The sequence below is a fragment of the Pseudomonas sp. HMSC076A11 genome (genome assembly GCF_001810205.1).
GTDB classification, from domain to species: Bacteria; Pseudomonadota; Gammaproteobacteria; order Pseudomonadales; family Pseudomonadaceae; genus Pseudomonas; species Pseudomonas aeruginosa.
Map to the genome: position 1 here is coordinate 364,851 of NZ_KV800314.1, position 52,011 is coordinate 416,861.

63 protein-coding genes, 1 tRNA gene and 1 pseudogene (1 of these 65 cut by a window edge) are annotated in these 52,011 nt (G+C 65.7%); 28 read left to right on the top strand and 37 right to left on the bottom strand.

Annotated features, from left to right (window positions below; all coding sequences use genetic code 11):
- The 12 genes from HMPREF2716_RS20105 to HMPREF2716_RS20160 form a co-directional block, all read right to left on the bottom strand.
- On the bottom strand, positions 1-187 hold a 187-nt coding region (locus HMPREF2716_RS20105), incomplete at its 3' end, for a RebB family R body protein (RefSeq protein WP_045108267.1).
- A 150-nt stretch (positions 188-337) separates the two neighbouring features.
- Positions 338-883 (bottom strand): hypothetical protein, encoded by a 546-nt coding sequence (locus tag HMPREF2716_RS20110; protein ID WP_003090901.1) that lies wholly within the window; start codon positions 881-883, stop codon positions 338-340.
- Positions 884-936: 53 nt separating this feature from the next.
- Positions 937-1,164, bottom strand: a complete 228-nt coding sequence (locus HMPREF2716_RS20115; RefSeq protein ID WP_023517760.1) for a hypothetical protein — start codon at positions 1,162-1,164, stop codon at positions 937-939.
- 23 nt (positions 1,165-1,187) lie between these two features.
- The gene (locus HMPREF2716_RS20120; protein WP_003116569.1) at positions 1,188-1,382 is read right to left on the bottom strand and encodes a hypothetical protein; all 195 of its coding nucleotides are present in this window, start codon (positions 1,380-1,382) and stop codon (positions 1,188-1,190) included.
- Between the two features lie 10 nt (positions 1,383-1,392).
- A complete protein-coding gene (locus HMPREF2716_RS20125) occupies positions 1,393-3,534 on the bottom strand; it encodes a hypothetical protein (RefSeq protein ID WP_023517759.1) in 2,142 nt (713 codons plus the stop codon).
- Between the two features lie 50 nt (positions 3,535-3,584).
- On the bottom strand, positions 3,585-4,217 hold the full coding sequence (locus tag HMPREF2716_RS20130; RefSeq protein WP_003108962.1) for a hypothetical protein: 633 nt from the start codon (positions 4,215-4,217) through the stop codon (positions 3,585-3,587).
- Between the two features lie 30 nt (positions 4,218-4,247).
- The gene (locus HMPREF2716_RS20135; RefSeq protein WP_003090893.1) at positions 4,248-4,490 is read right to left on the bottom strand and encodes a RebB family R body protein; all 243 of its coding nucleotides are present in this window, start codon (positions 4,488-4,490) and stop codon (positions 4,248-4,250) included.
- Between the two features lie 69 nt (positions 4,491-4,559).
- Complete coding sequence (locus HMPREF2716_RS20140) at positions 4,560-5,153, bottom strand: RNA polymerase sigma factor (protein WP_003090892.1); 594 nt, start codon at positions 5,151-5,153, stop codon at positions 4,560-4,562.
- A gap of 65 nt (positions 5,154-5,218) precedes the next feature.
- Positions 5,219-5,944, bottom strand: coding sequence for a Crp/Fnr family transcriptional regulator (locus HMPREF2716_RS20145; RefSeq protein WP_003108957.1), 726 nt, complete (start codon positions 5,942-5,944; stop codon positions 5,219-5,221).
- Between the two features lie 264 nt (positions 5,945-6,208).
- Complete coding sequence (locus HMPREF2716_RS20150) at positions 6,209-6,619, bottom strand: PA2817 family protein (RefSeq protein ID WP_023517758.1); 411 nt, start codon at positions 6,617-6,619, stop codon at positions 6,209-6,211.
- A gap of 58 nt (positions 6,620-6,677) precedes the next feature.
- Entirely contained in the window at positions 6,678-7,058 is a 381-nt protein-coding gene (locus tag HMPREF2716_RS20155; protein WP_003119883.1) for a PA2816 family glutamine-rich protein, read from the bottom strand.
- Positions 7,059-7,186: 128 nt separating this feature from the next.
- Positions 7,187-9,634, bottom strand: a complete 2,448-nt coding sequence (locus HMPREF2716_RS20160; protein ID WP_003108955.1) for an acyl-CoA dehydrogenase — start codon at positions 9,632-9,634, stop codon at positions 7,187-7,189.
- A gap of 152 nt (positions 9,635-9,786) precedes the next feature.
- Here HMPREF2716_RS20160 and HMPREF2716_RS20165 point away from each other — a divergent pair, with 152 nt between their 5' ends.
- The 4 genes from HMPREF2716_RS20165 (at position 9,787) to HMPREF2716_RS20180 (ending at position 12,977) form a co-directional block, all read left to right on the top strand.
- Positions 9,787-10,458 carry a transglutaminase-like domain-containing protein gene (locus HMPREF2716_RS20165; protein WP_003098789.1) on the top strand — a complete coding sequence of 224 codons (672 nt, stop codon included), beginning with the start codon at positions 9,787-9,789 and terminating at the stop codon, positions 10,456-10,458.
- Positions 10,459-10,572: 114 nt separating this feature from the next.
- Positions 10,573-11,193 carry a glutathione S-transferase family protein gene (locus tag HMPREF2716_RS20170; protein WP_003162387.1) on the top strand — a complete coding sequence of 207 codons (621 nt, stop codon included), beginning with the start codon at positions 10,573-10,575 and terminating at the stop codon, positions 11,191-11,193.
- Between the two features lie 75 nt (positions 11,194-11,268).
- Positions 11,269-12,201 (top strand): ABC transporter ATP-binding protein, encoded by a 933-nt coding sequence (locus tag HMPREF2716_RS20175; protein WP_003090885.1) that lies wholly within the window; start codon positions 11,269-11,271, stop codon positions 12,199-12,201.
- Positions 12,198-12,977 carry an ABC transporter permease gene (locus HMPREF2716_RS20180; protein ID WP_003122535.1) on the top strand — a complete coding sequence of 260 codons (780 nt, stop codon included), beginning with the start codon at positions 12,198-12,200 and terminating at the stop codon, positions 12,975-12,977. Before HMPREF2716_RS20175 ends, HMPREF2716_RS20180 begins: the two co-directional genes overlap by 4 nt.
- A 50-nt stretch (positions 12,978-13,027) precedes the next feature.
- Here HMPREF2716_RS20180 and HMPREF2716_RS20185 read toward each other — a convergent pair whose 3' ends face one another.
- Together HMPREF2716_RS20185 and HMPREF2716_RS20190 are read right to left on the bottom strand one after the other, a co-directional pair.
- Positions 13,028-14,359: a sensor histidine kinase gene (locus tag HMPREF2716_RS20185; protein WP_070621993.1), complete on the bottom strand. Its 1,332-nt coding sequence runs from the start codon at positions 14,357-14,359 to the stop codon at positions 13,028-13,030.
- On the bottom strand, positions 14,356-15,036 hold the full coding sequence (locus HMPREF2716_RS20190; RefSeq protein ID WP_003098784.1) for a heavy metal response regulator transcription factor: 681 nt from the start codon (positions 15,034-15,036) through the stop codon (positions 14,356-14,358). Before HMPREF2716_RS20190 ends, HMPREF2716_RS20185 begins: the two co-directional genes overlap by 4 nt.
- A gap of 125 nt (positions 15,037-15,161) precedes the next feature.
- On the opposite strand from HMPREF2716_RS20190, the gene ptrA reads away from it, so the two are divergent.
- The 3 genes and pseudogenes from ptrA to queF all read left to right on the top strand — a co-directional run bounded on the left by ptrA (position 15,162) and on the right by queF (position 17,081).
- Entirely contained in the window at positions 15,162-15,353 is a 192-nt protein-coding gene (gene ptrA, locus HMPREF2716_RS20195) for a T3SS anti-activator PtrA (protein ID WP_003090881.1), read from the top strand.
- Between the two features lie 171 nt (positions 15,354-15,524).
- A pseudogene (locus tag HMPREF2716_RS20200) lies at positions 15,525-16,133 on the top strand (plastocyanin/azurin family copper-binding protein).
- 117 nt (positions 16,134-16,250) lie between these two features.
- The gene (gene queF, locus HMPREF2716_RS20205) at positions 16,251-17,081 is read left to right on the top strand and encodes an NADPH-dependent 7-cyano-7-deazaguanine reductase QueF (protein ID WP_003098780.1); all 831 of its coding nucleotides are present in this window, start codon (positions 16,251-16,253) and stop codon (positions 17,079-17,081) included.
- A gap of 66 nt (positions 17,082-17,147) precedes the next feature.
- On the opposite strand, the gene HMPREF2716_RS20210 is transcribed toward queF, so the two are convergent.
- The 3 genes from HMPREF2716_RS20210 to HMPREF2716_RS20220 form a co-directional block, all read right to left on the bottom strand.
- On the bottom strand, positions 17,148-17,411 hold the full coding sequence (locus tag HMPREF2716_RS20210; protein WP_003090878.1) for a DUF4404 family protein: 264 nt from the start codon (positions 17,409-17,411) through the stop codon (positions 17,148-17,150).
- A gap of 73 nt (positions 17,412-17,484) precedes the next feature.
- Positions 17,485-18,066, bottom strand: coding sequence for a phosphonate degradation HD-domain oxygenase (locus tag HMPREF2716_RS20215; protein WP_003090877.1), 582 nt, complete (start codon positions 18,064-18,066; stop codon positions 17,485-17,487).
- A complete protein-coding gene (locus tag HMPREF2716_RS20220) occupies positions 18,063-18,806 on the bottom strand; it encodes an HAD superfamily inactivated hydrolase PcrP (RefSeq protein WP_003162384.1) in 744 nt (247 codons plus the stop codon). The genes HMPREF2716_RS20215 and HMPREF2716_RS20220 overlap by 4 nt, the downstream gene beginning before the upstream one ends.
- Positions 18,807-18,939: 133 nt before the next feature.
- On the opposite strand from HMPREF2716_RS20220, the gene HMPREF2716_RS20225 reads away from it, so the two are divergent.
- Complete coding sequence (locus HMPREF2716_RS20225) at positions 18,940-19,659, top strand: UTRA domain-containing protein (protein ID WP_003104061.1); 720 nt, start codon at positions 18,940-18,942, stop codon at positions 19,657-19,659.
- A 1-nt stretch (position 19,660) separates the two neighbouring features.
- Here the strand turns inward: HMPREF2716_RS20225 and HMPREF2716_RS20230 are convergent, their stop codons facing one another.
- A complete protein-coding gene (locus HMPREF2716_RS20230) occupies positions 19,661-20,065 on the bottom strand; it encodes an acyl-CoA thioesterase (protein ID WP_003104059.1) in 405 nt (134 codons plus the stop codon).
- A 102-nt stretch (positions 20,066-20,167) separates the two neighbouring features.
- Between HMPREF2716_RS20230 and HMPREF2716_RS20235 the strand changes: the two genes are divergently transcribed.
- A complete protein-coding gene (locus HMPREF2716_RS20235) occupies positions 20,168-20,872 on the top strand; it encodes an MlaA family lipoprotein (RefSeq protein ID WP_003114777.1) in 705 nt (234 codons plus the stop codon).
- A gap of 57 nt (positions 20,873-20,929) precedes the next feature.
- Here HMPREF2716_RS20235 and pilZ read toward each other — a convergent pair whose 3' ends face one another.
- The gene (gene pilZ / locus HMPREF2716_RS20240) at positions 20,930-21,229 is read right to left on the bottom strand and encodes a cyclic di-GMP-binding protein PilZ (protein ID WP_003104055.1); all 300 of its coding nucleotides are present in this window, start codon (positions 21,227-21,229) and stop codon (positions 20,930-20,932) included.
- 246 nt (positions 21,230-21,475) lie between these two features.
- On the opposite strand from pilZ, the gene rssB reads away from it, so the two are divergent.
- Both rssB and rssC read left to right on the top strand, forming a co-directional pair.
- Positions 21,476-22,660, top strand: a complete 1,185-nt coding sequence (rssB, locus tag HMPREF2716_RS20245; RefSeq protein WP_003119890.1) for a two-component system response regulator RssB — start codon at positions 21,476-21,478, stop codon at positions 22,658-22,660.
- Positions 22,657-23,139, top strand: coding sequence for an anti-sigma factor antagonist RssC (gene rssC / locus HMPREF2716_RS20250; RefSeq protein WP_003104052.1), 483 nt, complete (start codon positions 22,657-22,659; stop codon positions 23,137-23,139). Before rssB ends, rssC begins: the two co-directional genes overlap by 4 nt.
- An 87-nt stretch (positions 23,140-23,226) precedes the next feature.
- Here rssC and tal read toward each other — a convergent pair whose 3' ends face one another.
- The 4 genes from tal to HMPREF2716_RS20270 all read right to left on the bottom strand — a co-directional run bounded on the left by tal (position 23,227) and on the right by HMPREF2716_RS20270 (position 27,656).
- Positions 23,227-24,150, bottom strand: coding sequence for a transaldolase (gene tal / locus HMPREF2716_RS20255; protein ID WP_003090868.1), 924 nt, complete (start codon positions 24,148-24,150; stop codon positions 23,227-23,229).
- Between the two features lie 79 nt (positions 24,151-24,229).
- A complete protein-coding gene (gene dusA, locus HMPREF2716_RS20260; RefSeq protein ID WP_003104050.1) occupies positions 24,230-25,228 on the bottom strand; it encodes a tRNA dihydrouridine(20/20a) synthase DusA in 999 nt (332 codons plus the stop codon).
- A gap of 592 nt (positions 25,229-25,820) precedes the next feature.
- Positions 25,821-26,414, bottom strand: a complete 594-nt coding sequence (locus tag HMPREF2716_RS20265; RefSeq protein ID WP_003104048.1) for a cysteine hydrolase family protein — start codon at positions 26,412-26,414, stop codon at positions 25,821-25,823.
- Between the two features lie 27 nt (positions 26,415-26,441).
- The gene (locus tag HMPREF2716_RS20270) at positions 26,442-27,656 is read right to left on the bottom strand and encodes an MFS transporter (protein ID WP_070621994.1); all 1,215 of its coding nucleotides are present in this window, start codon (positions 27,654-27,656) and stop codon (positions 26,442-26,444) included.
- A gap of 104 nt (positions 27,657-27,760) precedes the next feature.
- On the opposite strand from HMPREF2716_RS20270, the gene HMPREF2716_RS20275 reads away from it, so the two are divergent.
- The 4 genes from HMPREF2716_RS20275 to HMPREF2716_RS20290 all read left to right on the top strand — a co-directional run bounded on the left by HMPREF2716_RS20275 (position 27,761) and on the right by HMPREF2716_RS20290 (position 30,779).
- Positions 27,761-28,417, top strand: a complete 657-nt coding sequence (locus HMPREF2716_RS20275; RefSeq protein WP_003116580.1) for a GntR family transcriptional regulator — start codon at positions 27,761-27,763, stop codon at positions 28,415-28,417.
- 266 nt (positions 28,418-28,683) lie between these two features.
- Positions 28,684-29,718, top strand: a complete 1,035-nt coding sequence (locus HMPREF2716_RS20280) for a hypothetical protein (RefSeq protein WP_003090863.1) — start codon at positions 28,684-28,686, stop codon at positions 29,716-29,718.
- Positions 29,719-29,798: 80 nt separating this feature from the next.
- Positions 29,799-30,395 (top strand): hypothetical protein, encoded by a 597-nt coding sequence (locus HMPREF2716_RS20285; protein ID WP_003104044.1) that lies wholly within the window; start codon positions 29,799-29,801, stop codon positions 30,393-30,395.
- A gap of 93 nt (positions 30,396-30,488) precedes the next feature.
- Positions 30,489-30,779: a hypothetical protein gene (locus HMPREF2716_RS20290; protein WP_003104043.1), complete on the top strand. Its 291-nt coding sequence runs from the start codon at positions 30,489-30,491 to the stop codon at positions 30,777-30,779.
- 88 nt (positions 30,780-30,867) lie between these two features.
- On the opposite strand, the gene HMPREF2716_RS20295 is transcribed toward HMPREF2716_RS20290, so the two are convergent.
- Both HMPREF2716_RS20295 and HMPREF2716_RS20300 read right to left on the bottom strand, forming a co-directional pair.
- Positions 30,868-31,353, bottom strand: a complete 486-nt coding sequence (locus HMPREF2716_RS20295; protein ID WP_016852707.1) for a hypothetical protein — start codon at positions 31,351-31,353, stop codon at positions 30,868-30,870.
- A gap of 434 nt (positions 31,354-31,787) precedes the next feature.
- Positions 31,788-32,867 carry a hypothetical protein gene (locus tag HMPREF2716_RS20300; protein WP_070621995.1) on the bottom strand — a complete coding sequence of 360 codons (1,080 nt, stop codon included), beginning with the start codon at positions 32,865-32,867 and terminating at the stop codon, positions 31,788-31,790.
- Positions 32,868-33,110: 243 nt separating this feature from the next.
- On the opposite strand from HMPREF2716_RS20300, the gene mcpN reads away from it, so the two are divergent.
- On the top strand, positions 33,111-34,706 hold the full coding sequence (mcpN, locus tag HMPREF2716_RS20305) for a nitrate chemoreceptor McpN (protein ID WP_003114783.1): 1,596 nt from the start codon (positions 33,111-33,113) through the stop codon (positions 34,704-34,706).
- 21 nt (positions 34,707-34,727) lie between these two features.
- Here mcpN and HMPREF2716_RS20310 read toward each other — a convergent pair whose 3' ends face one another.
- From HMPREF2716_RS20310 to bamI, 6 genes are all read right to left on the bottom strand, one after another.
- On the bottom strand, positions 34,728-35,966 hold the full coding sequence (locus HMPREF2716_RS20310; protein ID WP_003114784.1) for a M20/M25/M40 family metallo-hydrolase: 1,239 nt from the start codon (positions 35,964-35,966) through the stop codon (positions 34,728-34,730).
- A gap of 66 nt (positions 35,967-36,032) precedes the next feature.
- Entirely contained in the window at positions 36,033-36,500 is a 468-nt protein-coding gene (locus tag HMPREF2716_RS20315; protein WP_003104034.1) for a GAF domain-containing protein, read from the bottom strand.
- 114 nt (positions 36,501-36,614) lie between these two features.
- Positions 36,615-36,833, bottom strand: a complete 219-nt coding sequence (locus HMPREF2716_RS20320; RefSeq protein ID WP_003108924.1) for a helix-turn-helix domain-containing protein — start codon at positions 36,831-36,833, stop codon at positions 36,615-36,617.
- A gap of 8 nt (positions 36,834-36,841) precedes the next feature.
- Complete coding sequence (locus HMPREF2716_RS20325; RefSeq protein ID WP_003090849.1) at positions 36,842-37,399, bottom strand: DUF2975 domain-containing protein; 558 nt, start codon at positions 37,397-37,399, stop codon at positions 36,842-36,844.
- Between the two features lie 171 nt (positions 37,400-37,570).
- Positions 37,571-39,370, bottom strand: coding sequence for a metalloendopeptidase Mep72 (mep72, locus tag HMPREF2716_RS20330; protein WP_003114786.1), 1,800 nt, complete (start codon positions 39,368-39,370; stop codon positions 37,571-37,573).
- A gap of 77 nt (positions 39,371-39,447) precedes the next feature.
- Positions 39,448-40,107, bottom strand: a complete 660-nt coding sequence (gene bamI, locus HMPREF2716_RS20335) for a biofilm-associated metzincin protease inhibitor BamI (RefSeq protein WP_025271157.1) — start codon at positions 40,105-40,107, stop codon at positions 39,448-39,450.
- A gap of 154 nt (positions 40,108-40,261) precedes the next feature.
- Between bamI and HMPREF2716_RS30065 the strand changes: the two genes are divergently transcribed.
- Positions 40,262-40,870, top strand: coding sequence for a flavodoxin family protein (locus tag HMPREF2716_RS30065; protein WP_003107215.1), 609 nt, complete (start codon positions 40,262-40,264; stop codon positions 40,868-40,870).
- 53 nt (positions 40,871-40,923) lie between these two features.
- Here the strand turns inward: HMPREF2716_RS30065 and HMPREF2716_RS20345 are convergent, their stop codons facing one another.
- On the bottom strand, positions 40,924-41,268 hold the full coding sequence (locus HMPREF2716_RS20345; RefSeq protein ID WP_003115217.1) for a helix-turn-helix domain-containing protein: 345 nt from the start codon (positions 41,266-41,268) through the stop codon (positions 40,924-40,926).
- A gap of 407 nt (positions 41,269-41,675) precedes the next feature.
- Here HMPREF2716_RS20345 and HMPREF2716_RS20350 point away from each other — a divergent pair, with 407 nt between their 5' ends.
- From HMPREF2716_RS20350 to HMPREF2716_RS20360, 3 genes are all read left to right on the top strand, one after another.
- Positions 41,676-42,074, top strand: coding sequence for a PA2779 family protein (locus tag HMPREF2716_RS20350; protein ID WP_003090843.1), 399 nt, complete (start codon positions 41,676-41,678; stop codon positions 42,072-42,074).
- Positions 42,075-42,106: 32 nt separating this feature from the next.
- On the top strand, positions 42,107-43,036 hold the full coding sequence (locus HMPREF2716_RS20355) for a PA2778 family cysteine peptidase (protein WP_073650805.1): 930 nt from the start codon (positions 42,107-42,109) through the stop codon (positions 43,034-43,036).
- A gap of 81 nt (positions 43,037-43,117) precedes the next feature.
- A complete protein-coding gene (locus HMPREF2716_RS20360; RefSeq protein WP_070621997.1) occupies positions 43,118-44,074 on the top strand; it encodes a formate/nitrite transporter family protein in 957 nt (318 codons plus the stop codon).
- Positions 44,075-44,124: 50 nt separating this feature from the next.
- On the opposite strand, the gene HMPREF2716_RS20365 is transcribed toward HMPREF2716_RS20360, so the two are convergent.
- On the bottom strand, positions 44,125-45,408 hold the full coding sequence (locus HMPREF2716_RS20365; protein ID WP_017149134.1) for an NAD(P)/FAD-dependent oxidoreductase: 1,284 nt from the start codon (positions 45,406-45,408) through the stop codon (positions 44,125-44,127).
- 183 nt (positions 45,409-45,591) lie between these two features.
- Here HMPREF2716_RS20365 and HMPREF2716_RS20370 point away from each other — a divergent pair.
- The 4 genes from HMPREF2716_RS20370 to HMPREF2716_RS20385 all read left to right on the top strand — a co-directional run bounded on the left by HMPREF2716_RS20370 (position 45,592) and on the right by HMPREF2716_RS20385 (position 47,609).
- Positions 45,592-45,668 (top strand) — tRNA-Val (locus tag HMPREF2716_RS20370).
- A gap of 191 nt (positions 45,669-45,859) precedes the next feature.
- The gene (tsi4, locus tag HMPREF2716_RS20375) at positions 45,860-46,297 is read left to right on the top strand and encodes a type VI secretion system immunity protein Tsi4 (RefSeq protein ID WP_003099162.1); all 438 of its coding nucleotides are present in this window, start codon (positions 45,860-45,862) and stop codon (positions 46,295-46,297) included.
- A 4-nt stretch (positions 46,298-46,301) separates the two neighbouring features.
- The gene (tse4, locus tag HMPREF2716_RS20380; RefSeq protein WP_003099160.1) at positions 46,302-46,889 is read left to right on the top strand and encodes a type IV secretion system toxin Tse4; all 588 of its coding nucleotides are present in this window, start codon (positions 46,302-46,304) and stop codon (positions 46,887-46,889) included.
- A 198-nt stretch (positions 46,890-47,087) separates the two neighbouring features.
- On the top strand, positions 47,088-47,609 hold the full coding sequence (locus HMPREF2716_RS20385; protein ID WP_003122551.1) for a hypothetical protein: 522 nt from the start codon (positions 47,088-47,090) through the stop codon (positions 47,607-47,609).
- Between the two features lie 92 nt (positions 47,610-47,701).
- On the opposite strand, the gene HMPREF2716_RS20390 is transcribed toward HMPREF2716_RS20385, so the two are convergent.
- Positions 47,702-47,872 carry a hypothetical protein gene (locus HMPREF2716_RS20390; protein ID WP_003099153.1) on the bottom strand — a complete coding sequence of 57 codons (171 nt, stop codon included), beginning with the start codon at positions 47,870-47,872 and terminating at the stop codon, positions 47,702-47,704.
- Between the two features lie 263 nt (positions 47,873-48,135).
- On the opposite strand from HMPREF2716_RS20390, the gene HMPREF2716_RS29695 reads away from it, so the two are divergent.
- On the top strand, positions 48,136-48,357 hold the full coding sequence (locus tag HMPREF2716_RS29695; RefSeq protein ID WP_003114427.1) for a hypothetical protein: 222 nt from the start codon (positions 48,136-48,138) through the stop codon (positions 48,355-48,357).
- A 6-nt stretch (positions 48,358-48,363) separates the two neighbouring features.
- On the opposite strand, the gene HMPREF2716_RS20405 is transcribed toward HMPREF2716_RS29695, so the two are convergent.
- Positions 48,364-49,389 (bottom strand): diguanylate cyclase, encoded by a 1,026-nt coding sequence (locus HMPREF2716_RS20405; RefSeq protein WP_003114426.1) that lies wholly within the window; start codon positions 49,387-49,389, stop codon positions 48,364-48,366.
- Between the two features lie 331 nt (positions 49,390-49,720).
- Here HMPREF2716_RS20405 and HMPREF2716_RS20410 point away from each other — a divergent pair, with 331 nt between their 5' ends.
- The 3 genes from HMPREF2716_RS20410 to HMPREF2716_RS20420 all read left to right on the top strand — a co-directional run bounded on the left by HMPREF2716_RS20410 (position 49,721) and on the right by HMPREF2716_RS20420 (position 51,258).
- On the top strand, positions 49,721-49,960 hold the full coding sequence (locus HMPREF2716_RS20410) for a hypothetical protein (protein WP_003114425.1): 240 nt from the start codon (positions 49,721-49,723) through the stop codon (positions 49,958-49,960).
- Between the two features lie 86 nt (positions 49,961-50,046).
- Positions 50,047-50,826: a PhzF family phenazine biosynthesis protein gene (locus HMPREF2716_RS20415; protein ID WP_003114424.1), complete on the top strand. Its 780-nt coding sequence runs from the start codon at positions 50,047-50,049 to the stop codon at positions 50,824-50,826.
- A gap of 21 nt (positions 50,827-50,847) precedes the next feature.
- The gene (locus tag HMPREF2716_RS20420; protein WP_003099138.1) at positions 50,848-51,258 is read left to right on the top strand and encodes a nucleotide triphosphate diphosphatase NUDT15; all 411 of its coding nucleotides are present in this window, start codon (positions 50,848-50,850) and stop codon (positions 51,256-51,258) included.
- 150 nt (positions 51,259-51,408) lie between these two features.
- Here HMPREF2716_RS20420 and HMPREF2716_RS20425 read toward each other — a convergent pair whose 3' ends face one another.
- Together HMPREF2716_RS20425 and HMPREF2716_RS20430 are read right to left on the bottom strand one after the other, a co-directional pair.
- Positions 51,409-51,891 (bottom strand): DUF6632 domain-containing protein, encoded by a 483-nt coding sequence (locus HMPREF2716_RS20425; protein WP_014602755.1) that lies wholly within the window; start codon positions 51,889-51,891, stop codon positions 51,409-51,411.
- Between the two features lie 5 nt (positions 51,892-51,896).
- Positions 51,897-52,011 carry the 3' end of an enoyl-CoA hydratase/isomerase family protein gene (locus HMPREF2716_RS20430; protein WP_043493313.1) on the bottom strand. The gene runs 854 nt beyond the window's last position, so 115 of the gene's 969 nt are visible here — the last part of the coding sequence; the start codon falls outside the window, past its right edge; it ends in the stop codon at positions 51,897-51,899.

The following is a 52,011-nucleotide window of genomic DNA, read 5'->3' on the forward strand; positions in this document are numbered from 1 at the left end:
CGGCCAGGGCCAGGGCGTTCTGCTGTTGCTGGGCGCTCACCGCGTTCTCGAAGAGAATCCCGGTGGAGTGGGCCATGGTCTGGTAGATGGTGCCCAGCGCCATGGCTGGCGCCTCACCGACGACCTTGACGTTGGACTGGGTGACGGCATCGGTGATCTGGTCGTTGACTGCGGTCGGAAAACTCATAATGTGACTCCCTGTGAGTGAACGGCACGGCTCATGTCGTGCTGTCTTGATGAACGCTCCAGCCAGGGAGTTGTGAATCCGTCGGCGCCAGGCCTGGCGGGCGGCGAAAATGCAAGCGCCCCGCGAGGCGGGGCGCTTGTCGGTGCGGTCTCATGCGGCGGGCGGGTCGGGCTTGTCCGGCGGCGGTGCGGACGTGTTGTGGTTGCTCTGGTTGAAGATGGCGATAGCGTTCTCCAGTTGCTGCTTGAGCGAGCCGAAGTTCTGCTCGAAGCACAGGCGTACCTCGCTCTTCACTAGGTTGGCCAGGCGGTCGGCAATCTGCGACATCACCAACTGGTTGGCGCTTGCCTGGCCGCTCTGCAGGTGGCCGGGACGCAGTTCGGCCAGGCTGCCGGCGGCATTGACCGCCTCAAGAATCGCCTGCTCGCCGCTGTCCTGGGCGCGGAGGGCCTGGGTCGAGGCCTGCTGGACGTTCTGCAGGATCTGGCGGATGGAGCCTTCGGAACGCTGCCGGCCGTTCTCGATCACCTGTTCGGCCTGCTGTCGCGCGTGCACGGCCGGATCGCTGCTGGCGTCGTTGCCGAGGCCGAGCTGGAACTGTCTCAACTGCTCGTGTTCTTCGCTGGTGAGGGGGCGTTTCAGCCAGCGTTGCGCCAGCTGGACCAGATTCCTTCCCAATTCTTCCGAGATCGACATGCGCGGACTCCTCTGCGATAGACGCGCGGTGCGCGGGGTGTCGTGGCGAGGCTTCAGTACTGCTGCGTGCCGTCCGCCGAGGGGGCCTGCGCGCTGCCGCCGGTATCGCCGGGGTAGGCGGCGGCAGCGGCCTGCAGGGTGCTGTAGGCGGTGCTCAACTGCACCGCCAACTGTCCAAGGCTGGCCGGGTCGTCCACGCTGTCTCCCTGGAGCCAGCCTTGCAGGCATTCGGTGAGGAGTGCCTTGACCTGGGTGACGAGGGTTTCGAGTTCTTCCTTCATGACGCTTCTCCTGGGGTGGGTGCTCATCCGAGCAGTTTCAGCACGGCCAAGAGCTTGGCCGCATCGCTGTCCGATATTTCCAGCAGGCGCTTTCCGCTCGCCGGCCTGCTGGGGGGCGGTTGGTCCCGTGTCTCCTCGCTGGCGTCCGGCGAACGCTGCGCCGGGCGGTCCGCGGCGGCGAGCGCGCGGCGTCTGATGTAGCGTGCGTAGGCGCTCATCGGTCGCTCCTCAACTGCTGCGGGTGGAGATGCGCACGACCGAGGCGGGGGCGGCGAACCCTTCGAAGCGCTGCAGCTCTCGGTCCCGATGGGGCGCGCCGGCCAGGTCGACGGCGCCGATGGTTTCCTCCCAGTAGGCGCTGCCCAGTTGCACCAGCAGGCGTTGGGCATTCTCCAGCGAAGCGACCGGTACCCGGCCGTGGCGGTCCGCGGCGGCATAGTTGAGCAGGAGCGCCATGCGGATCGCTTCGTCCTGTACGTTGGAGTGCTCGACACCCTGGCCGTCGGCGCCCAGCAGATAGGAGCGCCAGTTGAGGACCTGGGCGAAGAGGCGCCGGTAGGCTTCGAACTGGAAGTAGCGATCCTCCTCGGAGCGGTAGAGCGCGCACTGACTTACGAAGAACTGTTCCAGCGCGGGTTTCGCCCAGCCGGGTGTACCCGGGAGGTGTTCGCCCAGTTCGTCGAAGCCGCTCTGGCTTTCCGCCAGGGCATGGACGTACTGCATCTGTTGTGGGTCCAGGCGCTGTTCGCCCTGGTAGGCGATGGCCAGGCTGAGTTCCTTGAGCTGGTCGGTGCCGACGTATCCGTCGAGATGGCGCAGGCCACGGTTCAGGCGGTATTCCTGCAGCGAGTCGAAGAGGCCGGAGGCGCCGGTAATGAAATTGCTTCCCAGGTTGGTGTCGAAGCACAGCTCGGGGAACTTGCTGGCCAGATAGTTGCGGTAGTAGTAGGCATGGCCGATGCGCAGGCTGAACAGATCGCTCTCCAGCAGGCGGCGGTAGTAGCTGTTGCCGTCGGCGTCGCGGCTGGCCAGCGCCTGGCAGAGGTTCACGACGTTGGTGCGGGCGTAGTAGGCGACCAGGGCCTGGGTAGTCCCGCTGGTGATGTCGAAGCGGCGTAGCCGCAGGCCGGAGGAGGTCAGGCTGTTGCCGAAAAACAGTTCGTCGAAAAGGCCGGCGAGGGCGCTGGGAGCCTTGTCACGGTCCTGCAGGTTCTCCCGTTCGCGTAGCCGCGCCTTGCCCTGGCCGATGGTGTTGCCATAGCACTTCCAGGCATAGGCGGAGAGCGCTGCGTAGAAATCGTCCAGCGCGTTGGCGTTGCGCAGGAAGTAACCGCACAGCGACCGGTTGTCGTCGGACACCCCGGTCCCCTCTCCACAATGGATGTGCAGGACCACCTTGCGGGTTTCCGGCTTGCCGTCCAGGTAGCGGCGAAACACCGCGGCCTGTCCGAGGAGGAAGTCGAAGAACTGTCGGTACAGGCCGGTAGCGGTCTCCATGCCGAGCAGGTCGATGCCGACCAGCCGGGCCTGCGGTGGCTGCCCCTGCTGTATTTCGAAATGACGGAGGATCCTGTGCAGCTCGGCATCGAAGGCGGCTTCGCTGGCATAGCCATGCGCGGTGTGGGCGAGCAGGCGGTAGGCGGTCTTCTCGGAGGCGTTGAATTGTTCGAACAGGGAATCGAGGACGGCCACCTCGTCTTCCCCCGTCGCCGTCTGGGTATGGCTGATTCCTTCGTGGAGGAGGAACCCCAGCGTCAGGCAGGCGAATTCGCCCGGATGGCGATCGCGGATGGCGCCGCGGGCCCAGTAGGCGTCGTCGAACGGCGTGTACTTGTTGCCGCTCCAGATCTTGCGGTTGAAGTAGCGGACGAACTGGTCCGTCTCGCTGTCGCGAACCGCGCTCGCACCGAGCAGTTCCAGGGTGCCGAGGTAGATCGCCGGCTGGTCGATGGCCGCTGGCGGCGAGGTCCGGCCAAAACGTTGTGCCAGGATGAGGCAGGCGAGATAGATGTTCTCCGCCGCGCATTCGCCGCGCAGGTAGCCCTGACGGTCGGTCGAGGCGAACGGATTGCGCCTGACCATCCGCTGCAGAGCCAGTTCGAACAGTTCATAGTGCGCGGCCTGGCGAGCCTCCTCCAGCGCCTTGCCGTCGACCTCCGGAGCGACGCCGCGGGCACTCATCAGCAGCCCGATCAGGGAAAGCTCCTGGCCTTTCTCCAGGCTCACCTGCCGCTCGCCGACGCGGAAGACCCGGCGGTCGCGCGTCCAGCGGCTGTTGCTTTCCACCGGCAGGATGCCGGCGAAGTGACTATGGAAGTCGAAGGGATAGCGATGGAACCTGACCGGTTCTTCCAGCTTGAAATAGGCCATGACGGCTCTCCTGTGCCAGGGCCGGACGCCGCCGGCCCCGCCGGTGGTGGCTACGATTGGGTGTCCTTGCCGCCGCGACTGGCGAGGGTCTCGCTGTACTTGGCGATGCTCTGGTCGATCTTGTCGATGGCGAAGCTGGCCGATTCCGCCTCGATCGCCCCGGCCGCCGCGGCTACCGCGGCGGCAGCGCCCATCAGCAGGTCGGTGGCAAGGGCGCCGAGCGCGTCCTCGGCAGCCTGGGCCAGCTTGTTTTCGGCGATGTTCTGGGTCATCTGCCGGAGCAGGATCGCCTGGCTGGCCAGGGCGATCTTGCTGACTCCGTCGAAGTAGCTGGCGGCGGATTGCGCCACCAGCCCGGAGGCCTGGCTGATCATCATGTTCGGCGCGATGGCGATCTGCGACGGCGCATAGCCGGCGGTTTCGCTGTTGCTCATCTGCACCGCCTGCACGACTTGACTGTTCAGGGCGCTGGTGTCCGGTGGCGGCGCCTCGGTCTGCTTGAGCAGGCGCTCGCTCATGCCGGCCAGCGGCGAAGGGCGCGACGGCAGCTTCACGTCGCCGTTGGCGGACGCCCTGCCGCCGCTGGCTGGCGTCTGCCGGCCGGCCTCGCCGGGGGCGGCGGCTTGCTCGCTGTCGCCGGATGGCGCGGGCGCGGGCGCGGATTTCTTGCCGAAGCCGAACATGTCTGGGCACTCCTGGGATCAAGGGGCGGGTCAGATACCTTTCTTGTCTTCTATCGCCATGATCATCGACACCGCCTTGGAAACCACCGCGGTGGAGATCTGGTTCAGGGCCTGCTGGCTGTAGACTGCGTTCTGCAGGGACAGGCCGGCGGAATGGCTGGCGATCTGGTAGAGCGCGGCGATGGCCTGGGCCGGGGCTTCGGCGACCACCTTGACGTTGGTCTGGGTGACGGCATCGGTGATCTGGGCATTCACAGCCGTGGGGTCAGCCATGGGACTCTCCTTGAATGGGCAGGTGCTCGTCGGGCAGGGGGGCCGGTCGCACGGGCCTCGACTCGCTTGTCAGGAATGAACGCGGCTGCGTCTGTCTTGTGAAACGTCGCCGGCGAAAAAGTCGGCGCTCAGCCGCGAGCGCAGCAACTGCACGCGCTTGCGCACCAGCGGCGGGGCTATGCCGAGCTGGCTGGCGATGTCGGCATAGGGCAGTTCCTCGATGAAGCGCAGTTCGAAGAGCTGCTGCTGTTGGCGCGACAGCGAGGCCAGGGCCTTGTCCACCTGGTCGAGACGTTCCAGCTGCTCCAGGCGTTCCAGCGGCGAGCCGACGGCGGCGAAGCGCTCCAACTGGCCATCGTGCAGGTCGATGCCGCGGTCGATGAGGCGGTCCTCGCGGATCTGGTGGCGCGCGCTGTCCAGGTAGACGTGTTCCAGGACCAGGAACAGGAAGCCCTGGGGGTCGCGTACCCGCTCCGGTGACTGGCGCAGGAACAGCAGCGCCTTGACCGCGGTGCTCGACAGCCATTCTTCGGCCCGATGGCTGTTGCCGCGCGCAAGGCGTTGTGCGCGTTTGCGCAGGCCAGCCTGCGCGGCACGCCAGCTTTCCTCGAACAGGCGATCGGAACCGGTTTCGTTGCCGCCTGGCTGATTCGGACGATCCATAACCGCTACCTCCCTGGTTGCTCGTGTCGGCGAGCAGTCTGTGAGGCGGGCGGTGGGCGAGGCTGTTACCTGGGTGACAGGGGCGCGGCTGGTAGTTCGGCCTTGCGTCGCAGGCGACCGAGGTCGTTGATCAGGATCCGGTCGTTGCGGCAGCTGATCAGCCCTTCGCGTTTCCATATTTGCAGTTGCGCGTTGAGCTTCGGCCGGCTGGCGTTGAGCATCGCTGCTAGGATGCTCTGGTTGGTCGGTAGCGTCGCGCAGGCTCCCTCGGGTTGTTCGCTCGCCAGGCTGGCCAGGAGATGGCGCGCCAGGCGCGACTCCAGGCGATGCAGGCAGACCCTCTCGACGAAACCGGAGGCTTCGCGCAGGCGCGAACAGAGGAGGGCCAGCGCGCGGTTGAGGAATTCCGTGTCGGCGATCAACGGGGCGAAGTGACGTCGGTGGAGGATCAGCACCGACGCCGCGCCGGAGGCGTAGGCGGAGGTCTCGCGGCGGTTCGGCTGGATCAGCGCGGTTTCCCCGATCACTTCGCCAGGACGGATATCATTGACGATCAGCTCCCGCCCGTCCGGCCCGTAGAGCACGGTATAGAGGTGTCCGCCGAGGACCAGGCCGATGAAGTCTTCAGGGTCGTGCTTGAGGAACAGGACGTCCTTGTCGCGCAACCGGCGCTCCGACGCATGGGTCGCCACGTGCCGCAGCAGATCGGGCAGCCCGTGCAGCAGCGGGCACCGTTGCAGCAGGGTGTAGTGGCGTGAACAGCGGTCTTCCGTTGACTCGTTCGAGTGCATGCCTGCGCCTTCGCCAGATTGATCGGCAGCTCCGGCGAGGTACGACATGCTCGCTGCAGAGCAATCAGTGGGGACGTGTGCGGCGAAGGGGTGTGAAGCTCCGGCTACCCGGCAGAACTGCTAGGTACGGACTCGGCGCGCTCCGGCAATCGGGCGGGCGGTCCGTTTTTTATTCGGAAAGGGTAGCGAGGTTTGGGCTGGCGGGAGGCGGCCCCGAGCGCACGGATGGCGGTCGGGGCGGGACGGCCGGTGGCCGTGACGGGCTCAGTGCCGCGGGCTGTCCTCGGGCAGCGCGAGCAACTGCTTTTCGCGGTTCCAGTCGAACGTTTCGCCGCGCTCTTCGGCTTCGTAGCGGCGCTCGTCGAGGCGCTGGAACAGGTCGATCTCTTCGTCCGGCATGAAGTGCAGGCAATCGCCGCCGAAGAACCACAGAAGGTCGCGCGGTATCAGGTGGGCGATCTGCGGATAGCGGTGGAAGACCTGGGAAATCAGGTCCTGGCCGAGGTATTGGGCGCCTTCCGGGTCGCGCGGCAGTTCGTCCATCAGTTCGTCGAAACGCTCGAGGAACAGCCCGTGGTTTTCTTCCGGCACCTGCTCGGCCTCGCCCAGGGCGCCGAGGATGTTGCGCAGGTGCTGGAGCAGGGCGAGGTGGTGCTCGAGGTAGGAGTTGGCCATGACGGGTCCTCTGGAAAAAAGCTGGGCAGTATAAAGGGTTTCGCGGCGCCGGCCAGTTTCAGCGGATCGCCGGGGACTGGCTCTGGCGCCGGCGGTTTTCCAGTTGCCGGCGTTCGCTGTCGAGGCGCCGCTGGTCCTGCTCCAGGCGCCAGCGCTGCTGGTCCAGTTGCTGCTGGCGGATCAGGTTGTCCTGCATCTGTCGTTGCTGCCGTTGCCGCTGCAGGTTCTGCTGCTGGCGTTGCAGTTGATCCTGCTGCAATTGCAGGCGTTGTTCGTCGAAGCGCTGGCGCTGTTCCTGGAGCTGGCGTTGGCGCTGTTCGCCGGCGCGCTGCACCGCCTGCTGGTGCGGCTGCACGCCATAGGGCGCAGGCGGTGCGGCCTGCGCCGGGGGCAGGAGGAGAAACGAGGCTGCCAGGCCGGTGGCAAGTAGCTTGAGCATGATGGCCTCCCGTACGTCAGGGATGTGCCCGTCGATTCTAGCCAATCGCCCGGGTTTGGGTGGGTGAAGACGACAAAGGCGCCGGAAGGCGCCTTTGTCGGTTGCGACTGTCGCTTTGCCGCGGAGTGTCAGCGGATCCTGCCGTCGGCCAGTTGCAGTTCCTCCTTGGCGAAGTCGTCGACGTCGATCACCTTGCGCCGTGCCGCTTCGGCCTGGTGCAGGGCCTGCGCCTGCTCGGCGCTCAGCACGCCGGCGGCGGCGCCGGCATCGATCGGGTTCTGCCCCGCTTGCGGCTGGACCCTGCCTTCCTTGATCGCCTTGTGCAGGGTTTTCTCCAGCGCGGCGCTTTCGCGTACCGCGTCGAAGGCGTGGGCGAGGGCACCGACCGGGTCCTGCGGGTCTTTCGGCAGGAACGCGCCGGCGAGGATCGCCTGCAACGCCGGGTCGTCGTCCGGACGGCCGAGGATTTCCGCGATCTCGGCGTCCAGTTCGTCGCCCGGCCCTTTGTGCCGGCGGCCGAACGGCAGTACCAGGACCTTCAGCGCGCAGCCGAAGAAGCGGCTGGGGAAGTTGTTCAGCAGGTCCTCCAGCGCCGCCTCGGCCTTGCCGAGGTTTTCCTCCATGGCCCAGCGCAGCAGCGGATGCAGGTAGTCCGGGTTGCCCAGGTCGTGGTAGCGCTTGAGCGCCGCCGAGCCCAGGTAGAGATAGCTGAGGACATCGCCGAGACGCGCGGAGAGGCGTTCCTTGCGCTTCAGTTCGCCGCCCAGCAGCATCATGCTGAAGTCGGCGAGCAGGGCGAAGGACGCCGCCAGGCGGTTCAGCGCGCGGAAGTAGGGACGGCTGATGCGGTCGCCGGGCGCGTTGCCGAGGTGGCCGCAGCTGAGACTGAGGAGGAAGCTGCTGGCGGCGTTGCCGACGGCGAAGCCGATGTGCTTCACCAGCAGCGCGTCGAACTCGCGGGCGGCCTGGTCCTTGTCCTCGCGCTGGGCCAGTTCCATTTCCTTGAGCACGTACGGATGGCAGCGGATCGCGCCCTGGCCGAAGATCATCAGGTTGCGCGAGAGGATGTTCGCGCCTTCCACCGTGATGAAGATCGGCGCGCCCTGCCAGGAACGACCCAGGTAGTTGTTCGGGCCCATGATGATGCCCTTGCCGCCATGGATGTCCATGGCATGGGCGATGCACTCGCGGCCGCGCTCGGTGAGGTGGTACTTGAGGATCGCCGAAAGCACCGAGGGCTTCTCGCCGAGGTCCACCGCGTTGGCGGTGAGGATTCGCGCGCTGTCCATCAGCCAGGCGTTGCCGCCGATGCGGGCGAGCGCCTCCTGGATGCCTTCGAAGGCGGCGATCGGCACGTTGAACTGCTCGCGGACCTGGGCGTAGCGACCGCTGACGTAGCTGCTGGCCTTGCCGGCGCTGGTGCCCACCGCCGGCAGCGAGATGGAGCGTCCGACCGACAGGCAGTTCATCAGCATCATCCAGCCTTTGCCGATCATTTCCTGCCCGCCGATGATGTACTCCAGCGGCACGAACACGTCCTTGCCGGAGTTCGGACCGTTCATGAAGGCGGCGCCCAGCGGCACGTGGCGGCGGCCGATCTCGACCCCGGGGGTGTCGGTGGGGATCAGCGCCAGGGTGATGCCCAGGTCCTCCTCGTCGCCCAGCAGATGGTCCGGGTCGTGGCACTTGAAGGCGAGGCCGAGGAGGGTGGCCACCGGGCCGAGGGTGATGTAGCGCTTTTCCCAGGTCAGGCGCAGGCCGAGCACCTCGCGACCTTCCCATTCGCCCTTGCAGACGATGCCGACGTCGGTCATGCCGCCGGCATCGGAGCCCGCGTAGGGGCCGGTGAGGGCGAAGCAGGGGATGTCGTCGCCCTTGGCCAGGCTCGGCAGGTAGCGCTGGCGCTGCTCGTCGGTGCCGTAGTGGAGCAGCAGCTCGGCCGGGCCGAGGGAGTTCGGCACCATCACCGTCGAGGCCAGGTCGCCGCTACGGGTGGCGAGCTTCATCACCACCTGCGAGTGGGCGAAGGCGGAGAAGCCCTTGCCGCCGTACTCCTTGGGAATGATCAGGCCGAAGAAGCCGTGCTGCTTGATGAAGGCCCAGGCTTCTTCCGGCAGGTCCATGCGCTGGCCGATGTCCCAGTCGCTGACCATGGCGCAGAGTTCTTCGGTCGGGCCGTCGACGAAGGCCTGCTCTTCTTCGGTGAGTTGCGCCTTGGGGTAGTCGAGCAGTTTCTGCCAGTCCGGGCGGCCGCTGAACAATTCGCCATCCCACCACACGGTGCCCGCCTCGATGGCCTCGCGCTCGGTGTCGGACATCGGCGGCAGGACTTTCTGGAACCAGGCGAACAGCGGACCGCTGAGCACGCGCCGGCGCAGGTCGGGCAGGGCGAGGGGAAGCGCCACCGCCAGCCAGAGCAGCCAGAAGACCAGCAGCAGCCAGCCGGGCGCGTGGCTGAACACGCCCATCAGGATCAGGTAGGCGGCGCTGATGCCGAGCGCGGGAGCGGGTGGGGTACGCCGATGGGCGAGGTAAGCGACACCGAGTACCAGTACGACTAACCAGAGCAACAACATGCGGAATCCTCCATGAAGACGCCAGGCGGCGTCTCGAGCTTAGCCCGTTTGCCGCCGTTTGGCGGCAGGGCCGGTCAGCTTGGCCGGTTTGTCACGTTATAGGCGAAAACTTCCCGTTTAGACTGGGACAAATTGCCCGCCGGGAGCCCGCCATGCAGTCCTACCTACAATCCGGCCGCTTCGTGGATAGTGACCACCCGGTGGTGGTGGAGTTCGCGGAAAAATCCCGGGGGAATTCGGCGAAACCGCGTGACCAGGCGGTCGCGCTGTACTACGCGGTACGCGACGGGGTGCGCTACAACCCCTACGTGTTCAGCCGCGATCCGCAGACCCTGAAGGCCAGCCACGCGCTGCAGCAGGGCGAGTCCTATTGCGTGCCCAAGGCCATCCTGCTCGCCGCCTGCGCCCGGCATTGCCGGATTCCGGCGCGGATCGGCCTGGCCGACGTGCGCAACCACCTGGCCACGCCGCGCCTGCTGGAGGCGCTGCGCAGCGAGGTGTTCGCCATGCACGGCTATACCGAACTGTACCTCGAGGGCCGCTGGGTGAAGGCCACCCCGGCGTTCAACCGTGCCTTGTGCCGCGCCTTCGACGTCGCTCCGCTGGAGTTCGACGGCGTCGCCGACAGCGTCTTCCATCCATTCAACCGCCAGGGCGAGCGCTACATGGAGTACCTGGCCGATCACGGCCAGTTCGCCGACCTGCCGGAGGAACTGTTCTTCTCCCACTTGCAGCAGCACTATCCGCACCTGTTCTCCGGCCGCCCGCTGGCCCTGGACGGCGATTTCCAGGCCGAGGCCGGGCAAGATGAAGGGCGTCGATAGTCACCATCAGCCGGCGCGTCTTCCTTCTTCGGTCCATCCTCGGTAGGGTGCGGCATGTCGTCCGGGCGCTCCGGCGACCCATCCGCCGCATCAACCGAAGAGGGAACGCAGAGTATGTTGACCATCTGGGGCCGGAAGAACTCGAGCAATGTGCGCAAGGCGCTGTGGTGCGCCGAGGAGGCTGGCCTGGAGTACCGGACGGTGGATGCCGGCGGGGCGTTCGGCCTGGTGGATGAGCCGGCGTTCCGTGCGATGAACCCGAACGGTCGGGTGCCGGTGATCGAGGACGACGGCTTCGTCCTCTGGGAGTCCAACGCCATCGTCCGCTACCTGGCCGCCCGCTATGCGCCGGGCGACCTCTATCCGCAGGACCCGGTGCGCCGCGCCGACGCCGACAAGTGGATGGACTGGACCACCTCGACTCTCGCCGGGCCGTTCCGCGACCTGTTCTGGGGAACGCTGCGTACGTCGCCGGAGCAACGCGACGAGGCCCTGATCGCAAAGGCGTTGCAGACCTGCGGCGAGTTGCTGCGGGTGCCGGACCAGACCCTGGCCGGCCAACCCTGGCTGTCCGGCGAACGCTTCGGCATGGGTGACATTCCCCTGGGCTGTTTCATCTACGCCTGGTTCGAGATGCCCATCGAGCGCCCGCCGCTGCCCCACCTCGAGGCCTGGTACCTGCGCTTGCGCGAGCGCCCGGCGTTCCGCACCGCGGTAATGACCGAACTGACCTGAGCCGGCTACTGTTGCATTTTGTTACCCGTAGCCTTATCTAGCTCTTCCTCTTCACCTTCCGACACGGGAAGCCTAATGAGTTCCGCCCTGTCCATCCGTCAATTGACGAAAACCTACGGCAACGGTTTCCAGGCCCTCAAGGGCATCGACCTGGACGTCGCCGAAGGTGATTTCTTCGCCTTGCTCGGCCCCAACGGCGCGGGCAAGTCCACCACCATCGGGATTCTCTCGACCCTGGTGAACAAGACCAGCGGTTCGGTCTCGGTGTTCGGCCACGACCTCGACAAGGACCCGGCCGGCCTCAAGCGTTGCCTTGGCGTGGTGCCGCAGGAGTTCAACTTCAACCAGTTCGAGAAGGTCTTCGACATCGTCGTGACCCAGGCCGGCTACTACGGCATCCCGGCGAAGATCGCCAAGGAGCGCGCCGAGCGCTACCTGACCCAGCTGGGGCTGTGGGACAAGCGCAACGAAGCCTCGCGGATGCTCTCCGGCGGCATGAAGCGACGCCTGATGATCGCCCGCGCGCTGGTCCACCAGCCGCGCCTGCTGATCCTCGACGAGCCCACCGCCGGGGTCGACATCGAGTTGCGCCGTTCGATGTGGAGCTTCCTCACCGAACTCAACCAGGAAGGCATCAGCATCATCCTCACCACCCACTACCTGGAAGAGGCGGAGCAGCTCTGCCGCAACATCGCCATCATCGACCACGGCGAGATCGTGCAGAACACCAGCATGCGCGACCTGCTGATGACCCTGCATTCGGAAACCTTCCTGCTCGACCTGAAGAACGTCCAGGCCCTGCCGCCGACTCTCGACGGCTACCCGACGCGTCTGGTGGACGATCACACCCTCGAAGTGCAGGTGGAGAAGAGCCAGGGCATCAACGACCTGTTCGCCCAACTGGGTGCACAAGGCATCGAGGTACTGAGCCTGCGCAACAAGACCAATCGCCTGGAGGAGCTGTTCGTGTCGCTGGTGGAGAAGAACCTGACGAGGATCGCCCGATGAGCAGCGAACTGAGCGCCAACCTGGTCGCCCTGAACACCATCGTCTACCGCGAGGTGCGCCGCTTCACCCGGATCTGGCCGCAGACCCTGCTGCCGCCGGCGATCACCATGGTCCTGTACTTCGTGATCTTCGGCAATTTGATCGGCCGGCAGATCGGCGACATGGGCGGCTTCACCTACATGGAATACATCGTGCCCGGCCTGATCATGATGTCGGTGATCACCAACGCCTACGGCAACGTGGTGTCAAGCTTCTTCGGCAGCAAGTTCCAGCGCTCGGTGGAGGAACTGCTGGTGTCGCCGGTGTCGCCGCACACCATCCTCCTCGGCTACACCATCGGCGGCGTGCTGCGCGGCCTGGCGGTGGGGGTGATCGTGACCCTGCTGTCGCTGTTCTTCACCAAGCTGCAGGTGCACCACCTGGGCATCACGGTACTGGTAGTGGTACTGACCGCGACCATCTTCTCCCTGGGCGGTTTCATCAACGCGGTGTTCGCGCGCAACTTCGACGACATCTCGATCATCCCGACCTTCGTGCTGACGCCGCTGACCTACCTGGGCGGGGTGTTCTACTCGATCAACCTGCTGCCGCCGTTCTGGCAGACGGTGTCGCTGGCCAACCCGATCCTGCACATGGTCAACGCCTTCCGCTACGGCATCCTCGGCGTCTCCGACATCCGCATCGGCGTGGCCATCGGCTTCATGCTGCTGGCCACCGCGGTGCTGTATTTCGGCTGTGTACGGCTGCTGGTGAGCGGGCGCGGCATGCGCCAGTGAAACGCTCGACGGTATGAAGCACGAAGCCCCCGTCATGGGGGCTTCGCGTTTCACGGGCGCGGGCGGGCGAAATCGATGACGAAACGGGTCCAGCCGTCGGCTGATTCGCAGCGAATCTCGCCGCCGTGGGCCTGGACGATGGAGCGGCAGATCGCCAGGCCGAGCCCGGCGTGTTCGCCCTGGCCTTCGCGGCGCGCCGGATCGGCACGATAGAACCGGTCGAACAGGCGCGGCAAGCGCTCGGGAGGAATCGCCGGACCCTGGTTCTCCACGCTCAGGCGTCGGTCGCCGAGACGGATACGTATCTCGCCGCCATCGGCGGTGAAGCGCAGGGCGTTGTCCAGCAGGTTGGCCAGCACCCGCCGCAGCATGCCGCGGTCGCCGGGCAGGCTCAGGCTGCCTTCGCGCAGCAGGCGGATGTCGCGGTCTTCCGCCAGCGGCTGGTAGAACTCCAGCAGCGAGTCGACTTCCGCGCCCAGGTCCAGGGCCTGGCGGCTGGGCGCCAGCAGGCCGTGGTCGGCCTTGGCCAGCAACAGCATGTCGTTGACCATCGCGGTGAGCCGTTCCAGCTCCTCGAGGTTGCCGTGCAGGGCCTCGCGATAATCCTCCAGCGAGCGTGGGCGGGACAATACCACCTGGGTCTGGGTCAGCAGACTGGTGAGCGGGGTGCGCAACTCGTGGGCGATGTCGGCGGAGAACGCCGAGAGGCGCTGGAAGGCTTCTTCCAGGCGCGCCAGCATGGCGTTCAGCTCGCCGGCCAGTCCGCGCAGCTCCTCTGGCATCCGGCTGGCGTCGAGGCGGGTGGTGAGGGAGTTGGCGGAAACCCGCGCGGCGACTTCGCGCATCCGTCGCAGCGGCGCCAGGCTGGCGCCGGTGGCCCAGGCGCCGAGCAGCGCCGTGGCCAGCGCCGACAGGCTCATGGTCAGCCAGATCAACTGGCGCATGCGTTGCAGGAAGTGCTGGTGATGACTGATGTCGAGGATCACGGTAAGTCGCGGCGAAGCGTCGTTGCCGGGCTCCAGCGGGGCGCCGAGTTCGCGGTTGGCGGGCAGGCCGGGATGCGCAGGCTGCGGCAGGCGCTCGAACCAGAGGTTGCCATCCGGGCCGTTCAGACGCAGGCCGAGGTCGGGATGGCGTGCCAGTTCGCGCAGCAGTTCCGCTTCGCGGCGGCGCATCTGTTGTTCCGAGCCGAGGCCGCGCAGCTCATCGCGAAACACCGCGAGCTTGGCGGACATCGCTATATGGTCGAGCTCGACGAAATGCTCGTCGATGGCCCTGCTGAAGATCAATCCGGCGATCAGCGAGACCGCCGCCGTGCAGGCGGCGAACAGCAGGCTCAGGCGGACGCCGAGGGACATCCGCGAGCCGAACCCGGCGCTCATTCGTCGCGCTCTTCGAGAACGTAGCCCATGCCGCGCACGGTATGGATCAGGCGCTGCGGGTAGTCGTCGTCGACCTTGGCGCGCAGGCGGCGGATGGCCACCTCGATGACGTTGGTATCGCTGTCGAAGTTCATGTCCCAGACCTGCGAGGCGATCAGCGACTTGGGCAGCACCTCGCCGCTGCGCCGCAGCAGCAGTTCGAGCAGGGCGAACTCCTTGGCGGTGAGGTCGATCCGCTTGCCCTGGCGTTGCACCCGGCGGCGCAGCAAATCGAGTTCGAGGTCGGCCAGTTGCAGGGTGGTCTCCTGCAACTGCTGGCTGCCCCGGCGCAGCAGGGTGCGCACCCGGGCGAGCAGTTCGACGAAGGCGAACGGCTTCACCAGGTAATCGTCGGCGCCTTGTTCGAGGCCGCGCACGCGGTCCTCTACGGCATCGCGGGCGGTCAGGAACAGCACCGGTACGGTCATCCCGGCGTCGCGCACGCTGCGCAGGATCTGCCAGCCGTCACGGCCGGGCAGCATGACGTCGAGGATCAGCAGGTCGTAGTCGCCGCCCAGGGCCAGTTGCTCGCCCTCGTTGCCATCGTCGCTCAGGTCGACGGCGAAGCCTGCCTCGGCGAGCCCCTGGCGCAGGTACTGGCCGATGCGCGGTTCGTCTTCGACGATCAGCAGTTTCATGTTCATCCCTCGTTACATTTGCCGGCCATGCCGACCTGTTTCTGACAGCATCGTAATCAGTGGGTAACGGGGGCGACAGTGGCCCCCGCGCAGACTACAGGGGAACTCATTCGAGGAGACTTCCCATGCGTACCTTCACTGCCTCCACCCTCGCTTTCCTGCTGGTCCTCGCCCCGACCGTTCCGGCCATGGCCGACAGCGGCGGCGACATCGTCTTCGAGCGCATGCAGGCCCAGGCCGCCAAGGCTCGTGCCGCGCACCAGGAGAAACTGGCGAAGCAGGCCGAAGCGACGAAGAAGGACAAGGAAAACTGCTGATCGCCAGTTCTTCCACCCCCGGCTCCACACGGGATGACGGAGGGCTCCGATCCCGTCTTCACCCGCCACCGGTTCCCTGGTTTCCGGTCGGCGGGTTTTTTATGCCCGTCGGTGGCGCTGGGCGATCTTAGCCTTCGCGGTCCGCAACGGCGGCAAGCTGACAAAGATGTAATGCTCCCGACAGCCAGCCGGCAGGCGCAGCGACACAGGATAGGCGACATCAACCCGATGGAGATTCCCCGTATGTTTCCGCGCCGCCTGCTTCCCGCTTCCCTGATCGTCCTCGGCGTGCTTTTCGGTGCCAGCGCCCAGGCTTCACCGGCCCACGGCCAGGCCTTCGGCAAGCCGGCCCAGGCCGCGCAGGCCAGCCGCAGCATCGAGGTGGTGCTCGGCGACATGTACTTCAAGCCGCGGGCGATCGAGGTCAAGGCCGGCGAGACGGTCCGCTTCGTGCTGAAGAACGAAGGCAAGCTGTTGCACGAGTTCAACCTGGGCGACGCGGCGATGCATGCCGAGCACCAGAAAGAGATGCTGGAGATGCAGCAGTCCGGGATGCTCACCCCGACCGGCATGGCGTCGATGGACCATAGCCAGATGGGTCACGGCATGGACCATGGCCGGATGATGAAGCACGACGACCCCAACAGCGTACTGGTCGAGCCGGGCAAGAGCGCCGAGCTGACCTGAACCTTCGCCAAGGCCACCCGGCTGGAGTTCGCCTGCAACATCCCCGGCCACTACCAGGCCGGGATGGTCGGTCAACTGACCGTGCAGCCCTGAGCCGGCGGACGGCCGGCGTGAAGATGCCGGCCGATCCGTATACACTTGCCGCCGCCCGCCAGTGCGGCGCGGCGCGCGGGGAAGGGCCCTGCGCGATTCATCCAGCAGGTTTCCCTCATGCAGCATCCCGCCGAACATTCGCCGCTGGGCAAGACCAGCGAATACGTCTCCAGCTACACGCCGTCGCTGCTGTTTCCCATTTCACGCACGGCGAAATGGGCCGAGCTTGGCCTGAGCGCCGAGACCCTGCCTTATCGCGGCGTGGATATCTGGAACTGCTACGAGCTGTCCTGGCTGACCCCGGCCGGCAAGCCGGTGGTGGCGATCGGCGAGTTCTCGATCCCGGCGGACTCGCCGAACATCATCGAGTCGAAGTCGTTCAAGCTTTACCTCAATTCCCTCAACCAGTCCGCCTTCGATAGTCGCGAGGCGCTTCGCGCGGTATTGCAGAAAGACCTCTCGGCCGCTGCCGGGGCGCCCGTGGGCGTGCGCCTGCGCAGCCTCGACGAGGTTGCCGAGGAGGGCATCGGGCGTCTGCCGGGGCGCTGCATCGACGAGCTGGACATCGCCGTCGACGGCTACGAGCAGCCGCGCCCGGAACTGCTGCGCTGCGACGCCGGGCGGATCGTCGAGGAGCAGCTCTACAGCCACCTGCTCAAGTCCAACTGCCCGGTCACCGGCCAGCCCGACTGGGGCACCCTGGTGGTCGACTACCGGGGCCCGGCGCTGGACCCGGCCAGCCTGCTGGCCTACCTGGTTTCCTTCCGCCAGCACCAGGACTTCCACGAACAGTGCGTCGAACGCATCTTCCTCGACCTGCAGCGCCTGTTGCAGCCGCAGGCGCTCAGCGTCTACGCGCGCTACGTACGCCGTGGCGGCCTGGATATCAATCCCTACCGCAGCCTGGCGGAGGTCGCACCGGACAACCGACGCCTGGTGCGCCAGTAACGCCTCGCAACACGCGGATACGAAAAAGCCCCGGCCATGCCGGGGCTTTTCATTTCGGCAAGTCGTTCAGATACCCATGTTGGCCAGGCTCTGCACGATGGAGCGGAGCGTGCCGGCGAGGGTCGGGTGGCTGACCTCGAAGCGCTCGACGGCGAGGTTGACCCCATCGACCAGGCTGCCTTCGTTGAGGGCGTCCTCGTTGGCCAGTTTCAGTTCGATGTCCCTGATCAGGAGTTCCAGTTCGGCGCGCTGCTCTTCGTTCAGCGGCGGTTGTTGCTCCAGTTGCTCGCGCAGGGCGGACAGTTCGCGCAGCAGACTCTCTTTCGGCATGGTATTTCCCTCGACGTACAAGTCTTCGGTGGACCTCCGGCGGGCGCCGAAAGGTCCGTCCATGCCGAACAGATTAACCTGTCGGGCGCAGATGTGCGCGATCCGGATCAATCCGCAGCAGGCGTTCCAGCAGCGGGAAGAAGTGCGTCAGTTCGGGGGTGCGCATGGCCGGGTCCTTGGCCAGGTCGTCGAGGCGGCGCAGGGTCAGGCCGTCCTGGGCATAGGGCGCCTTGATGTAGGCCGCGGCGGCACGCTCGTCGAACGGCCCGCCTTGCAGCACCAGGCTGTGCCGGGAGGCCGGCGACAGGCTGGCGTGGTAGCTCGGGTCCACCGCGCAGAGGAAGCGCTTGGCCGATACGTGCAGGCGCACCGGCTGCCAGACCGACTCTGGGAACAGCTCGCGCAGCAGGCGTGCGCCGAATTCCTCGTGGCGCAGGTCCTCCTCGTCGATCTGCGCCGGGTCTTCGTAGAGGTGGCCGATATCGTGCAGCAGGGCGGCGACTACAAGGCTGTCCGAGCAGCCGGCGCGCTCGGCCAGGGTCGCACACTGCAGCGCGTGCTCGGCCTGGCTGACTGCCTCGCCATAGGGCTCGGCGCCATGGCTGGCGAAGCGTTCGGCCAGTTCGTCGAGAAAGCGGTGACGGGCACGGCTCATGGTTTTTCTCCTTTCAGGCGGCGGACGGCGAGGTCGTGCAGGCAGGGTTGCAGCTCGCCCAGGTGATCGATCACGGAATGCACGCCCAGGCGGTACAGTTCCAGGGTGGCGTCGGCACGCAAGCGGTCGCGCTCGGTATGTCCGAGAGCGTCCCAGTCGGCTGGCGAGAGGCCGCACGACGGCCCGCTGGCGGCCAGGCCGATGGTCCATAGCCCGGCATTGAGTCCGGCCTGGAGTTGACGCGGTTGGGCGCTGACCAGCACGCAGCCGTCGAGGCGCTCGATGCCCAGCTGGGCGAGGGCCTGCCAGCAGCCATCGGGGGCCGGCCAGGGGCGCGCGCCGGCGAGGGGAATCAGGGCGTCCGCTCGGCCGAGCGGCGCGGCAAGGCGCTGGCAGACCGATTCCGGTAGCTCGTCCTGCCAGGCGTAGGGAATCCGTTGTTCGTCCAGGCTCTCCAGCAGGGCCACGGCACCGGCGATGGCTTCGGCCTGTTCCTCGGCGGCTTCGTCGAGGGCCTGCTCCAGGCGCTGGCGCTCGTTCTTGTTCGGCTTGCGCTGCAACAGGAAGCTTTGTGCCTCGGCGAAGGGCAGCAGACTGGCGTCGCGGAGGTGTTCGGCAGGGCTATGCGGATGGCTGCGCAGCAGCGCCAGGGACAGGGTCCGGGCGCCGAAATCCACCAGGCCGCCGGAGAGTCCGAAGAGCAGGGCGGTGAAGCGCGGGAGTTGGTCGGAGCTGGGCATGCGAAAGGCGTCTGGCAAATGGTCTAGGCCAGCCTAGAGGGGTTTTGTGACGCCGCCGTGACGTTTTCGTGGCAGTGGCGATAGGCCGACGGGCTGCCGTTATAATCGGCCGGTCTGAATCAGCGAGGCCGTCATGCCGGTCGATCAATCTCGTCAGTACCTGCGCATCCGCGACCAGCTCGCCGCGGATATCGCCCAGGGTGTGCTGCAAGTGAAACTTCCCTCCGAGCGGGAGTTGGCCGAGCGCTTCCTGTGTACCCGCATCACCCTTCGCGAAGCCCTGCAGCAATTGGAAACCGAAGGCCTGGTCTATCGCGAGAACCGCCGCGGCTGGTTCGTCGCGCCGCCGCGGATCCGCTACAACCCGACCCGTACCACCGGCTTCATGGAATACGTCAGCGCCCAGGGACGCCAGCCGCGTACCGAGACGCTGCACGCCGAGCGGCGTGCAGCCGGCGCCTGGCTGGCCAAGCGGATGGGGCTGGAGGACAGCGCGCCGGTGTATTTCCTGCAACGGCGCCGCTGGGTGGACGAGCGTCCGGTGCTGATCGAACTGATCGCCCTGGATGCCGGGTGGTGCCCAGGCCTGCTGGACCACGACCTCGATACTTCGCTGATGAGCCTGCTGCGCGAGCGTTTCGGCCTGCAGCCGACGCGCTGCCAACTGGCGATGCACCCGACCGCGCTGAACGCGGCCCAGGCCGAGCCGCTGCAACTGGCGCCGGGTTCGCCGGCGCTGTACCTGGAGCGACTGAGTTACGCGGAGGGGCAGAGGGTGGTCGAGTTCGACCAGGAGTTCTGGCGTCCGGACGCCCTGGAGATCGTGCTCGACGCGGCCTATCCGGGCGCCTGAGTCAGGCGATCGCGGCGCGTATGCTGTCCGGCACGGGCGTCGAACGGTTTTCCGCGTGGCGCACCCAGACCAGCTTGCAGTGGCCTTCGCCATAGGTGCCTTGCGGATCTTCCAGGGTGTGCAGGCGATGTTCCAGTACCAGGCTGCTGGTGCCCAGCTTGCCGGCGTACAGTTCCACCACCACGGTGGCCGGATGCACCACCGGCTTCAGGTAGGTGTGCAGGCTTTGCAGCACGACCGGCCCCTCGGCAGCGCCTTCCAGGTCGATGCCGAGGGTTTCGAACCAGGCCACCCGGGCCTCTTCCAGGTACTGGAAATAAAGGGTGTTGTTGACGTGCCCGTAGCTGTCCATGTCGCCCCAGCGCACCGGGATATGGGCCGTGTGTAGCAATTGTCTGTCAGCCATCTCGTAACTCTTCTAGTCTCAAAATCGATGCGAGCCTATATACTGCGCGCACGCTGAAGCCGCGCTGGCGGCCAAGACTAGTCATGCAAAGGAGATACAGCAATGCGCGCCCGCGGCGTGAACTGGATCGAACGTAGTGCCCGAATCCTGGCTTGCGCCAGCCTCGCATTGGCACCCACGCTGTCCCTGGCGGCCAGTGAAGAAGACCCTTGGGAAAGCATCAACCGTCCCATCTTCACCTTCAACGACACCCTGGACACCTATGCGCTGAAACCGCTGGCCCAGGGTTACCAGAAGGTCACCCCGAACTTCGTTCAGGACGGCGTGCACAACTTCTTCAACAACCTCGGCGACGTGAAGAACCTGGCCAACAACCTGTTGCAGGCCAAGTTCCACAATGCCGGCGTGGACACCAGCCGCCTGCTGTTCAACAGCACCTTCGGCCTGGCCGGCTTGATCGACGTGGCGACCCCGATGGGCCTGCAGCGCAACGATGAGGACTTCGGCCAGACCCTGGGTTATTGGGGCGTCGGCAGCGGCCCGTACGTGATGCTGCCGTTCCTCGGCCCGAGCACGCTGCGCGATGCCCCGGCGAAGATCCCGGACATCTATGTCAGTCCCTACCACTACATGGACGACGTACGCGCGCGCAACGTGATGTTCGGCATCAATACCGTCGACACCCGTGCCAACCTGCTGAAGTCGGAAAAACTGATCAGCGGCGACAAGTACATCTTCATCCGCAACGCCTACCTGCAGAACCGCGAGTTCAAGGTCAAGGACGGCGAGGTGGAGGACGACTTCTAAGTCGACCCGCTTCGTGCGACACCTGGAAAGGCGGCCCTTGGGTCGCCTTTCGTCGTTTCAGTGGATCGCGACGATGCTCAGCCCCAGGCTATGCCGACCCGGGCCGAGGCGTTCGCAGCGCACCACGCGGGCTTCCAGTTCCAGGCCGGTGAGCGTCTCGTGGGTGGACGGGATGCTCACCCGCAGGTGGTCGCCCGGAGCCAGCTCGCTTTGCGCTTCCAGCAGCAGCCCGCTGGCGGACAGGTCCCGGCACAGGGCCACCGACTCGCGGCCTTCGCAGCGGATGGTGACCGGGGTGTCGAGCTTCATGCGGATGAAGTCGCGCTTCTCGCTGTAGTTGTGCTCGATGGGCTGCATGGGCTGATCCTCATGGTCGGGGCGATGGGAGGGCGACTGGCAATCCTGGCGATTATCGTCAAAGTTTATACCGTGCGGACGGGATCGGACGGACAAAGGCGGATTTTCCGGCAAAGGTCAACGGCTTGAACTGCTCAACGGATGGGAGTACCGTCTGCGCCTTGTCGAACCCCGTAGCCGCGCTGTTGTCACTTACAATAAGCGCCTAGGACCCACTGTTTCCGGCGCCGTTTGCCTGGATGACCCATGCATAAAGTCAGTGCCACGCTGCTGATCATCGATGACGACGAGGTGGTGCGCGAAAGCCTCGCCGCCTACTTGGAAGATAGCAACTTCAAGGTGTTGCAGGCCCTCAACGGTCTGCAGGGCCTGCAGATCTTCGAAAGCGAACAGCCGGACCTGGTCATTTGCGATTTGCGCATGCCGCAGATCGACGGCCTCGAACTGATCCGCCGCATCCGCCAGACCGCTTCGGAAACGCCGATCATCGTACTTTCCGGAGCCGGCGTGATGAGCGATGCGGTGGAAGCCTTGCGCCTGGGCGCCGCCGACTACCTGATCAAGCCCCTGGAAGACCTCGCGGTGCTCGAGCATTCGGTGCGCCGGGCCCTGGATCGCGCCTACCTGCGGGTCGAGAACCAGCGCTACCGCGACAAGCTGGAAGCCGCCAACCGCGAATTGCAGGCCAGCCTGAACCTGCTCCAGGAAGACCAGAACGCCGGCCGCCAGGTGCAGATGAACATGCTTCCGGTGACGCCGTGGAGCATCGAGGGGCTGGAGTTTTCCCACCGGATCATTCCGTCGCTGTATCTCTCCGGCGACTTCGTCGACTACTTCCGGGTCGACGAGCGACGCGTGGCGTTCTACCTGGCCGACGTTTCCGGCCATGGCGCTTCCTCGGCCTTCGTCACGGTGCTGCTGAAGTTCATGACCACGCGCCTGCTCTATGAGTCGAGGCGCAACGGCACGCTCCCGGAGTTCAAGCCGTCCGAGGTGCTGGCGCACATCAACCGCGGCCTGATCAACACCAAGTTGGGCAAGCACGTGACCATGCTCGGCGGGGTCATCGACCTGGAGAAGAACAGCCTGACCTACAGCATCGGCGGCCACCTGCCGCTTCCTGTGTTGTTCGTCGAAGGGCAGGCGAGCTACCTGGAGGGCCGTGGCCTGCCGGTGGGCCTGTTCGACGATGCGACCTATGACGACCGGGTCATGGAGTTGCCGCCTTCCTTCAGCCTGTCGCTGTTTTCCGATGGCATCCTCGATGTGCTGCCAGGAGCTACGCTGAAGGAGAAAGAGGCTTCGCTACCGGAACAGGTGGCAGCCGCCGGAGGCACCCTCGACGGGCTGCGCCAGGTCTTCGGGCTGGCCAACCTGGCGGAGATGCCGGATGATATCGCCTTGCTGGTGTTGAGCAGGAACCTTGCATGAGTACCGGTAAAATCCAGTTTGCCGAACAGAACGGCTCCTTCGTTCTGAAATTCGTCGGTGAGGTCCGCCTCACCCTGTGCTCGGCCCTGGATTCCACCATCGAAAAGATCTTCGCTGCGCTGAATTTTTCGGCGATCATCATCGATCTTACGGAAACCCAGAGCATCGATAGCACCACGCTCGGCCTGCTGGCCAAGCTGTCCATCCTGTCGCGGCAGAAAATCGGCCTGTTGCCCACGCTGGTGACCACCAATCCGGACATTACCCGTCTGTTGCAGTCGATGGGCTTCGATCAGGTGTTCAATATCGTCGATCGTCCGATTCCGTGCCCGGAATGCCTGTCCGACCTGCCGCCGCAGGACCAGTCGGAAGATGTGGTGCGCGACAAGGTCCTGGAGGCGCACCGCATCCTGATGGGCCTCAACGAATCCAACCGCGAAGCCTTCCACGACCTGGTCAGCGCCCTGGAGCGCCATTAACCGGTCGATCCCTTCCCGAATTCCTGCTGAATCCTCCGCTGCGCCGGAACGGGACGCCCTGCATGCGCGTCCCGCCGGCAGCGGCGATCAGTGGCGGGTCGCCAACTGGTATTCGAGCTTTTCCTGGTCGCGTGCGAACAGGCGGATGCCTTCGGCCAGCTTTTCGGTGGCCATGGCGTCCTCGTTCATCTGCCAACGGAAAGCGCTCTCGTCGAGCACCTGGCGCGGCTCGCCTTCGCCCGGCAGCAGCAGGCGCGGCAGCTCGCCCTGGGCGTCAGCCAGTTGTTGCAGCAGGTCGGGACTGATGGTCAGGCGGTCGCAGCCGGCCAGTTGCTCGATCTGGCCGAGATTGCGGAAGCTGGCGCCCATCACCACCGTCTTGTAGCCGTTGGCCTTGTAGTAGCGATAGATGCGCGAGACCGACTGCACGCCGGGATCCTCGGCGCCGGCGTAGTCGCGGTTCTCGCTCTTCTTGTACCAGTCGTAGATGCGCCCGACGAACGGCGAGATGAGGAACACCCCGGCGTCGGCGCAGGCCACCGCCTGGGCGAAGGAGAACAGCAGGGTCAGGTTGGTCTGGATGCCCTCGCGTTCCAGAATCTCGGCGGCGCGGATTCCTTCCCAGGTGGAGGCGATCTTGATCAGCACCCGCTCGCGGTCGATGCCCTGTTCGTCGTACAGCTCGATCAGGCGGTGGGCGCGGGCGAGGGTGGCCTCGCTGTCGAACGACAGGCGCGCGTCGACTTCGGTGGAAATACGTCCGGGAATGACTCCGAGGATGTCCTTGCCGACTGCCACGGCGAAGCGGTCGCAAGCCAGTCCGGCGTCGCCGCCGCTACCCGCGGTAGCCTGTCGAAGGTGCTCGGCGTAGCGCGGCAGGGCGGCGGCCTTGAGCAGCAGCGACGGGTTGGTGGTGGCGTCCACCGGCTTCAGGCGGGCAATGGCATCGAAGTCGCCGGTGTCGGCGACCACCGTGGTGTATTGCTTGAGTTGTTCCAGCTTCGAAGTCATGGCGAGGTCTTGTCAGGTGGGTTCTTGGGAAGAAGAATCCCCCGACCTTACCCGAGCCGCAGGCGCGGCTCAATGGGAGCTATCGCCCCGCCAGAAGTTCCAGCGCCTGGTCGAAAACCCGCAGCGGATCGGCGGCCTTGTGCACGTCCACCGAGAGCAACTGGCGGAATCGCCGGGAGCCGGGGAAGCCCTGGGCCAGGCCGAGGATATGGCGGGTCACGTGATGCATCGCGCCGCCTTCGGCCTGGTGTCGCTCGATGTACGGACGCAGACGGAGCAAGGCCTCGCTGCGACTGAGCGGCGGCGCTTCGCTGCCGAACAACTGGCTGTCCACCGCGGCCAGCAGGTAGGGGTTGTGGTAGGCCTCGCGACCGAGCATCACGCCGTCGAAGGTCTGCAGGTGCTCGCGGCAGGCTTCGAGGGTCTTGATGCCGCCGTTGAGGACGATCTCCAGGTCCGGGAAGTCCTTCTTCAATTGCGCCGCGACCTCGTAGCGCAGCGGCGGCACCTCGCGGTTTTCCTTGGGCGAGAGCCCTTCGAGGATGGCGATCCGTGCATGCACCGTGAAGCTCCGGCAGCCGGCCTCGCGCACCTGGCCGACGAAATCGCAGAGCTCGGCATAGCTGTCGCGCCCGTTGATACCGATGCGGTGCTTCACCGTCACCGCTATCTCCACCGCATCCAGCATCGCCTTCACGCAGTCCGCCACCAGCGCCGGATGCCCCATCAGGCAGGCGCCGATCATGTTGTGCTGGACCCGGTCGCTGGGGCAGCCGACGTTGAGGTTGACCTCGTCGTAGCCGGCCTCTTCCGCCAGCCGCGCGCAGGCCGCCAGTTCCGCCGGCACACTGCCGCCCAGTTGCAGCGCCAGTGGGTGCTCGCATTCGTCGTAGCGGAGGAAGCGCTGGCGATCGCCGTGCAGCAACGCGCCGGTGGTGACCATCTCGGTGTAGAGCAAGGTGTGACGGGACAACTGGCGCAGGAAGAAGCGGCAGTGGCGATCGGTCCAGTCCATCATCGGCGCAACGGAGAAGCGGCGTGAGAGGGCGGCGGGGGCGTTGGTCGGTTCTGGGCGCATCGGGACTTCGGTAGGGGGAGCGGAGCAGGGCGAGGGATTTTATCAGGGATGGGGCCTTTGCCATATCGTCGGTAATGAGCAGTTCCACCCGCCCAGCGTCGGTGTCCGATAACCCGAGGCTTTCCAGCACGGCTCGTAGGCTGTCATCAGTACTTCGATTCGGATGATGTCTCCATCAGCCTCTCGACCTGGGCCGCCACCGTTTTTCAGTCACTGACCAGAATCTCCGCCCCTGGTACATCTTTCGTGGGGATGGACTCGATCGCCATTTTCTGGGGCGCTGCCAGGCAAAATGGTTGCCAGACCCGAGGAGGTAGTCGTTACCCTCCACTGGGCCTCTCTACATGCGCTCGACGATAGTATCGAGCTCCCGGATCTTGAAAGCCTTTTGGCAGGGAGGCGGGTTCCAGCCCAAAGGAGCGCTCCCGGTGAGTGGCCTTGACGCTACTGATGGTCAGCTTCGATAGCCCCGAGGAGTCGCCGAGCACATCGCCGATGCTTTTATCGGAGGTGGGATCGAGCGAGGGAAGTTGCCAAGGGTCTGGGCGGCGGTACGCGGGAACGACCGTTGCTTCTGTATGGCTGGCGCACTCTACATGCGTAGAGTTTTCGCCACTTCATCGATTTCGGTGATCGTGGCGTGGTCGGAAATGACTCTGGCCATGAGGTAGTCATGCAACTCTGCATCGCCATCGACACAGCCGTCTCTGAGCACAACCAACTGGTAGTCCAGATCGAACGCCTGGCGAACCGTCGTCAGCACTACGCCTGAGGTAGTGGCTCCAGCGATGAGCAATGTTTCAATATCATGCGCCCAGAGAAGCTCGTCCAGTTCCGTACCCGTGAAGGCGCCGACGCGACTCTTCGTAATGACCGGTTCGCTTTCGATCGGCTGCAAGGCGGCGGTGATCGCCAACCCGGGGCTTCCCGGTTCGATCAAGCCACTTTCACGTAGCTCGCGGAATAGCCTGTTGCGCCTGTCCATTGGCGGACCATCGGGCGGGCAGCCCACCGTTACATGAACTACAAGCATATCGGTTTGCCGTACCCTGGAAAGAAATCTGGAGGTGCGGGCCACTACCTCGGCTGCGCGAGGTGCGGGCACGAAGTTGTTCAGCACGAATTCCTGGAAATCCATCAGCAGCAGGGCGGAATTAAAGGGAGATTCAAGCACGAGCTCAGTCATGACGACCTCTGGGTGGTGGAAAACCGTCTAGCGGGTGGAGTGCCCAAGGGCTCGCCAGTTGAATAGCGCCCCTGCCAGCATCAACAGGCTGGTTACCAGGAAAACGCTGCGCATCCCGAACTGGCCACCGACGAACCCTCCGATTACCGGCCCGATTACCTGGCCGGCGAATTGCGCGGATAGCGACCAGCCCATTGCCGAGCCGACGAATCGCTCCGGGACGCTATGGCGGATTACAGCGGCCATGCACGGAAGCAGGCCGCCAAGCGCCATGCCCATCAGGAAGCGCAGGGCGATGAGTTGCCACCCCGCATATACGAAAGCCTGGGGAATCAGCAGGACGGCCGCGACGCTCAGCGCGGCTATCATGATGACGCCGTAGCCAATCCGGTCGGCCACCTTACCCAGATAGGTCGCGGAGATGATGCTTCCGAGCGCTGCCGCCGACATGGCCAGACCCGCCACAGACGTCACCCGCCTCGAGTCCTCGAGCAGCGTTTCGATATAGACGGTGATAATCGGTTCGACCGACATGTTGGCAATCATCAGCAGCAGGCCTGTCGCCAGCATGGCGAGGATCACCGCCTTGTTGGGCATATTCGACCAACCGACCTTGGGAGGTTCTTCGACGGCGGGGACGGAGGGGCGTGCAGTCTCGCGCAACATGAAGGTCGTGAAGACAAACGCAATGAAGATCAATCCACTGGCGCCCCAGAATGTGGCTCGTATGCCGATCAGAGGAGGCAGGAAGCCGCCAACCAGCGGCCCTAACAGATTGCCGGCCATCACGCCCGAGGAAAGAAGACCCAATGCCCATGCCGAACGGGATTTCGGAGCTTGCACCGCGACCAGGATCGTTGCCCCCGACGAGTCCCCGCCGGCGATTCCCGCCAACAAGCGCAAGCCGATGAATTGCCAGATATCGGAGGCCAGCCCCATCAGCAACATGGTGATCGCCATTCCCAGGCTGGCTCGGACCAGCATGGGCTTGCGACCGTAGCGGTCGCCAAGCATCCCCCAAAGCGGTGCTACCAACCCGGCGGTGACGAAAGTGGCGGCGTAGGCGATACCCGACCACTGCACGATTGCAGCGTGGCCCGATACCCCGAGTTGACCTATGTAGACCGGGAGGAACGGCAGGATAAGTGTCATGGCGAAGACGGTGGTGAAGGCTCCGAACAAGCACACGGCGAGGTTGCGTTGCCAGCAGTCGATAGCGGGTTCGTTCATGTTGCCTTGCATCAGCAGACTCCGATCAGAGACACTCGATACCACACAGTCAATTTGGTATACCAATTTGGTATACATTGACGTTGGCCAATGGATCTGTCAATCGGAGGCACCTAATGACGGTCATTCAGCAGGCTGAAGAGCGGCTGCGCCGCTTGATTCTGGATATGGAGATCGGCCCTGGAGAGCGCCTGACGGAGCGCTGGCTCGAAGGGCAGACAGGGGCCTCGCGAAGCTCTATCCGCACGGCACTGGTTCGTCTTGAGGCTGAAGGTCTCGTTGCGAGGGAGGGCCGGGGATGGCTGGTGCCGCCCATCGATCTTCAGGAAATAGAACAATTGTTCGTATACCGGGAGATGCTTGAGGTAACGGCAGTTCGCCTCGGTGGAAAAGAGGCGGAAGAAAGCTATCTCCGGGAGGGGGAGGCCATACTGGATGCGGTGCCGATAAATGCCTCGGCAGAAGAGACCGAGTCTGCCGGACGCCAATTCCACCTTTGGATTGCCGGTTTGGCCCGCAATGAATTCATCAGTCGGGGGCTCGGCGAGGCCCTGACGCGCCTCCAGCGTGTCAGATGGTTGGAGAGCCAACCGGAACATCACGGCTGGGCCGAGCATCGCGCCATCATCGCCGCCTTGAGGGCATGCGATATCGAACGCGCCGCGGGGATGGTCGAATCGCACGTCCGGGAGACAAGGGACCGGTTGCTGGAAACTCTCCGAAAAGACCGGCGCAGTCTCAGGGCACGCGGAATCACCATTCTTCCTGAGTGATGCCGGCCGGGCAGGGCGATTCAGTCTCGTTTCCCGAGGAGGGGCATGCCAGGCGGCGCCGATTCCGACGCCTGAAGGTCTGCAGCCGGTTGTGGGCAGTCTGATCGGGAGGAGCCGAACCAACGAGGGCCGGCGGGCCGTGGCAGCTCCTGGCCCTGCCGGTGTGCCCCTGCCGACCTAGTTCATTTGAAATATTGCGATCCAGGCTGGGGCCAGTAAGATGGGCCGTCCGACGACCCGCACCAGCCTCTATCAAGGATCGATGCATGAGACTGCCCCGCCCGCGTTTTGCCCTTTCCGCCGCCTTGCTGCTTTGCCTTTCCGGTTGCGTGTCGGAACTCGATTCGGGCGCCTATGGCAGCATGGACGATCCGCGCAACGCGCAGATGCTGGACCTGGTGGACCAGGCGCTGAAGGGGAACATGGCCGTGGTACTGGTGGCCGACGTGATGCCGCACAAGTCCCTGAGCGATGCCCTGACCATGACCCAGTGGACGCCAACGGCGATCTGGGAGTACGAGAAGGACCCGAAGGTGACCTTCGGCCGCAAGTTCCAGACCAACGCGCTGCAGCGGAAGCCCGACGAGACCTATCTGTTCAAGGCCTTCGAGGTGCATATCCTGCCGCCCGGCAAGTACCTGCTGACCGGCGGCGACGACTACCAGATCCATGGCTTGCTCGACCAGGTCGGCGCCCGCAGCGGTCCGCCCGGTTCGGGCCATGGCGCCAACGGCACCGCGTACCTGTCCCCCGAGCTGTATCGCGAGTACTACCGGGAAGAAGTCTGGAAAGATGCCACCTATGGCAGCGAGATCAAGACCGAGAAGGTCTGCACCGCCGTGCATGTGGCCTCGGGCGCCTGCGTGAGCTGGGGCGAGCAGCAATACACGCAGACGACCCAGGGCTCCCAGGCCGGCTATTACCAGCAGACCGACTCCCGCGACGTGCCCTCGATCAAGGTCCAGGCGCGCCTGCCGGTCGACAAGGCGCTGGCCAGCTTCACCGTGCAGGGCGGGCAATTGCTGCTGGCCCCGCGCATGCACCTGAAGACCCCCGGCTACAAGTACCAGCAGTCGAAGTGCCGGGCGATCGATCCGAAGAAGATCGAATGCCCATTGGAAAACCTGACCGTCTACACCTGGCCGGCGCCGATGGACTTCAGCCAGTCCCTGATCGCCCAGCGGGCCCTGAGCGACAAGCACCGGCAACTGCTGTCCAGGCTCCAGCCCCTGCAGATCACGCCGCTGCGCAAGCAGGGCATGGAAGACCCGGTCTGGGGCGTGCCGCTGTCATTGAAATAGCGGGTGTTCGCTCAGGGGCGCGCCGGGTGCCGCCCCTATCCACGATCGGCAGGGAAGCATTTCCCCACAAGGAAGGTGACATGAACGTATATCGCAAGGTTTCCCGCAGTGCCGCGACTTGGCTGTGCGCCGCGCTGCTGGCCGCATCCGGCCATGCCTGGGCCGAAGACTGGTGGGTGGTACACAAGGGCGACGACCCTGCCGAGCTTGACGTGTTCCTGGCCGATGCCGATTCGCTGGCACCGGTGCCGGGTATCGAAAACGCCTGGCAGTTGCAGATCGCCATGCTGTTCGACTCCTTCCATCTACTCAGCGCGCACCAGTACCGCTGCGATACGCGAGAGGTGAAGGTGGTCAACGCCAAGACCTTCTCCAACAACGGGCAACCCACGAACCTCCAGTTCACCTTCGCCAAGGGCTGGACCCCGCTGCCCAACGAAAGCCATGAGGCTGTCCTCCAGTTCATCTGCGCGCCGCAGGAGCGCGAACGCAATGGCATGCGCTCCACCGGCAGGGGCGTGCCATTGCAGGCGGTGATCACCGCCGTCGGTATGGTCGAGATGGAGCGCGCCCAGGCCAATCTCGCCGAGGCCCGGCGCAAGCTCGAAGAGGCCAAGAGCGATCGCGTCATGGGCGAACTCGATCGTCTGCTCGGCAACGAACCCCGGAAGCCCTGAGCCGCTCTGACTGAAGCAGGGTGAGGCGAGGCGGATCGGGCCGTTTTCCGGAGCGATCGGCGTAGGTCCGGAAGGCGCGTCGGGAGGGTCTCGATGAAGTGGTATAGCCGCATCAGCCTGGGACTCAGCCTCGCGGTCGCGAGCGCTTTCCTGGTGGCGTACTGGCGATCGCTCGTCAGCCATAGCTATCCCAATATGAATGCGCCTGGGCTGATCGCCTACCTGCTGGTCTTTCCTGCCTGCGCCCTGTTGCTGCATTCCCCTGCGTTGGCATTCGTGCTCCAGCAGCGAAAGCTGGGAAGCGCTCGCGAAAGAGCGCTGCAATGGACGATCAACCTGGCGCTGTGGATGGCGCCGCTTTGTTTCATATTTGCCAGTCTTTAATCAGGCACTCGCGGGTGTGTAGCTCGAGTAAGCGGACTGCTTTGACATCTCCTGCTGCGGCGGAATACAAGTGCGTCCTTTGAGTCGCTCAGCGCTTCGGCGCAAAGACCATCTTCACCGGCGCATCGCGCTTCAGGCGCGAGCCGTTCGGTTGGTTCCCGGGCTCGAAGCTAGGGTGCCAGGCCCTGAGTTCCGTATCGGACAGCCACTCCAGTTGCAATTGGTCCGCGGATGCGCGCAGGTCGAATTGCGCCAGCGACCGCACGACTGCATGGCACTTTTCCGATTTCCCGGTTTCGAGGAGGGAGACCTGTATTTCTTCGCCCCAGGTGATCGAACCTTTCTCCGGGCATTTCCGAACCTCGACGTGGTATTGCCCGTTCGGGGACGGCAGGTCGGAAATCAGCTTGTCGGGGCCGCACGCGGCGAGGAGTACGCTCAGTATCAGCAGGGGGCTTTTTTTCATCCATGACCTCTGTGGAAATCTCGGAAAGGAATTCCTCTCTTTTCCTGGCGGAAAATGGGCAGGAAGCGGGCCTGCCCATCCTACGCGCGGACTGCTGGATCTGCCCATGGGCGATCCACAGCTTCGTGCACGAGCGATATCAGATGGCGCTGAGCGATTTCAGGATCAGATAGGTGCAGATGAGCACCCCTGCCATGGACAACAGGCCCAGGGCGACAATGCTGAGTTTCATCGGGTTTCCTCGTTGAACTGCGATGGGCTGCTGTATCAAGGAGGGGAGAGGCAGCAGGCGGGGGGAAAGCCCCGGAGGGATGAGCGGCCCCCGGGGCTTTGGTGACCACCATAGGAGAAAGTCACATTGATAAGGCTAGCCCTGTTTCGCTGTGCGGCAAGCGAAGCGGCATCGCTTTTCCCGCAGGATCGGGAAAATGCCTAGCCATACCGCAGTGATGGCCACGGAGGGTCCATGCGCCTCGTCCATTTCCTGATTGCCCTTCCCGCCGCGCTGCTGGCTGAGCCTCAGATAACCGCGCGGCGCAGGTTCAGCGTTCGTCGCCGATCTCCAGTTCGATGAAGTCGATGACCCCTGCCGCGCGGTTGTCGAGGCGCTCAAGTTCCTGGCCGTCCAGCGTCTGCAACAGCGAGACGCCGTGTTCCAGGCGCTCGCCGGAGGCATGCGAAGCGGCTTCGCGGGTAGGACTGAACAGCCAGGCGTGCGGATGTTGCGCGGGCCAGGCGGCGCGGGGTGAAAGGCTGACCTCGGTGCCTGCCGGGTAGTGCCAGGCGCCCAGTTGCAAGGCCTCGGCGAGGACCGTACCGCCGAGGCCGTACAGGCGGCGGTCGCGGTCGAAGGCCAGGGCGCCGCCGCTCAGCGCGATGCCGCGCACCGACACCCGTTGCCCGGTTTCCGGCATTACCCGCCAGCGCTCGGCGTCGCGGTAGCCGTCGGTGTAGACCATGCCATCGCTGGCGAACAATCGCGCACCGGCGGGGAAGTCGATGTCGTCGGCGCGGTTGCCGATCGCCAGGCTACAGCCTTCGAAGGCGGCGGGACGCCCGTCGCGCTCGCTGGCGAAGGCGATTTCCTGGCTGGCGTCGCAACGCCAGCCTTCGATCTCGGCGACTCCCTCGCCACGCAGGCGCAGCGAAGTGGGATGGACGCCGGTGGTTTTCCATGGGTCCTGCGGGTTGTCCTGCTCGCTCTGCAGCCAGCGTTGCAGGTGGCGGGTGGCGACGCCGCGGATCGTCACCGGGGTGGGGAATTCGGCTTCTCGGAAGCTTTCCGGCTGGTGCTTGAGTTCCAGCTTCAGCCGGGTGCCGGCAGGCATCTCGATGCCTCCGAGGCGGGTAGGGCGCTCGAGCACGGCGCTGTGCGCGGCTTCCTCGCGTGCACGTTCGCGCTCGTACTGCCAGAGACCGATCTCCAGCCAGGCGCGCAGTCCCAACGGGATCAGCAGGAGCAGCATCAGCAGGCCGCGGCTCGGCCAGCGGCGGCGCAAGCGCTGGCGCGCGCGCGGGCTGAAGGCCAGGAGCGATAGCCAGACCAGCAGCCAGATGCCGGCGACGAACGACGACAGGTAGATGAGCGGGACGATCAGGGGAAGAGGGGCGACGGGGATCACGCGGGCGTCCTTGCGGGTTGGGTTCCATGACGTCTCCGGCGCGGCGTGCCGGGTACCTGCCAGAGTTTACAGGGCGCGTCCCGATGCCGCAGCGGCAAACTGTCTTCAGGCCTTGTCCGCCGGGGGCCACGCCCTGGAGAGGGAGGCGCTCGGGGATGGAGTCGGCGAAGTGCCGATTCAAGCCCAGGCGCGACGGGCCGATGGGGTGGTTATCGGTTTCTGTAGTCCAGTGGGGAAAAACCAATGAACGAAAGCGTCGCCAGGGTGTTCGATCGGATTCTACGGGGGCTCGGGTTGAAGACCCTGAACGCCCAGTTCCTGCTGTCCTATGCACTGATGTTCGGCCTGGCCGCCTGCGCCTCGGTGGCGTTGTACCTGAGCATGTCGATCTCGCCGGAAACCATCAACGTGGCCGGCGCGCAGCGCATGCTCAGCCAGAAGATGGCCCGCGAGGCGCTGCAATTGCGACTCGGCGCCGGCGACCCAAAGGCCCTGGCCGCGACCATCGCCCAGTACGAACGCTCGGCCGCCGATCTGGATGCGGGCAATGCCGAGCGCAACGTGAGCCGGATGGGCGCGCCGGAGATCGCCGCCCAGCGGCAGAAGGTGGCGCAGATCTGGGGCCGCTACCGGGCCATGCTCGACCAGGTGGCACAGCCTGCCAGCCAGGTCGATCTGCGCGGCTTCTCGCAGTATTCCACCGAGCTGTTGGGCGAGCTGAACAACCTGGTCTCGCTGATGAGCGCGCGCGCCGACAGTGTCCAGCACACCCAGATGTGGATCGCCTTCGGTTGCCTGTTGGCGATCCTGGTGCTGGTGGTGCTCGGCCGGCAGTTCGGCCTGGCGCCGCTGATGCGGCAGTTGCGTGGGTTGGAAGTGGCGCTGACCGAGGTCGGCGCGGCGAACTTCACCCATGCCCTGGCGGCGGGCCATGCGGACAACGAGATCGGCCGCATCGTCGCTGGCTACGAGCGGATGCGCCAGGACGTCAGCGGTTTGCTGGCGAACGTCAAGCGCAGCGCGGCAGAGACCGACAAGGACGTGGCCGAGGCCCTGGAGCAGGCGCTCGGCGCCGGCGACCAGGTGGCGCGCCAGCACCAGGACCTGGACCAGGTGGCCACCGCGATGAACGAGATGAGCGCCACCGTGGCCGAGGTCGCCCGCCACGCCAACCATGCGGCGCACTCCACGCGCGACGCCGCGGCCCTGGCCCACGAGGGACGGCGTCTGGTGGAGCACGCCAGCAGCCAGACCGGTGCGTTGGCGGAGGAACTGGAGCAGACCGCCCTGGCGCTGAACACCCTGCACCAGCATGCGGGCAGTGTCGGCCAGGTGCTTACGGTGATCAGCAGCATCGCCGAGCAGACCAACCTGCTGGCGCTCAATGCCGCCATCGAGGCGGCGCGGGCCGGGGAGGCCGGGCGCGGCTTCGCCGTGGTGGCGGACGAAGTGCGTTCGCTGGCCAACCGTACCCAGCAGTCGACCCAGGAGATCCAGGGGTTGATCGAGCAGTTGCAGGACGGCGCCAACGATGCGGTCGCCGCCATGCGCGGTAGCGCCAGCCATGCCCAGAGCAACCTCGTCGAGGCCGACAGCGCGGCCCAGGCGCTGGGGCGCATCGTCGCCACGGTGGAAGAACTGGACGGCCTCAACCAGCAGATCGCGACCGCCGCCGAGGAACAGAGCCAGGTGGCCCAGGACATCGACCGCAACATCACCAACGTCTCCGGACTCTCCGAGCAGGCCCACGAAGGGACCGCCGCAGTGCTTTCGGCCAACCAGAGGGTCAAGGAGCACATGGCTGGCTTGCGCGTGGTGCTCGGCCGCTTCCGTACCTGAGGCTGGCTGCGGGCGTCGGCGCTAGTCGGCGGACAGCTCGCGGATCAGCGCCACCGTCAGGTACAGGCGGGGGGCGATGCTGGATAGTTCGAGGTATTCCGCCTCGCTGTGCAGGCCGGCGCCGACCACGCCGAGGGTTTCCAGCACCGCCGGTTTGTCGCTGCCGGGCACGTAGGCGTAGCCGGCGTCCGTGCCGAAGCGCATGGCGATCGGCTCGATGCGCTTGCCGATTCGGCCGTAGAGCGTCTGTGCGGTTTCCGCCAGGCGCTGCGAGGCGGGGTTCTTCACCAGAGGCGGACGACCCTTGTCGAGACGCAGACTGACTTCGGTATCGGCGACCAGGCGTTCGCCGGTCAGCTTCCGGGCGTCGGCCAGTACCCGCTCGCTCTCGGCCGGGTCCGAGTAGCGCATGTCGGCTTCCGCCGAAGCCTCGGCGGGAATGATGTTGCGCTTCTCGCCGCCCCTGGCGAGGGTCCAGTTCAGCGTGGTGCCTTTCGCCGGATCGCCGAGGTCCTTGAGACGCAGCAACTGGTGCGACAGTTCGAGAATGGCGTTGCGGCCTTGCTCGGGTGCCGAGCCGGCATGGGACGAGCGACCCTTCACCTCGAGCAGCAGGCCGTCGATGCCATTGGTGGCTACCGTCACTGCGTCCCGGTCCGGCGGCTCGTAGGAGAAGACGTAGTCCTGCTGCCGGGCCAGCTCGGCGATCAGTTGCTTCGAGCCGGCGGAGCCGGTCTCTTCGTCGGGATTGAACAGCACGGTGATCCGTCCGTAGTCCCTGAAGCCTTGCTGCCTGAGCAGCGCCAGGGCATGCAGCACCATCGCCACGCCGCCCTTGGCGTCGGCCACGCCGGGTCCGTAGGCGCGCTCCGCGTCCTCGCGGAACGGACGCTTCGCCGCGCTGCCGGCGGCGAACACGGTGTCGTAGTGAATCATCAGCAGGAAGCGCTTGCTGCCGGTGCCATCGAGGGTGGCCACCAGGTTGTCGCCGGCCGAGGGCGTCGCCGGTGCGCTGCGGACTTGCGCGCCGAGCGCCTGCAGGCGTTCGGCGAGCAGCGCGGACAACTGGCCGAGGCCTTCGGCCTGGCCGGTACCGCTGTCCACCGCGACCAGTTGCCGGAGCGTGTCGAGGTAGGCCGGGCGTTCGGCTTCGGCCTGGCGCAGCAGCTCGGCGGCTGGCGTGTCGGCAGCGAAGGCGGCGGGCGAAAGCAGGAAGGCGAGGGCGAGCGGCAAGAGGCGGGGCAGGCGGCGGGCGTGCACGGAAGGTCCTCGTCTGGCGGGCGGAGGCGGCGCGGTTGTGCGCCGCGGTATCCGATTGACCTTAGGTCATGAGACGGTTTCCGCCAGCAGCGCCTCGACCTTGCGCCGCAATTCTTCCAGCAGGGCTCGTTCCTCGGCCGAATAGTCGCGCGGTCGGCTGTCGAGTACGCAGACGGTGCCGTACGGGGTGCCGTCGGGCGCATGAACCGGATAGCCAAGGTAGTTGCTCAGGCCGAACTCGACTTCATCCTCGTTGCCGGCCCATTCCGTCTCCTGGCGCGAGTCGCGCACGTGCAATGGGGCGTCGCGGTCGACCACGCGTTCGCAGTAGAGGGGTTTGGCGCCGTCTTCATGGACGCTCTTGCGGCCTTCGGCGCCGATCGGGTAGGTGTCCTCCAGGCGTCCGGCGGAGGCCTCGACGCGCATGTGCCGGGGCAGGGAACGCATGATCAGCACCGACGGCACGTCGAGCCGGCGGGCCAGTGCGTCGATATCCCGGCGCAGGGATTCGAATCGTTCGGAGGATTTCGCCATGCCCGGCCTCGCCCATGTCTGGTGGATGAACCGCGACTGTAGCGGCGAAAGGGGGCTTGGCCTAAATACCCTTTGGTGCGCTCCCCCTCGCTCGAGCGCATAAGCGCCCGGCTGTCACTCCTCGGTCGGGCCGGGCAGGTACTCCAGCAGGTCTCCCGGCTGGCACGCCAGGTAGGCGCAGATGGCCTCCAGGGTAGCGAGGCGAATGCCCTTTACCTTGCCCTGCTTGAGCAGCGACAGGTTCTGTTCGGTGATGCCGATGGCCTGGGCCAGGTCCTTGGACCTGGCCTTGCGCAGGGCGAGCATGACGTCCAGCCTGATTTCGATGGGCATGGCGGACCTCAGACGAACTGGCGGTTTTCCTCGGCGAGCAGGGCGGCCTTGCGCTGGATGCGCGCGATCACCATCACCGAGGCGGCGGCGAACAGGCTGACCAGTTCCGCCGAACCGAAGCTGAGACTGACGATGCGTTGCCCCTGGGGTTGGAGGAAGGTGACCCAGACCGTCAGCAGCGGTTCCAGCAGGAAGTTCGCCAGCACCCAGCAAGCCAGGCACAGGCCGACCTTGCCGAGCAGCGCCGCGGCGTCTTCGCAGAAATACTCGCCGCGCCCGTAGTGCTGGAACAGCCTTCGCAGCGCCTGCAGTCCACTGGCCAGGACCAGCAGCGGCAGGCTCGACAGGAGGATGCCGCCGAGGGCCTGCCAGAGCGGCATGTCCCGCGCCACAACGCCGAGGTCGCCGGCGACACCGGTGGCGGTGAGAGCGAAACCGAGGCCGTGCTCGCTGGCGAGGTCGGGGAAGATCCAGCACGCGGCGTTGAGCAGCAGCATGCCGGCGATCAACAGCAGGGTCAGGGTAGCCATCAGGCGGCTGTAGCCGGCCAGGCGGTCGCTTGTCATCGGGGGTACTCCTGGGAAGGTGGGCAGGCCCCTCGGAAACGAGGGAAACCGGAGTGATCATAGTTTAATAATAAATTATCGTAAAACGATAATTTCTTGATCGCTGCATCCGGCCTGGAGCGCTCCGCAAAATCCCCTCCGTGCCCGCCGGGGGCATGGAGGGGAAGCGTCCTACTTCTGCAGCAACTGGACGTTGTCGATGAACATCGACTCCTGCTGGTTACCGCTGAGGATCATCAGTTCAGCACGCTTGATCGGCCCCTTCGGCAATTGCACCTGGCCGCGCAGGCTGGCCCAGCGGCCATTCTCGACCACCTTGTAGCCCAGGGGCAGGTATTCGCCGGGCCGACCCTGGCTTTCCAGGTAGAGGTAGGCATAGGTCATGGCCTGCGAGCCGCGACCGTCGCCGACCCGTACGTCCGCGCTGAACGCGTAGGTCCGGCCTGCTTCCAGGTTGCCCAGCAGGCTGGTGCTCGCGCCGGTGCCGGCGTAGCGCCGCTGGTAGGCTTCCAGGGCCAGCCGCCCGGCGCTGGCGACGCGCGTGGCGCGGGCGCTGGCATGCACGCCGCTCCAGCCGCCGATGCCGCTCTCGAAGTCGTAGGCGATGCGTTTCGGCGCCGGCGGTACGCTCGGCGGCGCGGCCTGGGCTTCCTGCAGGTTCATCTCGTCGACCAGCAGGCTGGCGCCGCTGTCGCTCCAGACCGCCACGTAGAGGTTGCGCTGGTCGGCGGCGGGACGGTAGTCGAAGGTCTTCTCCAGGCGACTGAACTCGTTGCCGCTGACCGACAGTTCGACGCTCTGCGCCGGGTTGTAGGCCAGGGCGCCATCGGCGCGTTCGCTGAGCAGCGCCATGCGCACGGTTTCACGGGTATTGGCGGCCTTGAGCATGACCTTGCCGCTCAGCCGGTAGCCGCTGCCGGCGCGCAGGGGGGCAATGGGGCGGACCAGCAGGTCGAAGCCACGCACGTCGACCAGCAAGGCATTGTCGCGGCAGCCCTTGGCGACGTTCACCAGGCTCAGCTGGGCGTTGCCGGACCATGCGCGCCAGCCTTCCATGCTGGCGAACTCGCCATCGCCGAGCAGGCCGCCGAGCTTGGCTTTCGTGCACCATGGCAGGTCCGGCGGGGTCGGCGTGTCGCCGCCGGAGCCCGGGTTGACCGTGCCGGGTACCTTGGTCGGGCGAAAGTCGGCGATCTGCGTGGCCATGCTGTTCAGCGCGCGTACGGCGTCGGCGTGTTCTTCGCGGCCGCAGGGCTGGTTGGCGCATTCGGCGTTGACCAGGCGCGGGTTGGCGAAGAACGGTGCCTGCTTGTTGGTGCCGAAGGCATGCGGGTAGGCCATCACGGTGGCGAAGCGCCCCTGCACGCCGTAGCCGCGGCTCCATTCGTAGGTGCCGCTGTGGGCGTAGCGCGGATCGTAGTAGCTGGACTCCAGGTCCTGCTCGTAGGAGTGGCGCAGGCCCATGTTGTGGCCGGCTTCATGGGCGAAGGTGTTGAGCCCGCAGTCGACCCCGGTGAGGTTGTAGGCAATGTCCTTGGCGTTGCCGTGGAAGCGCCCGCTGTTCTTATCGCCCGAGCCCATGTAGCCGATGCCGCAGGTGATGTAGCCGTTGCCGCTGTTCTGCGAGCGGTTGACCAGGCTGACCAGGTCGGCGCCGTACTGCTCGCGCAGGCGCTGCACCTGCGGGTCGCGCATGAAGCGATCGAGGTTGGCGCCGGTCACCGTCGGGTAGTCGGCCCAGTCCAGGCGCTGCTTGTGCACCAGACGCAGGCGCAGGTTGACGCCGCTCTTCTCGTAGGCGGTGTTGGCGAACTCGATGTAGCTGGCGATCCGCGCATCGATGTCGCGGCCATTTGCGGTCTGGGTCGCCGCGGGGGTGTAGAGGACCATGATGTCGACGGTCTTCGGCGCGGCCTGGGCGGCAGAGGCTACCGCCAGGGCTAGGGTGGAGCAGAGCAGGGATTTCTTCATGGGTTGCCTGTGTTCGGACAATAGGAAGCCATGGCGCCCCGAGGGCACCGCTGGGGAAACATGCTGGGAAGGTGGGCTCAGCCCTGGGCGGGCGGCGGCATCGGTGGCAGCTCGGCGAGCGGCGCGTCGACATGATCGCCATGCGGGTCGCTACGCGCGGCGATGTCGTTCTCGTCGATCACCCGGGTCTTGCCGCTGCGGTTGTCGACGATGATCGAGTAGCTGCCGTCGAGGGTGGCGACATTGATGTGGGTTTCCAGGCTGCCGCGCACCACGGTCAGGCTTTCCGCCTCGTCGCCGTCCACCAGGCCGCCGCGCCAGACCGGCAGGCCGGCGCTGTTATGGGTGCTGGCGAGGCGTGCCTGCAAGGGCCGCTCGCGACCCGGCAGGCTCATTTCCAGCACCTGGCCGAGCGCCAGCGTGTCGAGCAGGGCGGGTTCGACCTGCGCCAGGTATTCGGGAATGCCCTGGGCGCCTTCGCGGCTGCGCAGTTCGCCTTGCCAGAGCGTCACCCGCTCGCGTGGCGCGGGCGTCGTGACGGGGGGCGGGGCGAGCATGCGGGTAGCGTCCGCCGCCGGCGCCGCGAGCGCCGCTGTCGGGGCGGCGGCTGCCTGGGCGGCGGGGGACTGGCGGGCCTGCGGCGATGCCTCGGGCGGAGCCGGGTCGAGCAGCCAGCCGCCGATCAGCGCACCGCCGATGGCGGCGGCCGAGGCTGCGTAGATCCATGTCTTGGCCACGTTGTTTCTCCTCTGAGTGAACGTGGCGCGGAGTCTAGGAAGAAGCCTCTCCCAGCGTGGCGGCAACCGTTCACATTTGCGCCAGGCCGCGCGCCGGCGTGACGAAACTGCGAATCAGGCCGGAGCGCTACGGGCGCCAGGTCACGTGCGCTCTGTGCGCTGCGGCAAGGCTGGCGTTCGGCCGCCATGCTGTTCGCGGCGGAAGGCTTCGGCGCACCTGGCCGTCCTCGCGCTTGAAGAACTGGACGAAGTTGCTCGGCTCGTCGAAGCCGATGCCATCGTCTACGGCAGCCCCACCTATATGGGCGGACCGGCCTGGCAGTTCAAGAAGTTCGCCGATGCCACCTCAAAGCCCTGGTTCGTCCAGCTGGCTTCGCTGACGCCTCGCGCCGGCTATGGGGTGTCGTCATCCCGGCCGACGGTGGCATGTTCGCTCATCTCCAGGCAACCCGGTACGGCCTCTAGCCGCGCCGGGGCCTCAGCCTCGCGCCAGTTGCAGGAGACGGGCGCGCTCCTGCATCAGCGGCCGGCAACTGCGGATGCCTTCGACGATGCTGTAGAGGCTTTCGATCTGCTGCTGGCTGAGGCTGTTGTTCTGGGCCCAGCCGAGCAACTGCAGCCAGGTCCAGCGGGCGATGGTCTCGCTCTGCGTCTCGGCCTTCCTGCGGTCGTCCCCGTCGCTCTGTCCGACCAGGGTCTCCACCAGCCCCGAGGCGCACAACGGCAGCAGCTCCCGGTACTGCTCCGGGTGCGTGTCGCGTAGGCGACGCAGGGCCATTATGGCGGTGGTTATCGAGTCTGAATCCAAGCTTTTGTTCACAGTTCACTCCTTGTGCGTACAGGCTGGCGGCTGGTTGATCCCTGGGCCGCGAGCAACTGTTCGATGAAACGCGTCAGCTCTTTCTTGAACTCGGGTGTCAGGCTGGACACCTTGAGGATGAGCTCGGCCAGCTCGTCCTCGGGGCAATAGAGGTAGGCCATGGGGACCTGGAGGACCATGGCCAGCTGTTCGGAAGTCCGCATGTTGGGGGAGTGCCGTTCGCGTTCGTATTGGTTCATCCGTGCGCTGGCGGAAAACTCGTCCATTCCCACCAGCATGCCCAACTGTTTCTGCGAGTATCCCGCTCTGATTCTTGCGGCTTTTAGCCGGGTACCTAGCATCCATACAACTCCCGTCCCGTTGGCCCGCTCGCTCAAGGTTGGGCAAATCTGGACAAGATGGAAGCTCAGGAATCCTTAGTTTTCGCCGTGCCGGAGGCTCTGTCGTCCGGGGCGGCGCGCGGTTTCGACGCCGTGTACGAGGCTGCGGCGGGGATATGCGTCGATGTCGCCGAGATCGCGCATGCTCCGGTTTTCTCGCGGCGAGCCGGAGTATATGCGAATTGCATAAAGGCGGACGCCGTTTCGTCGCCTGGGGGCGGCGGGTCGTCGTCTCGCCAGAGGGGCGGGGATCGGCGCCGAGGCGGCGGAAAACGGCGATCGGGACGATACTCAGGAAAGGTGGGCGTTGCGGAACCAAGCCTCGCCTTCCAGGACTAATAGCCGGGTTTCACGCAGAGGTCATTCCCATGAGAACAACAACAAGCATCCGCCGTGTCGCTGCCGTCCTGGCAGCGCTGCACCTGCTCACCTTCGCCGAGGTTCCGCTCGCCCAGGCAGCGATGATCGGTACTGCGGAAGTCATGCAGCAACAACAGCACAACCTCGATCGCCAGCAACTGCTGAAGATGCTCGACGACCAGGGCGTCCAGAAGAAGCTGGAGGCCATGGGCGTGCCCCGCGACCAGGTGGCGAGTCGCATCAACAGCCTGACCAACGCCGAGCTGGCGCAGTTCAACCAGCAGCTGGACCAGGCGCCGGCGGGCGGCATCATCGGCATCATCGTGTTGTTCCTGGTGATCTTCATCATCACCGACATGCTTTGCGCCACGGATATCTTCAGCTTCATCAAATGCATCAATCGGTGAGGCGGCTGGCAGGGGCACTGCTGGTCTCCGCAATGCTCGGCGGCTGCGCGCAGCCGCCGAGACTGCCGCCGGAAAGCGCGGCGCTGCCCGCACGGGTGGAGCTGCGCGAAGTGCCGTTCTTCCCCCAGGAAGCCTACCAGTGCGGTCCCGCCGCGCTGGCCATGATGCTTGGCCAGCGCGGCCTGGCGTTGACGCCGGGGCAATTGAAGGACGAGGTGTTCATTCCCGGTCGCGAGGGCAGCCTGCAATTGGAGATGGTCGCCGCGGCGCGCCGCCACGGCATGCTGGTCTATCCGCTGCAAGGCGGACTGGAGAGCGTGCTCGAGGAGGTCGCGGCGGGCAACCCGGTGCTGGTGTTACAGAACCAGGCTTTCTCCTGGTGGCCGCGCTGGCACTTCGCGGTGGTGGTCGGTTTCGATCGGGAGCGCCGCGAACTGGTGCTGCGCTCGGGCATCACCCGGCGCTGGGTTACCGACTTCACCAGCTTCGAGTCGACCTGGAAGCGTTCGGGGCGCTGGGCGGTGCTGACCCTGCCGGGTGACCGCCTGCCGGCCACGGCAGCGGCGGTCCCGTGGCTCAAGGCCGCCAGTGACAGCGAGGAAACCGGCCACCCCAAGGTTGCCCGGCGCGCCTACGAAGAAGCCGTGCGACGCTGGCCTGAGGACGCCTTCGCCTGGTTTGCCCTGGGCAACAGTCGCTACGCCGCAGGCGATTCCGCCGCTGCCGAACAGGCCATGCTCACCAGCGTCGAGCGTCGCGTGGATTTCGCCGCGGGTTGGTTCAACCTGTCCCAGTTGCTGGCGGAACGCGGTTGCGCGGCGCCGGCGCGCCAGGCGCAGGCCTGCGCGCGGGCATTGCAGCCTGGGGAAGCCCGCTTCGCTGCGGCCTTGCCGCAGGCCGTCGCACCCGCGGCGCGGTGCGCCGAGCTGCCGGCCTGTCCCGTTGGCGCACCGCCCCGCTGAGGCGGCGGAGCCGAAGGTTGTCGGAACCCCGTTCCAGCGAGACGGCTCTATACCTGGGAGGACCCCACTCAGGTGCAGAACATGGCCAACGACAAGCGGACTTCGCCCCCCACCCCCCGGCAACCGGCCAAGGGCGGTGCGGCGGGCAAGCGCCAGGGGCATGCGGCGGAGGGCATGCGCAAGCCGCGTGCGCGCGGCGAGGAGCGGAAAGAGAAACCGGCCGACGGACGTTCGGCCACGGCGCTGACCGCCAACGAGCGGCGGGAGATCGACGACAAGCAGCCACCGCGCGCCGCTGTCCTGCACGAGGTGATTCGCGTCCAGGGCGAACACGAGTTGCAGCGCACGCTGGCGGCACTCTGGTGGTCGGCGGTGGCCGCGGGGCTGACCATCGGCCTCTCGTTGATGGGCATGGGCCTGTTCCGCGCTGCCTTGCCCGAGCAGGAGTGGGCGATCATCGTCAGCAGCTTCGGCTATCCCATGGGCTTCCTGGCAGTGATCCTCGCCCGCCAGCAACTGTTCACCGAAAACACCCTGACCGCCGTGTTGCCGGTGATGACCGAGCCGACCCTGGAAAAGGCCTGGCAACTGTTGCGTCTCTGGAGCGTGGTGCTGTTCGGCAATATCGTCGGTACGCTGCTGTTCGCCTGGGCGGTGCTGCATCTGCCGATATTCAATGAAGCGGCCGACGCGGCGTTCCTTGAGATCGGCCGCGAGGTGATGCACAACGACCTGGCGCAAATGTTCGCCAAGGGCATCGTTTCCGGCTGGATGATCGCCACCATGGTCTGGCTGATCCCGGCGGCGGAGGGCGCGAAGATCTGGATCATCGCGATGGTCACCTACCTGATGGCGCTGGGCAGCTTCACCCACATCGTGGTGGGCTCGGCGGAGGTAGGCTACCTGGCGTTCGCCGGGGAAATCGGCTGGGCCGAGTTCCTGCTGAAGTTCGCCCTGCCTACCCTGGGCGGCAACATCGTCGGCGGTAGCCTGATCTTCGCCCTGATCAGTCATGCGCAGATCCGTAGCGAAGGTTGAGGCGCGGATGGAAAAAACGGCACCCCGGGGTGCCGTTCTGTCGACGCGGACTAGACCCCGAGCTTGTCGCGCAGGCTGTAGTACCAGGCGCCGATGGCGGTGAACGGTACGCGGAACAGCTTGCCGCCGGGGAAGGGGTAGTGCGGCAGGCCGGCGAAAGCGTCGAAGCGCTCGGCCTGGCCGCGCAGGGCTTCGGCCAGGACCTTGCCGGCGACGTGGGTGTAGGTCACGCCGTGGCCGCTGCAACCCTGGGAATAGTAGATGTTGTCGCCGATGCGGCCGACCTGGGGCAGGCGCGAGAGGGTCAGCAGGAAGTTGCCGGTCCAGGCGAAGTCGATCTTCACGTCCTTCAGTTGCGGGAAGGTCTTGAGCATCTTCGGCCGGATGATCGCCTCGATGTCCGCCGGATCGCGAGCGCCATAGATCACGCCGCCACCATAGATCAGGCGCTTGTCGCCGGAGAGGCGATAGTAGTCGAGCAGGTAATTGCAGTCTTCCACGCAGTAGTCCTGCGGCAGCAGGCTGTGGGCCAGTTCCTCGTTCAGCGGCTCGGTGGTGATCACCTGGGTGCCGCAGGGCATCGACTTGGCCGCCAGTTCCGGGACCAGGCCGTTGAGGTAGGCGTTACCGGCGACCACGATGAACTTCGCCTTCACCTTGCCTTGCGGGGTATGCACCACCGGGCTGGCGCCGCGCTCGATGCGGGTCGCCGGGCTCTGCTCGTAGATTCTGCCGCCGAGCGACTCCACCGCCGCCGCTTCGCCGAGGGCGAGGTTCAGCGGATGGATGTGGCCGCCGCTCATGTCGAGCATGCCACCTATATAGTTGTTGGTCGCCACCACCTCGCGGATGCGCTTGGCGTCCATGATCTCCAACTGGTTGTGGCCGTAGCGTTCCCACAACTGTTTCTGCGCGCGCAGGTGATCCATCTGCTTCTCGGTGAAGGCGGCGAACACCCCGCCGTCCTTCAGGTCGCATTGGATACCGTAGCGGGCCACGCGCTCGCGGATGATGCGCCCGCCTTCGAAGGCCATCTCGCCGAGCAACTGCGCTTCGCGCTTGCCGACGTTGCGCTCGATCACGTCGATGTCGCGGCTGTAGCTGTTGACGATCTGGCCGCCGTTGCGCCCGGAAGCGCCGAAGCCGACCTTGGCGGCTTCCAGTACGGTGACCTTGAAACCATTCTCCAACAGGAACAGGGCGGTGGAGAGGCCGGTATAGCCGGCACCGATCACGCAGACGTCGGTTTCGACCTCGCCCTGGAGTTCCGGGCGGGGCGGCGCGGGATTGGCCGACGCGGCGTAATAGGAGGAGGGGTAGGGGGTGTGCGGCATCTTGCACCTCTGTTTTTTATTTTTTACGGATGCCCGGATGCTACCCGAGTCGAAATCGGCCGGCTAGCCTCCGTGCAAAATTTTCAACGGACCCCCTGAAAATAAAAATTCCACTTTTTCAGAGAGTTAGCGAAAAAAAAGCTTGACGGTGTTTTTGGGGTCTGTAGAATGCGCGCCATCAGCAGGCACGTAGCTCAGTTGGTTAGAGCACCACCTTGACATGGTGGGGGTCGTTGGTTCGAATCCAATCGTGCCTACCAAACAAATCCCGCGCTGCTGGCGGGGCAAGAAAGGCGATCCGAAAGGGTCGCCTTTTTTCGTTTGCGCCCCGAAAAAGGCCGCTCGGCCCGTGCTCGCCTGGGCTCGCGCTTCATCGCATAGCCGCTATTGACAGCGGGGGCGGTCTTTTCCGACCCTAGCGCCTTCACGGATGATTCAGGCGACAAGGCTCATGACGACCTCTTCCGGTTCGCGTATCGGCGGACTTCTTCACGCTTCCCTTTTTTCCCTGCTCGGACTCGGTCTCCTGCTCGCCGGCGGTTTCAAGACCGTCGAGCGGTACCATTTCCTGCGTACTGCGCAGGAAGCCCAGGGGACGGTCAGCGCCTTGAATGCCGGCGGTTCGCATCCGCAGATCGATTTCACCAGCGTTTCCGGCGAGCGGATTTCCTATCCCCAGGGCGGCTTCATCTTCGGCTACCAGGTGGGCGAGCCGGTTCGCGTCCTCTACGAGGCTGGGCGGCCGGCGGCCAGCGCGATAGTCGACGATGCCGGCGCGCTCTGGGGAACCAGCGCTTTCCTCTGCGGCTTCGGCGCACTCTTCGGTATTGTCGGGTTCAGGGGATTGCTGGGCCTGCGTTCTTCCCAACCGACCTCAAAAGGACATTGAAGTCATGTCGCAACTTCCCATTCCCTTGCCCCTCAACGAGAGTCGCTGGCGCTACGTGACGGCCAGTGGCGGAGGCATGACCGTGGCCTTCCTGGCGGGTAGCGGCGGCTCCATCACGTTGCTCTCGCCGGAGGGTGAGAACGTGTCCTTCCGCTATGGCGGGGTGGGCGGCGGGATCGGACTGGGCATGCGCCTGCCGCGCTTCGGCAAGGTCAACCTCAATGTCAAGGGCAAGAGCGTTGGCGGGGCCGGTGCGCTGGAGGCGTTGCCGAGCACCGGAACCGTCTTGGTCGCGGACGGCCTGGTGGGGCGCGACCTGTCCCGCGGCGACTTCACCGGGCCCTGCATGTACGTCGAACTCGGCGCGGGAGTCATCGCCGGCGGTTCGGGCACGGCGATTCTCTTCGGCCTCGATCCCAAGCTGCTGGCGGCGGTGGCGCTGGCGAGCGCCTCGCCATTGACCGCCGCGCTGGGCGCCAGCATGTCGCGGCAATTACTGCAATCGTCCCGTGGCGCCCTGTTGATGGCCGGGGTCAACGTCGGTGCACAGTTCGGCGGCGGCGCGGCGGCTTACCTGGGGGCGTTGTTCTGATGCAGGAGGGCGATCCGGGAGGATCGCCCTTTTTACCTTGCGCAGGCGTGCGGCGGCCAGGGCTCCGTTGAGTTCCATGGCCAGCGGGGCGGTGGCGGAAATCGTTACCGGCGCGGGGAACGGTCGTCGGAGATTCCGAACCGGCATGGATCGGTTCTTTCCAAACAAGCCCATCCACTCGTTCGAGGTGTCGTGCTTGTGTCCAGGTTGATCATGCCCGGAGGGCCGTTGTCGCAAGAATCCGATGTCCGGATCTTCTGTTCACCCAAGGAGCGGCTGGACTTCTACCGGCGGGAAATCCACTACGAGACGGGCCAGCTATCCAGTCGGACCAACGCCTACCTGACGGCGCAGTCGTTCCTGGTCATCGCCTATGCCTCGTCGATGGCCAACCTGAACCCGGCCTGGGGCGAGCTGTTCACCCTGGTGGTGCCGGCGCTCCTGGCACTGCTCGGGATCGTCAATTCCCTGCATGCCTGGCCGGGCATCCAGGCATCCTCGGAGATCATCTGCCACTGGCAGTTCAAGCAGTCCTGCCTGTTGCACAGCGATCCGGAGATCGGCCTGGCCTACGATGATTCGCCATTGTTCAGCGAACGCGAGGTCAACCGCGGCAGCTTCGAGAAAACCTTGCTGTTCTCGCGACGCGTGCCGTTCCTGTTCGCCGGCTTCTGGTGTGCGCTGGGCGTGTTTTCGCTCTGGTTGCAACTGGCCGGTTAGCGCTGGTGGCCCATCGTTTCGGCAAGGCTTGGCGTTGGCGGAGGCTTGCCGGCTCGATAGGCGGGCGCCGTCGGATCCGGGAACGCCCGGCGTCAGGGCGCTGCCTGCTCGCAGAGATCGTTGCCGAGGAGGCGCGCGCCCAGGCCGCGAAGCAGGTAGGTCTCGACATGGCTGCCGTCCGGGCAGTCGACTCGGTAGCCGAGCGCCAGGCCGGCGGAAAGAAGAACGAACAGGAACAGGCCGATATGTTGCAGTTTGCTCATGGTGTTTTCTACGAAAGAGGCTTGAGGGCGCAGGCGCTGCGCCGGGCGATTCTAGTGCAATGAGGCAGGGGGAGGAGCCGATTTGCATGCCTAAGCGTTCTACATGGTCCAGGGCGCCCAGCGATTCGACAGTCGCCCTGCGCCGATCGACGGCGAGCCGGAGCGAATCCGGCTGCAACTGCGTCTGTACCTGGGTTGAGCCGTTGACGGGCGCTGTCGCTGCCTTTATAAGACCGCCTCACGCAGCCGGCAGGCAGTCGAAGATGAGCGACGAAGACGATATTCACGAACCCGAACACGATCACCTGCTGGATAACGATTACCTCGAGGACGAGCGTGACGAAGATACGTTCGGCGCGCTCGACGAGCCCGATGCCTGCGGAACCGGCAGGCGACGTTCCTGCGAATATTGCGACGCGGTCCAGGTGCCAGTCGATAGCGAGGGTTTCTCTATCTGCGCCGATTGCGCAGGGCTGGAGGACTAGCCCTGGTCAGACGCTGACCACCCGGTTGCGTCCGGCACGCTTGGCGTCGTACAGCGCGGCATCCGCCCGGGCGAGTGCCCGTTCCGGTTCTTCGCCGCTGCCGGCCAGGGTACAGCCGGCACTGATGGTCACCGGCACGGACGTGCCGGCACAGTCGATCGGGGTCGCTTCCATCAGTTCGCGGATGCGATTGGCGATCATGGTCAGTTCCGTGGTCTCGCGGACCCGGACCATCGCCACGAACTCCTCGCCGCCGAAACGCGCCAGGAGATCTTCCGGCCGCAGCGCCGCGCGCAGTCGCGAAGCCGCCTCGCGGAGGACGCTGTCGCCGGCCCGGTGCCCCAGGGTGTCGTTGATACGTTTGAAATGGTCGATATCGCTGTAGATGATGCCGATGCGCTGGTCGCTGGCCCGCGCCAACTCCAGTTCATGCTGGTGCAGCGCGTGGAAGCCGGCCCGGTTCCACAATTGGGTGAGGGGGTCGAGCAGTGACTTGCGCTGCTCCCGGTCGATCTCCTGGCGCAGGAAGCGGGTGTGCTCGGTGAGGCTGCGTAGCTGGAGATATCCTTCGGCCAGGATCGACAGTCGATTGAGCTGGCGTCCTTCCCGGAGATCCAGCAGCCGCGGGCTCGGGTCGATCAGGCAGAGTGTGCCGATGGCCTGGCCATTGCTGGCGTGCAGGGGCTCGCCGGCGTAGAAGCGGATGAAGGGCGGCCCGGTGACCAGCGGATTGTCGTGAAAACGCGGATCCCTGGAGGCGTCCGTCACCATCAGCGGTTCGCTGGCCAGGATGGCGTGGCCGCAGAAGGACAGGTCGCGCGGCGTCTGTTCGGCATCCAGGCCGATACGGGCCTTGAACCATTGGCGGTCGTGGTCGATCAGACTGATCAGCACGGTCTTCACCCCGAAGGTTTCCCGCGCCAGTTCCACCAGGGCGTCCAGGTAGTGTTCGGCGGGGGTGTCGACCAGCGCCATGTCGTCCAGGGCCTGCTGGCGCAGGGCTTCGTCGGGAGGGAGGGGGCAGGCGAGCATACTGGATCCTGATCACGGTGGAGACTTTCGGTATAGCTGCCGGACAGGCTGAAGGCCAGCCTGGCGTCCGCAGTCGGCGCAAGGGTGAAGAGGGCAAAAAAAATCCCGGCCGCGTGGAGCAGGCCGGGAAAGGATCCAGGGATGTACAGCGCCCACAGCTTATGTCGGCGGCGGTTTCGATGAAGCTGCCGGATCTGGTAGGCGCGATTTTCGCGTCGATGTGTGACCCGCTTCGCCGACTATCCTGGCAAGTGGGGTCGCGAACCAATAGGATTTGCGGGTTTTATTCAATCTGGGTGAATGCGTGCAGGAAATCTACTCTGAAGAACAGATGCGCAAGGCGCTGGGCCTTGCCGAAACGCGACCGAAAAAGGTCCGGACCGAGGCCAGCCAGCCGGTCCGCTACACCATCGTCGAACTGAGCGTGCGCAAGGGCGGGGCGGGATTGCCGCTGCGTTTCGAACATCGCTCGCGCTCCATCAGCAAGGTCACCGCGCAACTGGAAGCGGAGAAGGAAGCCAAGCGCCAGGGTTACCAGGTCTGGGCGCTGCTGGATATCCGTCAGATCTGAGCGAGGCGCCTGCGCGGGGCGCGGCATTGTCCTGGTCTCGGTCCGGCTGCTAAGGTGCGCAGCCCATCGATACAGGAGTCCGGAACATGGAACTGACGATCTTCCAGGTAGACGCATTCGCCGACAGTCCCTTCCAGGGCAATCCGGCGGCGGTCTGCCCCCTCGATGCCTGGCTGGACGACGAGCGCCTGCAGGCCATCGCGGAAGAGAACAATCTTTCGGAAACCGCCTTTGTCGTCGGCCGCGACGGCGACTATCGATTGCGCTGGTTCACGCCGCAGGTCGAGGTGGACCTGTGCGGTCATGCGACCCTGGCGACGGCCTGGGTACTGATCCACAAGCTCGACGACGCTTCCCCGGTATTGCGTTTCGCTACCCGTAGCGGTGAGCTGAGCGTGCGGCGCGAGGGCGACTCGCTGGCGATGGACTTCCCGGCCAAGCGTCCGGAGCCTTGCGCGACACCGGACGGACTGCTGGAGGCGCTGGGTATTGCCGAGGCGGAAGTGCTGAAGACCGACGATTACCTCGTGGTGGTCGACGACGAAAAGACGATCGCCGCCCTGGCGCCTGACTTCGCCCGGCTTAAGGGCTTGCCGTGCCGCGGGGTGGCGGTGACCGCGCGCAGCCAGCGCTTCGATTTCGTCTCGCGCTGGTTCGGGCCCAACGTCGGCGTCAACGAAGACCCGGTGACCGGTTCCGCGCATACCTCCCTGGCGCCGTACTGGGCGCAGCGCCTGGGCAAGACCCGGCTGAGCGCCGAGCAGGGCGGGGCGCGCAAGGGGCGCCTGGAATGCGACGTGCGCGGCGAGCGGGTGGTCATCTCTGGCAAGGCGGCGTTGTACATGAGCGGTACGCTCCATCTCTGATCCCGAAGCAGGAGTACGACGATGCCGGCACCGCAGGTAGGCGTGGGTGTCCTGATCTTGCGGGACGGCAAGGTGTTGCTGGGGCGCCGCAAGGGCAGTCATGGCGCTGGCTGCTGGTCGGCGCCCGGCGGCCATCTCGAGTTCGGCGAGGCGGTGGAGGACTGCGCCCTGCGCGAAGCCCTGGAAGAGACCGGCCTGGCGCTGAGCGAACTGCGCCACGGCCCGTTCAGCAATGACGTCTTCGAGGGGCGCCACTACCTCACCGCGTTCATCCTGGCCGGTTGCGCGGAGGATGCCGAGGCGCGCCTCATGGAGCCGGACAAGTGCGACGGCTGGGCCTGGTTCGATTGGGCCGATCTGCCGGAGCCGCTGTTCGCGCCCCTGGCGAGCCTGCGCCGGCGGGGCTATTCGCCCTTCGACCCGAAGCGCTGAGCGACAGGCAAAAAAAATCCCGACCGCGGGGGAGCTGGTCGGGAAATACCCTTGGGGTTCGCACACACCGTGAGCATAGGCCAGTCCGCAACGGCATCAAGAGGAGCCTGTTCGAACTGCTAGGCCCCTTTGGGGGCCGTTCCACTGTCGTCACCTCCGCTCGACGGCGAGCGAAGGGGTTGCCCGCTTGCGTTGCGGTATCCAGAACAGCATCAGCGGCAGCAGCGAGGCCCAGCCCAGCAGGACATCGCCGGCCAGGTGGATGTGTTCGCCGGGCATCAACAGTCCCTGCAGGAACATCAGGCCGAAGTGCGCGGCATTGGCTGCCACGGTGAAGTCGATGAACAGCCGGTGGCGGAAGGGCTGGCTGGCGGCGCGCCAGAGGAATGCGCCCCAGACCAGGTAGATCGTCGAGATCATCAGCTCATAGTGCTGTCCGCCGCCTTGCTGGTCGCCCCAGCGAACCAGGCGGAGCAGCAGGCGCCCGGCGTCGGAGTCGAGCAGCGACTGGTCGAGCCGCAGGAGCAGCGTGGCCAGGGCCAGGCCGAAGAACAGCAGGAAGCCGCCGGCCATCAGGCGAATGCTCAGGGTCAGCCAAGGCGTGGCGGAAACCGGGGAAGGGGAGGCAGTCATGCAGATCACCTGTAGGCCATGTCGATGGCGTTGCCTTCGGTCAGGTCGTCAAAATCCGCACGGCGGAAAGGGCGCTCTTCCCGGGTGATGGTGCGCACCCGTTCGATGTATTCGCGCATG

Bases quoted from the DNA above. Each gene is read 5' to 3' on its own strand.
- tsi4 (WP_003099162.1), top strand. From the start codon at position 45,860: ATGACGACCTCTTCCGGTTCGCGTATCGGCGGACTTCTTCACGCTTCC.
- HMPREF2716_RS20355 (WP_073650805.1), top strand. From the start codon at position 42,107: ATGCTCGGCGGCTGCGCGCAGCCGCCGAGACTGCCGCCGGAAAGCGCG.
- HMPREF2716_RS20295 (WP_016852707.1), bottom strand. From the start codon at position 31,353: ATGGGCAGATCCAGCAGTCCGCGCGTAGGATGGGCAGGCCCGCTTCCT.
- HMPREF2716_RS20210 (WP_003090878.1), bottom strand. From the start codon at position 17,411: ATGCCGAAAGAGAGTCTGCTGCGCGAACTGTCCGCCCTGCGCGAGCAA.
- pilZ (WP_003104055.1), bottom strand. From the start codon at position 21,229: ATGCAGCCCATCGAGCACAACTACAGCGAGAAGCGCGACTTCATCCGC.
- HMPREF2716_RS20115 (WP_023517760.1), bottom strand. From the start codon at position 1,164: ATGAAGGAAGAACTCGAAACCCTCGTCACCCAGGTCAAGGCACTCCTC.
- HMPREF2716_RS20425 (WP_014602755.1), bottom strand. From the start codon at position 51,891: ATGACTGCCTCCCCTTCCCCGGTTTCCGCCACGCCTTGGCTGACCCTG.
- HMPREF2716_RS20145 (WP_003108957.1), bottom strand. From the start codon at position 5,944: ATGCACTCGAACGAGTCAACGGAAGACCGCTGTTCACGCCACTACACC.
- HMPREF2716_RS20140 (WP_003090892.1), bottom strand. From the start codon at position 5,153: ATGGATCGTCCGAATCAGCCAGGCGGCAACGAAACCGGTTCCGATCGC.
- mep72 (WP_003114786.1), bottom strand. From the start codon at position 39,370: ATGAAGAAATCCCTGCTCTGCTCCACCCTAGCCCTGGCGGTAGCCTCT.
- HMPREF2716_RS20350 (WP_003090843.1), top strand. From the start codon at position 41,676: ATGAGAACAACAACAAGCATCCGCCGTGTCGCTGCCGTCCTGGCAGCG.
- HMPREF2716_RS20405 (WP_003114426.1), bottom strand. From the start codon at position 49,389: ATGCTCGCCTGCCCCCTCCCTCCCGACGAAGCCCTGCGCCAGCAGGCC.
- HMPREF2716_RS20165 (WP_003098789.1), top strand. From the start codon at position 9,787: ATGCAGTCCTACCTACAATCCGGCCGCTTCGTGGATAGTGACCACCCG.
- tal (WP_003090868.1), bottom strand. From the start codon at position 24,150: ATGACTTCGAAGCTGGAACAACTCAAGCAATACACCACGGTGGTCGCC.
- HMPREF2716_RS20360 (WP_070621997.1), top strand. From the start codon at position 43,118: ATGGCCAACGACAAGCGGACTTCGCCCCCCACCCCCCGGCAACCGGCC.
- HMPREF2716_RS20345 (WP_003115217.1), bottom strand. From the start codon at position 41,268: ATGCTAGGTACCCGGCTAAAAGCCGCAAGAATCAGAGCGGGATACTCG.
- HMPREF2716_RS20185 (WP_070621993.1), bottom strand. From the start codon at position 14,359: ATGAGCGCCGGGTTCGGCTCGCGGATGTCCCTCGGCGTCCGCCTGAGC.
- HMPREF2716_RS20420 (WP_003099138.1), top strand. From the start codon at position 50,848: ATGCCGGCACCGCAGGTAGGCGTGGGTGTCCTGATCTTGCGGGACGGC.
- mcpN (WP_003114783.1), top strand. From the start codon at position 33,111: ATGAACGAAAGCGTCGCCAGGGTGTTCGATCGGATTCTACGGGGGCTC.
- HMPREF2716_RS20390 (WP_003099153.1), bottom strand. From the start codon at position 47,872: ATGAGCAAACTGCAACATATCGGCCTGTTCCTGTTCGTTCTTCTTTCC.
- HMPREF2716_RS29695 (WP_003114427.1), top strand. From the start codon at position 48,136: ATGAGCGACGAAGACGATATTCACGAACCCGAACACGATCACCTGCTG.
- HMPREF2716_RS20130 (WP_003108962.1), bottom strand. From the start codon at position 4,217: ATGTTCGGCTTCGGCAAGAAATCCGCGCCCGCGCCCGCGCCATCCGGC.
- HMPREF2716_RS20175 (WP_003090885.1), top strand. From the start codon at position 11,269: ATGAGTTCCGCCCTGTCCATCCGTCAATTGACGAAAACCTACGGCAAC.
- HMPREF2716_RS20220 (WP_003162384.1), bottom strand. From the start codon at position 18,806: ATGCCCAGCTCCGACCAACTCCCGCGCTTCACCGCCCTGCTCTTCGGA.
- HMPREF2716_RS20410 (WP_003114425.1), top strand. From the start codon at position 49,721: ATGCGCAAGGCGCTGGGCCTTGCCGAAACGCGACCGAAAAAGGTCCGG.
- HMPREF2716_RS20285 (WP_003104044.1), top strand. From the start codon at position 29,799: ATGAACGTATATCGCAAGGTTTCCCGCAGTGCCGCGACTTGGCTGTGC.
- HMPREF2716_RS20325 (WP_003090849.1), bottom strand. From the start codon at position 37,399: ATGACAAGCGACCGCCTGGCCGGCTACAGCCGCCTGATGGCTACCCTG.
- HMPREF2716_RS20290 (WP_003104043.1), top strand. From the start codon at position 30,489: ATGAAGTGGTATAGCCGCATCAGCCTGGGACTCAGCCTCGCGGTCGCG.
- HMPREF2716_RS20275 (WP_003116580.1), top strand. From the start codon at position 27,761: ATGACGGTCATTCAGCAGGCTGAAGAGCGGCTGCGCCGCTTGATTCTG.
- HMPREF2716_RS20160 (WP_003108955.1), bottom strand. From the start codon at position 9,634: ATGTTGTTGCTCTGGTTAGTCGTACTGGTACTCGGTGTCGCTTACCTC.
- HMPREF2716_RS20135 (WP_003090893.1), bottom strand. From the start codon at position 4,490: ATGGCTGACCCCACGGCTGTGAATGCCCAGATCACCGATGCCGTCACC.
- HMPREF2716_RS20125 (WP_023517759.1), bottom strand. From the start codon at position 3,534: ATGGCCTATTTCAAGCTGGAAGAACCGGTCAGGTTCCATCGCTATCCC.
- HMPREF2716_RS20315 (WP_003104034.1), bottom strand. From the start codon at position 36,500: ATGGCGAAATCCTCCGAACGATTCGAATCCCTGCGCCGGGATATCGAC.
- rssC (WP_003104052.1), top strand. From the start codon at position 22,657: ATGAGTACCGGTAAAATCCAGTTTGCCGAACAGAACGGCTCCTTCGTT.
- tse4 (WP_003099160.1), top strand. From the start codon at position 46,302: ATGTCGCAACTTCCCATTCCCTTGCCCCTCAACGAGAGTCGCTGGCGC.
- HMPREF2716_RS20120 (WP_003116569.1), bottom strand. From the start codon at position 1,382: ATGAGCGCCTACGCACGCTACATCAGACGCCGCGCGCTCGCCGCCGCG.
- HMPREF2716_RS20170 (WP_003162387.1), top strand. From the start codon at position 10,573: ATGTTGACCATCTGGGGCCGGAAGAACTCGAGCAATGTGCGCAAGGCG.
- HMPREF2716_RS20270 (WP_070621994.1), bottom strand. From the start codon at position 27,656: ATGCAAGGCAACATGAACGAACCCGCTATCGACTGCTGGCAACGCAAC.
- HMPREF2716_RS20180 (WP_003122535.1), top strand. From the start codon at position 12,198: ATGAGCAGCGAACTGAGCGCCAACCTGGTCGCCCTGAACACCATCGTC.
- HMPREF2716_RS20280 (WP_003090863.1), top strand. From the start codon at position 28,684: ATGAGACTGCCCCGCCCGCGTTTTGCCCTTTCCGCCGCCTTGCTGCTT.
- HMPREF2716_RS20225 (WP_003104061.1), top strand. From the start codon at position 18,940: ATGCCGGTCGATCAATCTCGTCAGTACCTGCGCATCCGCGACCAGCTC.
- HMPREF2716_RS20235 (WP_003114777.1), top strand. From the start codon at position 20,168: ATGCGCGCCCGCGGCGTGAACTGGATCGAACGTAGTGCCCGAATCCTG.
- queF (WP_003098780.1), top strand. From the start codon at position 16,251: ATGCAGCATCCCGCCGAACATTCGCCGCTGGGCAAGACCAGCGAATAC.
- HMPREF2716_RS20215 (WP_003090877.1), bottom strand. From the start codon at position 18,066: ATGAGCCGTGCCCGTCACCGCTTTCTCGACGAACTGGCCGAACGCTTC.
- HMPREF2716_RS20415 (WP_003114424.1), top strand. From the start codon at position 50,047: ATGGAACTGACGATCTTCCAGGTAGACGCATTCGCCGACAGTCCCTTC.
- HMPREF2716_RS20190 (WP_003098784.1), bottom strand. From the start codon at position 15,036: ATGAAACTGCTGATCGTCGAAGACGAACCGCGCATCGGCCAGTACCTG.
- HMPREF2716_RS20365 (WP_017149134.1), bottom strand. From the start codon at position 45,408: ATGCCGCACACCCCCTACCCCTCCTCCTATTACGCCGCGTCGGCCAAT.
- HMPREF2716_RS20320 (WP_003108924.1), bottom strand. From the start codon at position 36,833: ATGCCCATCGAAATCAGGCTGGACGTCATGCTCGCCCTGCGCAAGGCC.
- HMPREF2716_RS20150 (WP_023517758.1), bottom strand. From the start codon at position 6,619: ATGGCCAACTCCTACCTCGAGCACCACCTCGCCCTGCTCCAGCACCTG.
- HMPREF2716_RS20265 (WP_003104048.1), bottom strand. From the start codon at position 26,414: ATGACTGAGCTCGTGCTTGAATCTCCCTTTAATTCCGCCCTGCTGCTG.
- ptrA (WP_003090881.1), top strand. From the start codon at position 15,162: ATGCGTACCTTCACTGCCTCCACCCTCGCTTTCCTGCTGGTCCTCGCC.
- HMPREF2716_RS20155 (WP_003119883.1), bottom strand. From the start codon at position 7,058: ATGCTCAAGCTACTTGCCACCGGCCTGGCAGCCTCGTTTCTCCTCCTG.
- dusA (WP_003104050.1), bottom strand. From the start codon at position 25,228: ATGCGCCCAGAACCGACCAACGCCCCCGCCGCCCTCTCACGCCGCTTC.
- HMPREF2716_RS20230 (WP_003104059.1), bottom strand. From the start codon at position 20,065: ATGGCTGACAGACAATTGCTACACACGGCCCATATCCCGGTGCGCTGG.
- rssB (WP_003119890.1), top strand. From the start codon at position 21,476: ATGCATAAAGTCAGTGCCACGCTGCTGATCATCGATGACGACGAGGTG.
- HMPREF2716_RS20110 (WP_003090901.1), bottom strand. From the start codon at position 883: ATGTCGATCTCGGAAGAATTGGGAAGGAATCTGGTCCAGCTGGCGCAA.